The organism is Croceicoccus bisphenolivorans (assembly GCF_001634625.1).
GTDB lineage: Bacteria > Pseudomonadota > Alphaproteobacteria > Sphingomonadales > Sphingomonadaceae > Croceicoccus > Croceicoccus bisphenolivorans.
Window position 1 is genome coordinate 56533 of the sequence record NZ_LRSE01000006.1, and the last position, 56099, is coordinate 112631.

Annotated in this window: 56 protein-coding genes and 1 pseudogene (2 of these 57 only partly in view); 44 read left to right on the forward strand and 13 right to left on the reverse strand. The window is 62.9% G+C overall.

All coding sequences use genetic code 11. From position 1 onward, the window contains the following. Window positions 1-211: the 5' portion of a hypothetical protein gene (locus A7A77_RS08155; protein ID WP_066556196.1), read on the reverse strand. It extends 206 nt beyond the left edge of the window; only the first 211 of its 417 coding nucleotides appear in the window; its start codon is at window positions 209-211; its stop codon lies off the left edge, out of view. Window positions 212-252: 41 nt separating this feature from the next. Between A7A77_RS08155 and thiE the strand changes: the two genes are divergently transcribed. From thiE to trxB, 5 genes are all read left to right on the forward strand, one after another. After that, on the forward strand, window positions 253-921 hold the full coding sequence (gene thiE, locus A7A77_RS08160; RefSeq protein ID WP_066556199.1) for a thiamine phosphate synthase: 669 nt from the start codon (window positions 253-255) through the stop codon (window positions 919-921). 78 nt (window positions 922-999) lie between these two features. Then, a complete protein-coding gene (locus A7A77_RS08165) occupies window positions 1000-2217 on the forward strand; it encodes a L,D-transpeptidase family protein (RefSeq protein WP_066556200.1) in 1218 nt (405 codons plus the stop codon). Beyond that, window positions 2214-2909 (forward strand): M23 family metallopeptidase, encoded by a 696-nt coding sequence (locus A7A77_RS08170; protein ID WP_066556201.1) that lies wholly within the window; start codon window positions 2214-2216, stop codon window positions 2907-2909. The genes A7A77_RS08165 and A7A77_RS08170 overlap by 4 nt, the downstream gene beginning before the upstream one ends. Before the next feature lie 10 nt (window positions 2910-2919). Beyond that, on the forward strand, window positions 2920-3363 hold the full coding sequence (locus A7A77_RS08175) for a cupin domain-containing protein (RefSeq protein ID WP_066556205.1): 444 nt from the start codon (window positions 2920-2922) through the stop codon (window positions 3361-3363). Window positions 3364-3443: 80 nt separating this feature from the next. Next, the gene (gene trxB / locus A7A77_RS08180) at window positions 3444-4406 is read left to right on the forward strand and encodes a thioredoxin-disulfide reductase (protein WP_066556207.1); all 963 of its coding nucleotides are present in this window, start codon (window positions 3444-3446) and stop codon (window positions 4404-4406) included. A 3-nt stretch (window positions 4407-4409) separates the two neighbouring features. Here the strand turns inward: trxB and A7A77_RS08185 are convergent, their stop codons facing one another. Beyond that, complete coding sequence (locus A7A77_RS08185) at window positions 4410-4691, reverse strand: acyl carrier protein (RefSeq protein ID WP_066556209.1); 282 nt, start codon at window positions 4689-4691, stop codon at window positions 4410-4412. 74 nt (window positions 4692-4765) lie between these two features. Between A7A77_RS08185 and A7A77_RS08190 the strand changes: the two genes are divergently transcribed. From A7A77_RS08190 to A7A77_RS08200, 3 genes are all read left to right on the forward strand, one after another. Further along, on the forward strand, window positions 4766-6307 hold the full coding sequence (locus tag A7A77_RS08190) for an acyl-CoA ligase (AMP-forming), exosortase A system-associated (protein WP_156500483.1): 1542 nt from the start codon (window positions 4766-4768) through the stop codon (window positions 6305-6307). After that, window positions 6304-7533, forward strand: a complete 1230-nt coding sequence (locus tag A7A77_RS08195) for a pyridoxal-dependent decarboxylase, exosortase A system-associated (protein ID WP_066556212.1) — start codon at window positions 6304-6306, stop codon at window positions 7531-7533. The genes A7A77_RS08190 and A7A77_RS08195 overlap by 4 nt, the downstream gene beginning before the upstream one ends. A gap of 160 nt (window positions 7534-7693) precedes the next feature. Beyond that, the gene (locus tag A7A77_RS08200) at window positions 7694-8350 is read left to right on the forward strand and encodes an ATP-binding protein (protein WP_066556213.1); all 657 of its coding nucleotides are present in this window, start codon (window positions 7694-7696) and stop codon (window positions 8348-8350) included. Here the strand turns inward: A7A77_RS08200 and A7A77_RS08205 are convergent, their stop codons facing one another. The 4 genes from A7A77_RS08205 to A7A77_RS08220 form a co-directional block, all read right to left on the reverse strand. Next, a complete protein-coding gene (locus tag A7A77_RS08205) occupies window positions 8351-9055 on the reverse strand; it encodes a pirin family protein (protein ID WP_066556494.1) in 705 nt (234 codons plus the stop codon). Window positions 9056-9173: 118 nt separating this feature from the next. Continuing rightward, window positions 9174-10289: a cell division protein ZapE gene (gene zapE / locus A7A77_RS08210; protein WP_066556216.1), complete on the reverse strand. Its 1116-nt coding sequence runs from the start codon at window positions 10287-10289 to the stop codon at window positions 9174-9176. 8 nt (window positions 10290-10297) lie between these two features. Next, window positions 10298-10735 (reverse strand): PaaI family thioesterase, encoded by a 438-nt coding sequence (locus tag A7A77_RS08215; protein WP_066556218.1) that lies wholly within the window; start codon window positions 10733-10735, stop codon window positions 10298-10300. 14 nt (window positions 10736-10749) lie between these two features. Then, window positions 10750-11535: a succinate dehydrogenase iron-sulfur subunit gene (locus A7A77_RS08220; RefSeq protein WP_066556222.1), complete on the reverse strand. Its 786-nt coding sequence runs from the start codon at window positions 11533-11535 to the stop codon at window positions 10750-10752. Between the two features lie 169 nt (window positions 11536-11704). Between A7A77_RS08220 and A7A77_RS08225 the strand changes: the two genes are divergently transcribed. Then, on the forward strand, window positions 11705-12370 hold the full coding sequence (locus A7A77_RS08225; RefSeq protein ID WP_172799871.1) for an HAD family hydrolase: 666 nt from the start codon (window positions 11705-11707) through the stop codon (window positions 12368-12370). Here A7A77_RS08225 and A7A77_RS08230 read toward each other — a convergent pair. Beyond that, window positions 12367-13722 carry a lipopolysaccharide biosynthesis protein gene (locus A7A77_RS08230; RefSeq protein WP_066556224.1) on the reverse strand — a complete coding sequence of 452 codons (1356 nt, stop codon included), beginning with the start codon at window positions 13720-13722 and terminating at the stop codon, window positions 12367-12369. The genes A7A77_RS08225 and A7A77_RS08230 overlap by 4 nt on opposite strands. Before the next feature lie 127 nt (window positions 13723-13849). Between A7A77_RS08230 and A7A77_RS08235 the strand changes: the two genes are divergently transcribed. Beyond that, on the forward strand, window positions 13850-14590 hold the full coding sequence (locus A7A77_RS08235) for a phosphocholine cytidylyltransferase family protein (protein WP_066556497.1): 741 nt from the start codon (window positions 13850-13852) through the stop codon (window positions 14588-14590). Here A7A77_RS08235 and A7A77_RS08240 read toward each other — a convergent pair. Genes A7A77_RS08240 through A7A77_RS08250 form a run of 3 tightly spaced genes read right to left on the reverse strand, consistent with a single transcriptional unit; the run spans window position 14568 to window position 17286 of the window. Beyond that, window positions 14568-15734 carry a hypothetical protein gene (locus A7A77_RS08240; RefSeq protein WP_066556226.1) on the reverse strand — a complete coding sequence of 389 codons (1167 nt, stop codon included), beginning with the start codon at window positions 15732-15734 and terminating at the stop codon, window positions 14568-14570. The two genes, A7A77_RS08235 and A7A77_RS08240, sit on opposite strands and share 23 nt — an antisense overlap. Further along, window positions 15725-16153 carry an HIT family protein gene (locus A7A77_RS08245; protein WP_066556228.1) on the reverse strand — a complete coding sequence of 143 codons (429 nt, stop codon included), beginning with the start codon at window positions 16151-16153 and terminating at the stop codon, window positions 15725-15727. Before A7A77_RS08245 ends, A7A77_RS08240 begins: the two co-directional genes overlap by 10 nt. Then, window positions 16150-17286, reverse strand: coding sequence for a CDP-alcohol phosphatidyltransferase family protein (locus tag A7A77_RS08250; protein WP_066556233.1), 1137 nt, complete (start codon window positions 17284-17286; stop codon window positions 16150-16152). The genes A7A77_RS08245 and A7A77_RS08250 overlap by 4 nt, the downstream gene beginning before the upstream one ends. A gap of 104 nt (window positions 17287-17390) precedes the next feature. Here A7A77_RS08250 and A7A77_RS08255 point away from each other — a divergent pair, with 104 nt between their 5' ends. Together A7A77_RS08255 and A7A77_RS08260 are read left to right on the forward strand one after the other, a co-directional pair. Beyond that, complete coding sequence (locus tag A7A77_RS08255; RefSeq protein ID WP_066556234.1) at window positions 17391-18164, forward strand: nucleotidyltransferase family protein; 774 nt, start codon at window positions 17391-17393, stop codon at window positions 18162-18164. Further along, window positions 18164-18877 (forward strand): SDR family NAD(P)-dependent oxidoreductase, encoded by a 714-nt coding sequence (locus A7A77_RS08260; RefSeq protein WP_066556500.1) that lies wholly within the window; start codon window positions 18164-18166, stop codon window positions 18875-18877. Before A7A77_RS08255 ends, A7A77_RS08260 begins: the two co-directional genes overlap by 1 nt. 63 nt (window positions 18878-18940) lie before the next feature. Here A7A77_RS08260 and A7A77_RS08265 read toward each other — a convergent pair whose 3' ends face one another. Further along, entirely contained in the window at window positions 18941-21661 is a 2721-nt protein-coding gene (locus A7A77_RS08265) for an Rne/Rng family ribonuclease (protein ID WP_066556235.1), read from the reverse strand. Between the two features lie 626 nt (window positions 21662-22287). Here A7A77_RS08265 and A7A77_RS08270 point away from each other — a divergent pair. The 7 genes from A7A77_RS08270 to A7A77_RS08300 all read left to right on the forward strand — a co-directional run bounded on the left by A7A77_RS08270 (window position 22288) and on the right by A7A77_RS08300 (window position 30340). After that, window positions 22288-23196 carry an N-acetylmuramoyl-L-alanine amidase family protein gene (locus tag A7A77_RS08270; RefSeq protein ID WP_066556237.1) on the forward strand — a complete coding sequence of 303 codons (909 nt, stop codon included), beginning with the start codon at window positions 22288-22290 and terminating at the stop codon, window positions 23194-23196. Window positions 23197-23305: 109 nt separating this feature from the next. Further along, window positions 23306-25819, forward strand: coding sequence for a penicillin-binding protein 1A (locus tag A7A77_RS08275; protein ID WP_066556240.1), 2514 nt, complete (start codon window positions 23306-23308; stop codon window positions 25817-25819). 74 nt (window positions 25820-25893) lie between these two features. Then, entirely contained in the window at window positions 25894-26448 is a 555-nt protein-coding gene (locus tag A7A77_RS08280; RefSeq protein ID WP_066556503.1) for a peroxiredoxin, read from the forward strand. Between the two features lie 133 nt (window positions 26449-26581). Beyond that, window positions 26582-27709 (forward strand): peptide chain release factor 2, encoded by a 1128-nt coding sequence (gene prfB / locus A7A77_RS08285; RefSeq protein ID WP_066556242.1) that lies wholly within the window; start codon window positions 26582-26584, stop codon window positions 27707-27709. Next, window positions 27706-28512 carry a class I SAM-dependent methyltransferase gene (locus A7A77_RS08290; protein WP_425388553.1) on the forward strand — a complete coding sequence of 269 codons (807 nt, stop codon included), beginning with the start codon at window positions 27706-27708 and terminating at the stop codon, window positions 28510-28512. Before prfB ends, A7A77_RS08290 begins: the two co-directional genes overlap by 4 nt. After that, a complete protein-coding gene (locus tag A7A77_RS08295; RefSeq protein ID WP_066556244.1) occupies window positions 28509-29915 on the forward strand; it encodes an NAD(P)H-dependent flavin oxidoreductase in 1407 nt (468 codons plus the stop codon). Before A7A77_RS08290 ends, A7A77_RS08295 begins: the two co-directional genes overlap by 4 nt. Window positions 29916-29929: 14 nt before the next feature. After that, window positions 29930-30340: a GFA family protein gene (locus A7A77_RS08300; protein WP_066556508.1), complete on the forward strand. Its 411-nt coding sequence runs from the start codon at window positions 29930-29932 to the stop codon at window positions 30338-30340. A 7-nt stretch (window positions 30341-30347) separates the two neighbouring features. Here A7A77_RS08300 and A7A77_RS08305 read toward each other — a convergent pair whose 3' ends face one another. Beyond that, window positions 30348-31379 carry a 2-hydroxyacid dehydrogenase gene (locus A7A77_RS08305; protein ID WP_425388554.1) on the reverse strand — a complete coding sequence of 344 codons (1032 nt, stop codon included), beginning with the start codon at window positions 31377-31379 and terminating at the stop codon, window positions 30348-30350. A 125-nt stretch (window positions 31380-31504) separates the two neighbouring features. Here A7A77_RS08305 and A7A77_RS08310 point away from each other — a divergent pair, with 125 nt between their 5' ends. From A7A77_RS08310 to A7A77_RS08420, 24 genes and pseudogenes are all read left to right on the forward strand, one after another. After that, the gene (locus tag A7A77_RS08310; protein WP_066556515.1) at window positions 31505-31972 is read left to right on the forward strand and encodes an SH3 domain-containing protein; all 468 of its coding nucleotides are present in this window, start codon (window positions 31505-31507) and stop codon (window positions 31970-31972) included. 18 nt (window positions 31973-31990) lie between these two features. Then, the gene (locus A7A77_RS08315) at window positions 31991-32743 is read left to right on the forward strand and encodes a prepilin peptidase (protein WP_066556519.1); all 753 of its coding nucleotides are present in this window, start codon (window positions 31991-31993) and stop codon (window positions 32741-32743) included. 103 nt (window positions 32744-32846) lie between these two features. Next, window positions 32847-33221, forward strand: a complete 375-nt coding sequence (locus tag A7A77_RS08320) for an NADH-quinone oxidoreductase subunit A (RefSeq protein WP_066556522.1) — start codon at window positions 32847-32849, stop codon at window positions 33219-33221. Further along, the gene (locus tag A7A77_RS08325) at window positions 33212-33763 is read left to right on the forward strand and encodes a NuoB/complex I 20 kDa subunit family protein (protein ID WP_066556246.1); all 552 of its coding nucleotides are present in this window, start codon (window positions 33212-33214) and stop codon (window positions 33761-33763) included. The genes A7A77_RS08320 and A7A77_RS08325 overlap by 10 nt, the downstream gene beginning before the upstream one ends. 13 nt (window positions 33764-33776) lie before the next feature. Beyond that, complete coding sequence (locus A7A77_RS08330; protein WP_066556254.1) at window positions 33777-34640, forward strand: NADH-quinone oxidoreductase subunit C; 864 nt, start codon at window positions 33777-33779, stop codon at window positions 34638-34640. Then, complete coding sequence (locus tag A7A77_RS08335) at window positions 34637-35191, forward strand: hypothetical protein (RefSeq protein ID WP_066556255.1); 555 nt, start codon at window positions 34637-34639, stop codon at window positions 35189-35191. The genes A7A77_RS08330 and A7A77_RS08335 overlap by 4 nt, the downstream gene beginning before the upstream one ends. Further along, on the forward strand, window positions 35188-36399 hold the full coding sequence (locus A7A77_RS08340) for an NADH-quinone oxidoreductase subunit D (RefSeq protein WP_066556523.1): 1212 nt from the start codon (window positions 35188-35190) through the stop codon (window positions 36397-36399). The genes A7A77_RS08335 and A7A77_RS08340 overlap by 4 nt, the downstream gene beginning before the upstream one ends. Next, window positions 36396-36608 (forward strand): hypothetical protein, encoded by a 213-nt coding sequence (locus A7A77_RS08345; protein ID WP_066556256.1) that lies wholly within the window; start codon window positions 36396-36398, stop codon window positions 36606-36608. The genes A7A77_RS08340 and A7A77_RS08345 overlap by 4 nt, the downstream gene beginning before the upstream one ends. Further along, window positions 36601-36969 (forward strand): nuclear transport factor 2 family protein, encoded by a 369-nt coding sequence (locus A7A77_RS08350; protein WP_281179999.1) that lies wholly within the window; start codon window positions 36601-36603, stop codon window positions 36967-36969. Before A7A77_RS08345 ends, A7A77_RS08350 begins: the two co-directional genes overlap by 8 nt. Continuing rightward, window positions 36969-37637, forward strand: a complete 669-nt coding sequence (locus A7A77_RS08355) for a complex I 24 kDa subunit family protein (protein ID WP_066556257.1) — start codon at window positions 36969-36971, stop codon at window positions 37635-37637. The genes A7A77_RS08350 and A7A77_RS08355 overlap by 1 nt, the downstream gene beginning before the upstream one ends. 1 nt (window position 37638) lies before the next feature. Further along, complete coding sequence (locus tag A7A77_RS18155) at window positions 37639-37779, forward strand: hypothetical protein (protein WP_172799868.1); 141 nt, start codon at window positions 37639-37641, stop codon at window positions 37777-37779. 33 nt (window positions 37780-37812) lie between these two features. Then, window positions 37813-39102 carry an NADH-quinone oxidoreductase subunit NuoF gene (gene nuoF / locus A7A77_RS08360; protein WP_066556258.1) on the forward strand — a complete coding sequence of 430 codons (1290 nt, stop codon included), beginning with the start codon at window positions 37813-37815 and terminating at the stop codon, window positions 39100-39102. Next, entirely contained in the window at window positions 39102-41123 is a 2022-nt protein-coding gene (nuoG, locus tag A7A77_RS08365) for an NADH-quinone oxidoreductase subunit NuoG (protein WP_066556259.1), read from the forward strand. Before nuoF ends, nuoG begins: the two co-directional genes overlap by 1 nt. Continuing rightward, a complete protein-coding gene (gene nuoH / locus A7A77_RS08370) occupies window positions 41120-42163 on the forward strand; it encodes an NADH-quinone oxidoreductase subunit NuoH (RefSeq protein WP_066556260.1) in 1044 nt (347 codons plus the stop codon). The genes nuoG and nuoH overlap by 4 nt, the downstream gene beginning before the upstream one ends. Continuing rightward, window positions 42160-42645: an NADH-quinone oxidoreductase subunit NuoI gene (gene nuoI, locus A7A77_RS08375; protein ID WP_066556262.1), complete on the forward strand. Its 486-nt coding sequence runs from the start codon at window positions 42160-42162 to the stop codon at window positions 42643-42645. Before nuoH ends, nuoI begins: the two co-directional genes overlap by 4 nt. Window positions 42646-42666: 21 nt before the next feature. After that, a complete protein-coding gene (locus A7A77_RS08380) occupies window positions 42667-43284 on the forward strand; it encodes an NADH-quinone oxidoreductase subunit J (RefSeq protein ID WP_066556263.1) in 618 nt (205 codons plus the stop codon). After that, complete coding sequence (nuoK, locus tag A7A77_RS08385; RefSeq protein ID WP_066556264.1) at window positions 43281-43586, forward strand: NADH-quinone oxidoreductase subunit NuoK; 306 nt, start codon at window positions 43281-43283, stop codon at window positions 43584-43586. The genes A7A77_RS08380 and nuoK overlap by 4 nt, the downstream gene beginning before the upstream one ends. Then, complete coding sequence (nuoL, locus tag A7A77_RS08390) at window positions 43586-45634, forward strand: NADH-quinone oxidoreductase subunit L (protein ID WP_156500484.1); 2049 nt, start codon at window positions 43586-43588, stop codon at window positions 45632-45634. The genes nuoK and nuoL overlap by 1 nt, the downstream gene beginning before the upstream one ends. 22 nt (window positions 45635-45656) lie before the next feature. Beyond that, complete coding sequence (locus A7A77_RS08395; protein ID WP_066556266.1) at window positions 45657-47204, forward strand: NADH-quinone oxidoreductase subunit M; 1548 nt, start codon at window positions 45657-45659, stop codon at window positions 47202-47204. Continuing rightward, the gene (gene nuoN / locus A7A77_RS08400; RefSeq protein ID WP_066556267.1) at window positions 47204-48685 is read left to right on the forward strand and encodes an NADH-quinone oxidoreductase subunit NuoN; all 1482 of its coding nucleotides are present in this window, start codon (window positions 47204-47206) and stop codon (window positions 48683-48685) included. Before A7A77_RS08395 ends, nuoN begins: the two co-directional genes overlap by 1 nt. 13 nt (window positions 48686-48698) lie before the next feature. Further along, on the forward strand, window positions 48699-49439 hold the full coding sequence (locus tag A7A77_RS08405) for a biotin--[acetyl-CoA-carboxylase] ligase (RefSeq protein ID WP_066556269.1): 741 nt from the start codon (window positions 48699-48701) through the stop codon (window positions 49437-49439). Window positions 49440-49443: 4 nt separating this feature from the next. Beyond that, window positions 49444-50232 (forward strand): type III pantothenate kinase, encoded by a 789-nt coding sequence (locus A7A77_RS08410; RefSeq protein ID WP_066556271.1) that lies wholly within the window; start codon window positions 49444-49446, stop codon window positions 50230-50232. Then, on the forward strand, window positions 50229-51887 hold the full coding sequence (locus A7A77_RS08415) for a ribonuclease J (protein ID WP_066556273.1): 1659 nt from the start codon (window positions 50229-50231) through the stop codon (window positions 51885-51887). Before A7A77_RS08410 ends, A7A77_RS08415 begins: the two co-directional genes overlap by 4 nt. Before the next feature lie 10 nt (window positions 51888-51897). Beyond that, window positions 51898-52161, forward strand: a pseudogene (locus A7A77_RS08420) (DUF1467 family protein); the annotation flags it as partial. A gap of 96 nt (window positions 52162-52257) precedes the next feature. On the opposite strand, the gene A7A77_RS08425 reads toward A7A77_RS08420, so the two are convergent. Next, window positions 52258-55569, reverse strand: coding sequence for a coiled-coil domain-containing protein (locus A7A77_RS08425; RefSeq protein WP_066556277.1), 3312 nt, complete (start codon window positions 55567-55569; stop codon window positions 52258-52260). Between the two features lie 180 nt (window positions 55570-55749). Here A7A77_RS08425 and A7A77_RS08430 point away from each other — a divergent pair, with 180 nt between their 5' ends. Further along, window positions 55750-56099: the beginning of a hypothetical protein gene (locus A7A77_RS08430; RefSeq protein ID WP_066556279.1), read on the forward strand. The gene runs 892 nt beyond the window's last position; 350 of the gene's 1242 nt are visible here — the first part of the coding sequence; it begins with the start codon at window positions 55750-55752; its stop codon lies beyond the right edge, outside the window.

Sequence of the window (56099 nt, forward strand, 5' to 3'; positions counted from 1 at the left end):
GAACGCCTGTCGGGCAGCGGCTGTCTTCGTAGACTGCCTTGGCTGTCAGGACGAAATCCTCGTTGACGAGGACCGGTTGATCGATTGCGACGAAGCTGCCGACCGGTTCGGCCACGATCGGCGCATCGCTTGGATATGTCGCACAAGCACCGGTCGCCAGCGGGGCAAGCACCAGCGCCGCTGTCCGCAGAAGCATCTTTTGTATCGTCATTGCGCTTCACACTCCATCGCAGCCGTTCTAGAGGGCGGCTGATGAACACAACGTGCCAGCTCTACCTGATATCCCCGCTCGACGTTTCGGGCGACTTTCCCGAACGGCTCGCTCGCGCGCTCGATGCGGGGAAGGGCATCGTCACCGCTTTCCAGTTCCGGGTGAAAGGCATCGACGATCAGCATGAAGCCGCGCGCCTTGCCGAACCGCTGCAGGCGATCTGCGCGGACCGGGACGTCGGCTTCATCGTCAACGATGACATCGCGCTGGCCAAGCGGCTTGGCGCCGATGGCGTGCACCTTGGCCAGAGTGATGGCGAAGTGAAGGAGGCGCGGCAGCAGCTTGGCCGCGATGCGCAGATCGGCGTGACCTGTCACGACAGCCGCCATTTCGCCATGCAGGCGGGCGAGGACGGGGCCGACTACGTCGCGTTCGGCGCGTTCTTTCCCAGCACGACGAAGGAAACGGAACACCGCGCCGGGCTCGACCTGCTCGACTGGTGGTATCGCGTCTTCGAGCTACCCAGCGTCGCGATCGGCGGTATCACGCCCGAAAACTGCGCTCCGCTGGTCACTGCCGGTGCCGATTTCCTAGCCGTTTCAGGTTCGGTCTGGAACGGGGACGAGGTGAAGGCGGTGCGGGCGTTCGCCGAAGCGATTGCCGCCGCTCCCGTGCCGGACGCCGAAGGGCTACCCGACAGCGATAGCTGATCCGGCGTAGCGGCCGGACACAAACCGGCACTTGCGCGTTCACCCGAAGACCAATCGACAATGTCTTCGGGGATTCCAATGAAGTGCAAACCTGCCCTGTGTCTCGGCCTTTCGTTCGCGCTGGGCCTGTCGGCTTGTTCCAGCGAGCCCGAAACCACACCGACTCCCGAAGCGACAGCGACGCAGCAGGCAGACAGCAACTTCGCCGATGCGATGCGAAGCAACGATCGCGGTGATGCGGCTGAACAACCCGACATTCCCGATAGCGAGGACCGGCCCGTCATGCAGGCGCAGGTCGTGCTGGACCGGCTCGGCTTCTCTCCCGGCGTGGTGGACGGGAAAATGGGTATGTCGACCAAGAACGCTCTCGCTGCCTTTCAGGAAGCCAACGATCTGGACACGAGTGGCGAGATCGACACGGCAACCCGGGACGCGCTCACCCGCTGGCAGGAGTTCGCGGCAACCCGCATCGTGACCATCCCCGAGGAATTTGCAGTGGGCCGGTTCGAGGCGATTCCCGACGATCCGGCTGATCAGGCGAAGATGACACGCCTGGGATACGAATCTCTCGATGAAAAGCTGGCAGAGCGGTTTCATACGACGGTCGAGACGCTGAAAATGCTGAACCCTGACGGCAAGCCGGCGACGCTTGCCTCTGCCACGCCACAACCGGCAGCGTCGCCTTCACCGGACGCTACCGCCAGCGGCACCCCGGCTTCGGGGGCAAGCACGGTCGCCAAGCCCGGACCGAAAAGCGTTTTTGCCGCTGGGCAGCAAATCCGCGTGCCGAACATCGGGGGCGATTTCATCGATGCGGAAGCCGAAGTCGAGGATGACTGGCGCGATACATTGCGCATGCTGGGCGTGGGCACCGATCAGCCCGATGCCGCGAAGATCGTGGCGGACAAGTCGGAGAGCACGCTGAAAGCCTACGACGCCGAAGGGAAGCTGATCGCGGCCTTCACCATTACCAGCGGTTCCAGCCACGATCCCTTGCCGATCGGTGAATGGGATATCCTGGGCATCGCGCATAATCCGCCGTTTGCCTATGACCCAAGCCTGTTCTGGGACGTAGCCGATAGCGAGGAAAAACAACAGCTTCCGCCGGGCCCCAACGGACCCGTGGGCGTCGTGTGGATCGATCTTTCCAAGGAACACTATGGCATTCACGGCACGCCGGCGCCGGAAACCATCGGCAGGGCGGAAAGCCATGGCTGCGTGCGGCTGACGAACTGGGATGCGGCGCGCCTTGCCGAAATGGTGTCGCAGAAGACGCAAGTGATCTTTGAAAAATGACCGCGTCGACCGCCTCGTCCAAACCGGCAATTGCCGCAAGCCGACGGGGCGGTCTTGGTCGCGACTTGCGCCTTGTCCTGACAGTGGCTGGATTCACGTCGCTTGCGTGGATCGGGATCATCGCATTCGCCGGGCCGGATCTGTTCGCGCCAGAGCGTCCTGATGGCGAAACAGTTGCAACGAACGGCCAACGGGAGGAAGCGGCATTTGTCGTCCCGGCCCCGCCTGTTGATGACGGGTTGACCGTGCCAGTGTCAGGCAATCTGATTATCCCGGTCGATGGCGTACGCTACGGTGAACTTGTCGATACCTACAACGAGCCGCGCGGTGAGGAGCGGCACGAAGCGCTCGATATAATCGCTCCCGACGGAACGCCCGTTCTCGCCGCCGCGTCGGGGACGGTGGAAAAGCTGTTCCTGTCCGACGATGGCGGGAAAACGATCTACGTCCGCAGCCCGGATGGCTCTCGCATATATTACTACGCGCACCTTTCCGTTTATGCACCGGGCTTGGCCGAAGGCCAGTTTGTCGAGGCCGGGCGGCGTATCGGGCGTGTCGGTTCGAGCGGCAATGCCGATCCGGCAACGCCGCACCTCCATTTCGCCGTGATGCGGATGATACCGGACGAACCATGGTGGGAAGGCACGCCGATCAATCCCTATCCCTTGCTTGCGGCGCAAACAGGGGAATAAAGAGGCGTCCATGCAGGACGCGCGCGCAATCATCGACGGGCTTGATCTTAAGCCACATCCCGAAGGGGGCTGGTACCGTGAGACATGGCGTGAACCAGCCGTCACCGGCGCACGGGCGCAGGCAACCGGCATTCTGTTCCTGCTCGAAGCCGGACAGCGTTCGCATTGGCACCGGGTGGACGCGGCCGAATTCTGGATATTCAATGCCGGCGATCCTCTGAAGCTCTTGGGTGCGGGTGGAGAGGCAGGCGAGGTTGCGGTCGAGCCGGTCGTACTCGGCAGCGACGTGGAGGCAGGCCAAGTGATCCAGCACCTCTATCCGGCAGGGCGCTGGCAATCGGCGGAACCTTTGGGCCGGTGGACGCTCGTGACCTGCATCGTCGCGCCCGGTTTCGAATTCAGCGGCTCTGAACTCGCGCCCACTGGTTGGAACCCGCCTTCGCTTCAGGATTGAGGGAAGATACCCCCGCCGGCATTGCAAATCCGGCCATTTTGCCTATCTGCGGACCCCAACGACTTGAGGGATCCACACCAATGGCAACGCATACCACCCGCATGCTCATCATCGGCTCCGGCCCTGCCGGCCTTTCAGCCGCGATCTATGGCGCGCGCGCGGGGATGGAGCCGATCGTGGTGCAGGGTCTGCAGCCCGGCGGGCAGCTGACGATCACCACGGACGTGGAGAACTATCCCGGTTTCCGCGACGTGATCCAGGGCCCTTGGCTGATGCAGGAAATGCAGGCGCAGGCCGAACACGTCGGGACACGGATGATGTGGGACACGATCGTCGATGTCGACATCGCGGGCGGCTCTCCGTTCAAGGCAGTCGGCGACAGCGGCGACGAATACGTGGGTGACGTGCTGGTGATCGCAACTGGTGCCCAGGCCAAGTGGCTTGGCGTAGAAGGCGAACAGGAATGGTCCGGCAAGGGCGTTTCCGCCTGTGCCACGTGCGACGGGTTCTTCTATCGCGGCAAGAAGGTCGTGGTGATCGGCGGCGGCAATACCGCGGTCGAGGAAGCGCTCTATCTCACCAACCACTCCGACGATGTGACCCTGATCCATCGCCGCGATGAACTGCGTTCGGAAAAGATCCTGCAGGAACGGCTGTTCGCCAATCCCAAGATCTCCACCTTGTGGAACAAGACTGTCGAACGGTTCGAGGGCGAGGAGGGCAAGGGCCTGACGCATCTCGTGCTTCGGGATACCGTCACCGGCGAGGAAAGCCGGTTCGACACCGAGGGCGCCTTCGTCGCGATCGGCCATGCCCCGTCGACGGAACTGTTCAAGGACAAGCTGGAAATGGACGCCAGCGGCTATCTCATCGTGGAAGCCGGTACGCCCAAGACCGCGGTGCCCGGCGTTTTCGCATGTGGCGACGTGATGGACCATACCTATCGCCAGGCCGTGACGGCGGCGGGAACGGGGTGCATGGCCGCGCTTGATGCGGAACGCTTCCTCGCCACGCTCGACTTCGCGCGCGAAGCAGCGGAATAGGCGCTATCCGGCGCGCTTTTCCTCTACATAGGCGAGAAGCGCGCCGTAGGTTTCCAGCATTTCGCCGTCGACATCCTCATCCTCTATGATGATGTCGCAGCGATCCTCGATTTCGGTCAGCAATCCGGCAACGGCCTGCGAATCGAGTTCGGGCAACGCGCCGAACAATTCCGTATCCGCATCGAACGCCGCGACACGTTCGGGAGAGAGGGCGAGAACGTCGCTCAGGATCTCGCGCAGGATATCGTCGCTTGCGCGCGCCTGGGAAGGGGATACCTCGTGCATGGCCGCGCACTTAGCTTTTGTATGATGGGTAGGCAAGCATGGCAGCAAATGGCGACTGTGCTATGCGCGTGGCGATGAACAGCAATGCACCCTTGGCCGATCCGCAACCGCTGGACCGGCTGGCCCTGAGAGGCGAGCCCGGCGCGACTGCGCTCGTGCTCAAAGGGCGGGTGCTGGACTATGCCGCGCTGGAACGGGAAATCGCTCTTCTTGCCGGCTGGCTGGGGCAGCAGGGGTACCTGCCGGGTGCCCGCATTGCCGGTTGGGCCGGCAAGGGCTGGCTCACTTGCCTGCTCCCGCTGGCGGCGCCGAGGGCGGGGCTGGTCCATGTTCCGGTAAATCCCCTGCTGAAGCGGGCGCAAGTGGCGCATATCCTTGCCGATAGCGGTGCCAGCGCTCTTATCGCGAACAAGGGCAGGCTGGACGGTTTGCAGGCAGGCGACGTGCCGAAAGGCTGCATGGTCCACGACGAGGTGGATGTCGAACAGTCGGTGGCTGCGGCGGATCCGATGCCCCCGTCGAATGCCGACCCGGATACCTTGGCCGCCATACTTTACACCAGCGGCTCCACGGGCAGGCCGAAGGGCGTGATGCTGAGCCATGCGAACCTGTGGCTGGGGGCGGAGGCCGTGGCAGGCTACCTCGCTCTCGACCCGTCCGACCGCACATTGGCCCTGTTGCCGCTGGCCTTCGATTATGGGCAGAACCAGTTGCTTTCGAGCTGGTTTGCCGGCGCATCGGCGGTGCCGCTCGACTACCTTTTGCCGCGCGAGGTGGTGAAGGCGGTTGCCCGCCACGGCATCACGACGCTTGCCGCTGTCCCTCCGCTGTGGACCCAGCTGCTGGAGCAGGACTGGTCCGATGATGCCGTCTCTTCGCTGCGCAGGCTTACCAACAGCGGCGGGGCGCTGGGCGAACCGCTCGTCCGCCGTCTGCGCGCGCGTTTTCCCGATGCAAGGCTCTTCGCGATGTATGGCCTGACCGAAGCGTTCCGCTCGACGTTCCTGCCGCCAGAGCTGATCGATACACACCCAACTTCCATCGGTGGTGCGATTCCGCATGCAGAGGTTCTGGTGATGAAGGACGACGGCACGCTCGCCGCGAATGGCGAGGAAGGTGAACTTGTTCATGCCGGACCGCTGGTCGCGCAAGGTTACTGGCAGGACGATGCCCGCACGCAGGAGCGGTTTCGCCCTACTCCATCGGGATCGTCCTATGGCGGCATCGCGGTCTGGTCTGGCGACCGGGTCCGTTACGACGGGGAGGGGCTGCTCCATTTCGTCGGCCGGCGCGATGCGATGATCAAGTCGCTGGGCCAGCGCATCAGCCCGCAGGAGATCGAGGAAGCCGCGATGGCGACCGGACTGGTTGCCGAGTGCATTGCCATCGGCGTTCCCGATGAGAAGCTGGGGCAAGCCGTGCACCTCGTGGCACGCGCAAATGCAGGCCTCGATCCCGACACGGCCTCTGCCAACCTCGTCACTGCCTTGCGGCGGGATTTGCCCAATTACATGCAGCCCCAGGCCATCCACTGGCGAAAGGAGTTGCCCAAGGGGGCGACCGGCAAGCTGGATCGTGCGGGAATTGCTCGCGAATTGTTGGAGATGAATGCGTGAAGGCGATGGGGCCGGTGCCGGCGGGATATACCGGTTCGGGTGGAGAACTGCTGATCGGCGGGCACCCTGCTTCCCAATGGGTCGGACAGGCAGGAGCGACACCGCTTTTCGTTTACGACGGGGCCATGCTCGATGCGCGGGTGGCACGGCTGCGTGCCGCGATGCCGCAGCGGCTGGCGATACACTACGCGGTGAAGGCCAATCCCTTTGGCCCTGTGCTGGAGCGGATGGCATCGCTGGTCGACGGTTTCGACATCGCCTCTGGCGGAGAGCTTTCGCTGGCGACGGCAGCGGGCATGCCGGCGGCGAAGATCAGTTTTGCCGGTCCCGGCAAGGACGATGGGGAGATTGAGGCGGCGATCGTGCAGGGCGCGACTCTCAACCTCGAATCCGTGCGAGAGTTCGAACGCGCACTCTCGATTGGCGAACGCACCGGCGTTCGGCCACGGCTTGCGGTCAGGGTGAACCCGGATTTCGATCTCAAGGGGTCGGGCATGAAGATGGGCGGCGGCGCAAAGCCGTTCGGGATCGACGCGGCCCATGTGCCCAATCTGGTGCGCAGGATCGTGGACAGCGGTGCGCAGTGGCGCGGTTTCCATATCTTTGCTGGCAGTCAGGCTCTCTCGGCCGATGCCGTGATCGAGATGCAGACGCAGACCGTCGCGCTGGCTGTCAGGCTGGCCGAGAAGGCGGGAGCGGAGCTTGCGCACTGCAACCTTGGTGGTGGCTTCGGTATCCCCTACTTTCCCGGCGACGAACCGCTGGACATCGCCGCAGTGGGCGACGCGCTGGGCGAAACGCTAGAGGCTTTGCCAGCTGCCTATGCGAAGACCGAATTCGCAATCGAGCTGGGCCGTTGGCTGGTTGGCCAAGCGGGCGTGTACCTGACGCGCGTGCTCGACGTGAAGGATAGCCACGGGGAGACTTTCGTGGTCGTGGATGGCGGGCTTCATCACCAGTTGGCCGCGTCGGGCAATTTCGGAACCGTGGTGCGGCGAAACTATCCCGTTGCGGTCGCCAACAGGTTCGGGGACGAGCCGTCGGGCGAACCGCAGAGCATCGTCGGCCGCTTGTGCACGCCGATCGACCGGCTTGCCGAAAAGGTGGCCTTACCCATTATGCAGGAGGGCGATCTGGTCGCCGTATTCTGTGCCGGAGCCTATGGGGCCAGCGCGAGTCCCGCCATGTTCCTAGGTCACGGACCTGCACGCGAGATCCTGGTCTAGGGCGCGAATCGATCCATTCCTGATCGATCTGGCGGGCGTTCTGCCGAATTCGGTAATCCCGATGCCGGGTTTGCTGCAATCCGGATGAATCCGTACTTCTTTTCAACGACTTCACGTTGCAACATTTGCAGGTCAGGGGAAGCTGCACACGGAACGTCACATGTTGCAACAACCGACCATCACTGCGGCTGACGCGCGCTTCAATCGCAAGCTGGCAGGGCCGGCGCGCACACTGCGTCATTGCCTCGATGCATTGAAACGTGGCGACCGCGCCGTCGTGCTGACGGCGCGCCGCGCCAGTGAACGCAGGGCACTGCTTGCCGAAGTGGCTCGTCTGGCCGGTCCGGGAATTCGCCTTCTGGCCGATATTGACGGTGGCGAAGTTGCCGGAACGCTCGGCGCGCGGCTTGCGTCACATGGCATTGCCCGGATCGCGCCTTTCGATCGCGGCAGGCAGGTTCGTCGTACCACGGCGGCAGGGGCTTTGCTGATTGTGGACAATGCCCACATGCTTTCCCCGCAAGACATCGCGCTCCTCGCGAACCTGGGGGAGGGGGGCGCTTGTGCGCCGGTTCAGGTCGTGATCGCCGGTTCCGCCCACTTGTTCGGGGTGTTGTGCCGTCCAGAAGCCGATCCGCTTTGGCGGCAGGTCCGGCTTGCGATCGCGATGGAGGAAGCGGCAATGCCTGAAGGCATTTCGGATATCGCCACGCTGGAGGCGGAGATTTCGCGCACGCGCGCCCGGCTTGAAGCGCAGCAGCGGATCCTGTCCATCTTCGCGGACAGTCCCGCCCCTGCGCTTCGCCCCAAGGTGTGATCAGCGGCTGTCGACAAGCACCAGTTCGACACCCGATTTCGCCATCACGTCCAGAGCATCCTCGCCTGTGATCGCGACACCGTCGCGCGATGCTGCGGCGTGGCCATTCACCGTGATCTCGCCGCCGACCGGCACGAGATAATAGTGCCGTTCAGGATCGATCGGCAGATCGATCCGGTCGCCCTCTACCAGCGTGGCCGCAAGCAGGCGTGCGTCGGTGTTGAGCGACAGGATTTCCTCTCCTGCCTCACCATCGTGACCGCTGGCCAGAGTGATCCACCGACCGGCCCTGTCGCCCTTGGGAAAGGCACGCCGGCCCCATCTGGGTGCATCGCCCATCCGGTCAGGCACGATCCAGATCTGGAACAGCTCTGTCGGTTCGTCCTCCATGTTGTACTCGGCATGGGTGATGCCCGTACCCGCGCTCATCACCTGCACGTCGCCGGCGGCGGTTCGGCCTTCGTTTCCAAGGCTGTCGCGGTGGCTGATCGCGCCCTTACGGACGTAGGTGATGATTTCCATGTCGCGATGCGGGTGCGGCGGGAAACCGGATCGCGCATCGATCCAGTCGTCGTTCCAGACGCGCAGCGCGCCCCAGCCCATCCGCTGCGGATCGTGGTAGCCGGAAAAGCTAAAGTGGTAGCTGGTATCCAGCCAGCCGTGGTTCGCCTTACCCAGTTGGTCGAAGGGCCTGATCTCGATCATGTCATTTTCCACGTCGGCGGGGTTGCCCGCATCTACGGGGCCGCCGGTATGGAACCGATGTGGGGCATCTCCGGTACCGCTCAAGAAGGCACACGGGTGTACCCGCCCGTGCGAACCGCTATTCTTCGCCGTGTCCTCGGGCGAGGTAATCCTCGCTCTGCATTTCCATCAGGCGGCTGACGGTCCTGTCGAATTCGAACCGGCCGTCGCCTGCCTCGTAAAGGTCTGCCGGCTGCGCATCGGCAGTAGCGATCAGTTTCACGCCGTTTTCGTAAAAGGCGTCGATCAGTGTCACGAACCGCGCAGCTTCGTTGCGCATGTCCGGCCCCATCCTGGGAATCGCGACGACGAAGACGGAGTGATAGTGCCGGGCGATGGCCAAATAGTCCGAAGCCCCTTTCGGTTCCCCGCAAAGCCGTTTGAAGGAGAATACCGCCACGCCCTTCAGGCTTTTTGGCACGTGGATCGTCCGCCCGGTACCAACCTGCAGTTCCGCGCCGGTCACGTGTTCAGCGTCCTCCGGCGGATAGTCGGTCAGGCGATAGAACAGTTCGCGCACCCTGGCGGTCGCTTCGGGGCCGATCGGCGTGTACCAGACTTCCATGCCGCCGAGCCGTTCAAGTCGGTAATCGGTCGGCCCGTTGAGTGTCAGAACCTCCAACCTCTCCTCGATCAGCGCGATGAACGGCAGGAAATGCTCGCGATTCAAGCCGTCCTTGTACAACTCGTGCGGTGCGCGGTTGGATGTGGTCACGATGGTGACGCCGCTGCGGATCAGGGCGGTGAACAGCCGGCTCATGATCATGGCGTCGGCCGAATTGTTCACGACCATTTCGTCGAATGCGAGTACCCGCGCTTCGGCTGCCAGTCCGGCGGCGACAGGGGCGATGGGGTCGCCGCTTTCCTTCTTGCGCTCTTCCCGGATGCGGGCGTGCACGTCCAGCATGAATTCGTGGAAGTGGGCGCGGCGCTTTGCCGTGATGCCGAGCGTGTCGTGGAACAGGTCCATCAGCATGGACTTGCCGCGCCCGACGCCGCCCCACATGTACACCCCTTGCGGAGATTGCGCAGAAGAGCCGCCGAAAATCCGCTTGATGAAGCCCGTCTTGGCCGGTGCTGCCTCCAGTTCGCATTGGAGCTTGTCGAGCCGTTCAGCAGCAGCCCGTTGTTCAGCGTCCGGCCGAAGCTCGCCTCCGGCAAGGAGGGCTTCGTATCGATCGAGCAATCCGGCCATTCGGTTGATCAGCTCAACTTGCGGAACAGGCCCGTGAACGAGGCGACACGCTCCTCGTCCTGTACGACCAGGCCGCGCATGAACAGCATCCGGCCGGTTTCACGGGTGACTTCGACCAGAGCGTCGATGCTGCGACCAAGAATGCCGGGGCTGAGAAACTGGACTTGCAGATCAACCGTTACCGCACGCATCTGGTCTTTCGCGGTGATCACCGTCGAACCCGCGAACATCGCCGAATCGATGAGAGACAGGATCGCGCCGCCATGCATCACGCCGTTTACGTTCGTGTGCCGGTCATCCGCTTCAATGCGGATGCGCGCAGTATGCGGATCGTCGAGACGGACGAGCATCCTTCCCAGTACGAGATGGTTGAACCGGGCGGAATCGCTGACGCGCCATTCCTGCCAACCCGGATGATCGGGTGCTGGATATAGCGAATCTACCATCTAATTCAGCCGGATCAGACGAGCCGTTCGGCTTCCATCTTCTTGATCTCGGCAATCGCCTTGGCGGGCGACAGGCCCTTCGGACAGACGTTGGCGCAGTTCATGATGGTGTGGCAGCGATAGAGGCGGAAAGGATCCTCCAGCTCGTCAAGACGCTCGCCCGTCATCTCGTCACGGCTGTCGGCCAGCCAGCGATAGGCCTGAAGCAGAATGGCCGGGCCAAGGAACTTGTCGGAATTCCACCAGTAGCTGGGGCACGATGTGGAGCAGCAGGCGCACAGAATGCATTCGTACAGGCCGTCCAGCTTGTTACGGTCTTCCGGCGACTGCAGGCGTTCCTTGCCCGACGGGGCGGGCGTCACGGTCTGCAGCCAGGGACGGATCGAGGCGTACTGCGCGTAGAAGTGCGTAAAATCTGGGACGAGGTCCTTGATGACTTCCATGTGGGGCAGCGGCGTGATGCGGATTTCGCCCGAACCGCAATCCTCGATCGCGGTGGTGCAGGCAAGGCCGTTGCGACCGTTGATGTTCATCGCACAGGAACCGCAGATGCCTTCGCGGCAGGAACGGCGGAACGTCAGCGACGGGTCCATCTCGTTCTTCATCTTGATCAGCGCGTCCAGCACCATCGGGCCGCATACGTCCAGATCGATCTCGAAAACGTCGTAGCGCGGGTTTTCGCCGCTGTCGGGATCATAGCGGTAGACCTTGAAGTTTTTCTTCGCGCCGCCGGTTTCCGCCTTGTGCGTGCGTGTCTTGCCGGTGATCCGGCTGTTCTTCGGCAGAGCGAACTGGGCCATGTGCTGTAAACCTACCCCGATTAAAAGCGTGGCCCCGCGTCAACATGACCTCGGGCAACAAGTCAAGGGTGCTGCGCCGCAGCGCAAACATTTGTGAGGGGCGGCGGGCGGGCGTTGCGCTATTATTTCGCCCGGTATAGTTCGCCCGTGCAGTCATCGGGAGCAGGACTTGAAGCGCAGGATCGCGATCTACGACCTTGACGGGACGTTGCTGAAGCGCGCGACTTTCACGCCGTTCCTGCTGTTCGCGGCGCGCCGGCGTGCGGTGTGGAGACTAGCGCTCGCCCCGGTGTGGGTGGGGGCGATGATCGGGTACAAGGCGGGCCTTTACTCGCGTGAGGCACTGAAAGGCTTCGGACTGCGCCTGATGGTGGGACGGATCGACCAGTCCGCCCTCCACGATCTCGCGTGTGCCTTTGCCGATTCAGTGATGCCGTCATGGATTGCGCGAGGCGCGGCAGTCGCGCTGGAACGCGACCGCGCCGAGGGGCGTATGCTCGTCCTCGCGACTGCGGCGATGGCGTTCTACGCCGGCGAGATCGCGCGCCGGATCGGGTTCGACCACGTGATCGCCACCCGCCATGCCGATCCGGCAGGCGACATCTGCCGTATAGCGGGGGGAAATTGCTACGGCACGGCCAAGGTCCCGCGCGTGGAGACGCTGCTGGCCGACCTCGGCATCGATCGGGCCGATTGCGATATCCGTTTTTACAGTGACAGCCTGAGTGACGCGCCATTGCTAGACTGGGCGGACGAGGGCGTGCTGGTAAATGGCGGAGCAGGCGCACGGCGCTACGCGAGCACGCGGAATTGGGTGGCGGCCGACTTCCGTTAGGTTGTGGGGGGCTGCGGTAAGGCCACATCCTGTTGGCCAAGACCGCGCAGCGTGATCAAAGCCATCAAGCCCATCACGAAGTAGCCTACAGCGCCGCCAATTGCCACGCCCCAGGCCGCGCCTCCGCCGGCAAAAGGTTCGACGAGCAACAAAAGCCCTGCCGCAGCGGCAATCACGGTGCAAAAGCGTGCAAACAGCGAAAAGCGTGCCCGTCCGGTGGAATGCAAAACCGGCTCGAAGGCAACACCCGCCAGTTCGAAACATGACGCCACTGTCAGCGGAATCAGCACATGGTATCCGTTGCGGAACTCTTCGCCACCCAACAGGGCGAGAATATTTCCGCCGACAGCGATAACGAATACGACGACGACTGCGCCTGCAACTCCCGCAATCCGACTGGTTTGGGCAACTAGGCGACGGAATTCGCTGGCCCCTGCAGACACGCGGGCGCGGGCGATTTCGGCATATGCGGCGCGGCTGAGCAGGGTGGACAGCTTGGCCAGTCCCTGTGCCAGCTGATTGGCAAGGCGATAGACACCGGCCGCGCTTGTTCCCACGAAATAGCCGACTGCCAGCAAAGGCCCGTGGCGGTAAACCGCGTCGACTGTTGCGCTTGCGTAAGTGATGAGAAAAAAGCGAATCAGGCCCGGGTTTTCGTGCCGTGCCCGAAATGCGCCCTTGAGATGGCTAAGGCGGATCGCCTGCGGACAGATCCAGCGCGCGACCAGCCAATAAAGCGCAGCCTCGATCAAATCGATCACCGCCCATGCGATCAGGAAACGCACGAGGCTTGGGCCGGTGAGCCAGATGGCGACTGCGGCTATCAACCTGCCCAGTGGCACAACGGCTTCGATATAGACGGCAAGGTCGAACCGGTCGAGCGCGCGCACAATCCCCGTTGGCGCGGAAACGATCGCCCAAAGCGCGGCGACGTTGAACCAGAATGCCGTGTCGATCAGCGCGGGGTTGATCTGCAGCGCGTCTGCGAACTGGTAGAACACGAGCCATGCAATGCCGCACCCGATGATCGCGCCCAGCACGTCAAGGATGCCCGCCATGAGGCCAAGGCGACCGAAGCCGTCCCAGTCCTTGTCATGAACATGCTGCACCCCGAACCGCACGACCACTTGCCATGTCTGGAAACCGGCGAGCGCGATCAGTGCCTGTGATGTTCCGAAGATCAGCGAGAAGTGCCCGAAATCCTTCAGGCCCAGCGAGCGGGTCAGGATCGCGAGGTAGACCAGCGAGCAAACCGCGCCAAAGCCCTTGCCGCCGACAAGCCACGCGACGTTCGTCAACATGCGTGACAGCAGCGATTTCGACGCTGCGAGTTCTGGACCCTTGCCTGACATTACCGCAGGCATTTGAACGAGCGTTCCGGACCTGGCAAGCCGCCCGATGCAGAATTGCGCAGAGAAGCGAAGCGTTGCGGGACGCCGTCGCTATGCCTAAAGGCCCACCATGCTTGAAAGCCCATCCATGATCGAACACGCCATTCTTCTAAGCGCGGGGCAGGGTTCGCGGCTGCTGCCGCTGACTGCCGAACGGCCGAAATGCCTCATCGATTTTTCCGGACGGTCGCTGATCGGGTGGCAGATCGAAATGCTCGCACGATGCGGGGTGAAGCGTATCGATGTCGTCACCGGCTTCATGACGGACATGGTCGAACAGCATATTGCCGCGATCGACGATCCGCGCGTCGAAGTCACTTGTCACTTCAATCCGTTCTTCAAGGTCGCCGATAATCTCGGTTCATGCTGGATTGTGCGGGACCGGATGGACGGCGATTTCATGATCCTGAATGGCGACACGCTGGTGTCGGAGGATATCGTCAACCGTGTGCAGCAGGGGTCGGAATGGCCGATCGCGGTGACGGTCGACGTGAAACCCGCCTACGACAGCGACGACATGAAAGTCTCGTGCGGAGAGAACGGACGTCTGGCCCGGATCGGCAAGACGCTGACTGCCGAAGTGAGCAACGCGGAGTCTATCGGATTCCTCGCGTTTCGTGGCGAAGGCGGCGAACTGTTCCGCGAGACCGTGCGTCAGACCATGCGGACACCCGATGGCGTGAATCACTGGTATCTGAAAGTCATCGACATGATCGCCGACAGCGGCAAGGTCGGCACCGTATCGATCGAGGGGATGGACTGGGCTGAAGTCGATTTCCTCAACGATATCGAGATCGCGACCGAACTTACTGACGTCTGGAGTCAGTGATCAGCCCGGCTACCAGAACTGCCGCACGGTCAATGATCCTGCTGGCTGCGATAACACCGTCGTCCGCGCAATCAATTCCTTCGAGGGCAGATATAGCGGCATCCCGTTGACGCTCGACATAGTCGGAATGCGTGGAAACAGCCTCGGCGATGGCCGCCCCGATGTCGGCATCAACGTCGAAGGTCGGCCCGAAATGCCACATTGCGAAATTGGGATCCGATTGCCAGTCGATGGAATTGGAATCGACGAAAAAGCAGGGGCGTGGCCTGGCTATGAATTCATAGATCTGGCTGCTGACGTCGCCGCAATAGATTGAGCTGGCATTGGTGTAAGTCATGTCGCTGGACCGGGAAGAGCCCATGTCGACGATGACCTTGTCCGATATCGATCGCTTGGTCCAATTCGCGACTTTTTCGGAAGACCAGTTTTCCGCCAGTCGCACGTGAGGTGCGATGACCAGATTGTAATCGTTTTGCGACGTTGCCCACTGCAGGAACCGCTCCGCCATATCCTCGAATGTGCCCAGCACAGGGTGGAAATGTGGGTTGTACAGTATGATTGGCCGACCGTTGCCGAACAACGACGTCTTCTTCTGCGCCGATGTGAAGCTCGCCAGTTTCAATGGCCCGACAACATGGCAATGTTCCTGTGCCACAAGGCCTTCGTCGATCATACGCTGACGGTCCTTGCGGCCCAAGGTCAGGACCTCGTCGAACAACTTGATCCGTCGTTCGAAGCCGATCGCCCTGTCACCTGCGCCATGCGGGATGTGCATAAAGAACGGACACCGGCCCGGCAGGCGTTTCAGGATCGTGCTGGTCCTTTCAGCGCTGAGAAGGGCATCGGCATTGCGTAGCTTTTGCGACCAGTACACAAGACGCAGAACTTTCTCCGCCTTGCGCAGCGGTGTCCGTTCGATCAGCCATTGGATCGGCGCAGGCAACTTCAGTATGCTGGTCGACGGACGCGGATATCCAAGGCGGGATGCCAGCCGGTTGACGGCATCGGCCCCCTTCTGGTCCAGCGTGAAGAAGCGGACTTTTACTTCCTTTCTTCGGTCCAGTTCGAAAGCGACCGGCAGAAAGTGGGGAAGCTGATGTTCGCCGCCGATCGCGAGAACATGCAGCACTGGGGTCAGCTCCATTGCGCTTTCAGGTCGGCAACCAGACCGGACAGGTCACTATCACCCAGCTTGATTGCCTCGCCAAGCACCGGCACGGCGGGCCACCCCTTGTCCTCGAACGTCGCCCCCTGCCATTCGCGTGCCCCTTCGTATCGCGGGATCACGTGGAAATGGACGTGGGGGTCGACCATCATCAACATAAGATAGTTGATCCGCTCGTAACCGATGAACGCCTTCAGGGTCGTCTCTATCGCTGTCGTAACGGTTTCCAGTTCGGCGAAAGCCGTCGCGGGCAGGGCGTGAAACTCCGTCACATCGGATTTCGCTGCAAGGACGAGGCTGCCCAGCGTCGGCTGCGCCGGTCGCAATAACGCTACCCAGTGTTCGTATTCATGGATCAGTGTGGCGGGATAGCCGAATTTCCTGATCGTTTCGTTCATGCGCCATCTCCTGCAAGCCAGCTTGTCAGATGACTACCCCGCGCCTTGCGCGCAAACTCTGCCTGAACGAGCTGCACGAGGTGGACCGCCAGTGAAGCCACTGTCCACAAGGCCACCGCGATGATGCCGATGTCGGGGCGGGAAAAAATCATCGAGATGAAAAGGATCACCATGTTGGGATTCCGCCTTGCCGTGATGAGGCGGAACCAGCTGTCGAATGGCCGCCAGACATGGATATGCATCTGCCGGTTGCGAACCATGAACAGTCCCTCGATCAGCCGCTGCACGACGTATCCGCCCTGGATCGCGATCTGCACGGCCCAGAACGTTGCCGTATCCAGCGCCAATCCCCAGTAGGTGAGGCCAGTTGCCCAGAACCACCACCAGAACGGCGGGTGGACAAGGTCTATGCCGTGATCGAAGGCATTGCCCCATTCGCTGGATGTAATGGTGCAGCGCGCCAGCTTTCCGTCGACGGTATCGAGAACCATGAACACCAGTCCCATGGCCATTCCGGCCCAGTAATGGCCGAATGCGAAGGTCACTGTCGCCAGCACGCACAGAACCGCGCCGATCGCCGTGACCATGTTGGGCGTCATGCCGATATTGGCGGCGATGCGGGTGAGCACCAGTGCCCATTCCGGCCACAGGTACTTGGTCAGTATATCCGTCACGCCCTTGTAGGCCCCGAAGTAACTGGCCCGCTCGATCGACCGGACGGTGCCGGGCTCCAGACGCATCAGGAACGGTGTCTCGCGCTTGCGCAGCATCTTGTCCTCGATCGCGGGGTTATCCTCGATGCGCAGGACTTCGAACGCGTATTCGTTGGTGGCTTTGCGGCCAGCTTCCATGGCGGCGTGAACCTCGGCCAGCTCATCCTCGTTCGTGCCATGGGCGAGGGCCGGAATGCCGCCGAGCGTAAGCATCAGGCCCGGCTTCGCCACCACGTAGCGCAGCCACGCCGGATCATACGCAAATTCGGCATTGGCGAGGACGAGCGGGGAAGATGCGACGTCCGTCAGCTTCAGCGATCGGGCAAGGCGCGCAGTTCTTTCCTGCATCGTCAGGCCCCACAGGCGCGTTGGATTCTGGCCGACAGACCGGACTGCGGGTGCGGAGGCATTGGTATCCATCACGCAGCGATTAGGCAGGCCGAAGGCTCCGCGCAATGCCGGGATGAGGGAAAACAGCGGTCTTCGGGGTGTGCTGGCCCGATTGCTGTCGCTAATGCAGATGCATGTCCAGCGCCGCATCGAACACATCATGTGCCCTGATCCTCGCCGGAAACCGGCCGGGGGGCGATCCCTTCGCGCAGGAACAGGGCGTTGCGCACAAGGGGCTGATCGAAGTTGTGGGCAGCGCGATCCTGTCACGCGTGTGCGAAGCGTTGCGCGGCGCCGGCATCGCCCGGATAGTCGTCGCGACAAATTGCCCTGAGATTTCGGCACTGGCAGCAGCTGAGGGGGCGGAGGTCATGCCGGCCGAGAGCGGGCCGAGCGCAAGCGTGGGGGCCGCGCTGGCCCGTTACGGCGCGCCGATGGTCGTCACAACGGCCGATCACGCCCTGTTGCAGGCCGGTTGGGTTGCGGATTTCCTGCAGGATACGCCGGAAGATGCGGACGTCTCGATCCTGCTTGCCCGCCGCGAAGTGGTGGAACGGGCCGTGCCGCAAACGAAGCGGACATGGATCCGCCTGGCGGACGGCCAGTGGTCCGGCTGCAACCTGTTTTTCCTCAAGACCGCGCGCGCAAGCAGAGCGATTGCATTGTGGAGCGAGGTCGAGGCCAACCGCAAGCGGCCTTTGCGCATGGCATCGCGGTTGGGCTGGGGAACGCTGCTGCGCTTCGTTCTGGGCAGGTTGACGTTGCAGGCGATGGTATCCCGGTTGGCAGGGCGAGTTGGCATTGACGCCCGCGTCGTTGCAGCCCGCGACGGCAGGGCGGCCATAGACGTGGACAAGGCGGCTGATTTCGCGCTGGTCCGCGAACTGCTTGCTAAGAGAGAAACGTGATGCGCTGCGTTGTTTTTGGCAGCAGCGGCGGCATCGGCAAGGCGCTTGTCGAAACGCTGCGGGCCAGAGATGACGTGGCAGTGGTCTATGCCGGTTCGCGCGGAGGCAGCGGCGGACGCGCGAAACTCGCGCCGTTCCCATTCGACCTTCGGGAAGAGGCTTCCATAGCTGCCGCAGCGGATCTGGCTGGTGGCGACGGGCCGCTCGATCTGGTGATCGTGGCCACCGGATTGTTGCAGAACAAGCCGTTGGTCACGCCGGAAAAGAGCTGGTCTGCCCTCGATGCCGAAGCGATGGCTATGGCTTTCAGCGTGAATGCCATCGGGCCTGCCCTCATTGCAAAGCACTTCATGCCGCTGTTGAACAAAGAGGCGCCGTCGCGTTTCGCCTTTCTGTCGGCCCGGGTCGGCTCGCTCGGCGACAATCGCCTTGGTGGCTGGCACTCGTATCGCGCGTCGAAAGCGGCGCTGAACATGCTCGTCAGGAATTTCGCCATCGAGCTGCGCCGCATCAACCCGTCTGCTATCGCTGTCGCATTGCATCCGGGAACGGTCGATACGCCGCTGTCGGAGCCTTTTCAGGCGAACGTTCCGGCAGATCGGTTATTCGATCCGGCTCGGGCGGCGCAGCAGTTGATCGATGTCCTGCTGGGCCTGTCACCGGTGCAGAGCGGCGGCTTCTTCGCCTGGGATGGCTCGGCCATCGAATGGTAGAAATGCAAACGGGCCCGCACCATCGATGCGGGCCCGTTGCTTGATTTTCGCCAGTGCGGCCGATCAGTTGCCGAATGTGCGCTGCCACCAGCCGCGGCGCGGTTCGCCTGATTCTCCGGTTTCTTCGTCGGCACCGGCATCGTTGGCAGGTGCAGACGTTTCGACCTGCGGTTCCGTGGTAGCTTCAGGAGCTGCGGGCGCTTCCGCCGTTGCTTCCTCTGCCACGAGCGCTTCGGCGTCAGCCTTGGGCACAGCCTTCTTGCGGGTGCGGCGCTTTTTCGGCTTGGCCTCGGCTTCCTCGGCCGGCGCGGCTTCTGCAGCCGCAGGCTCTTCGGGCGCGGGCGCCGATTCGGCTGCAGGCTCTGCTGCCGCAACTTCGGGTTCGGCGGCTTCTGCTTCCGGTTCCACCTTCTTGCGACGTGTGCGGCGCTTCTTCGGTTTCTCTTCAGCTTCCGGTTCGGCTGCTGGGGCCTGCTCGGGTTCTGCCGGTGCTGCGGTTTCTGCTTCGGCTTCAACCGGAGCCTCGGGTGCTACCTGCTCCTCGGCGGTTTCGGCTTCGCCTTCATTCGCGGCTTCATCGCCGTCCGATTTACGGCGACGGCGACGGCGGCGCTTCTTCGGCTTTTCCTCGCCATCGGTTTCGGGCTGTGCTTCGGCTTCGGATGCGACTCCGTCGTTCTCCGGTTCCTCGCCAGCTTCATCGTTCGATACGGCGTCGTCAGCCTGCTCGCCTTCGCCGTCTTCGTTTTCGCCTTCGTCACCGCGTTCACGATTGCGGTTGCGGCGTCCGCCACGACGGCGACGGCGGCGCTTGCGCGGGCCGCGATCATCGTCGTCCTGGCCACTGCCCTTACGGCTTTCGCCGCGCGAGGTTTCTTCTTCCTCTTCCTCGTCCTCTTCGGGAAGGTCGTCGTCTTCCTCGTGCTGGATCACCTCGAAGCGCGGCGCGTTCTTGGGCTTGGGGCCGGAGGAGCCGACGCGCATCTTCGCGCCTTCGTTCTCGCCTTCGGGAAGGACTTCGACGTTCACGCCGTAGCGTTCCTCGATCTCCGCAAGATCGGCGCGCTTGGAGTTCAGCAGGTAGATCGCCGCTTCGGTAGAGGCATAGAGCGAGATGATCGTGCCCTTGCCCTTTGCCGCCTCGTCCTCGATCAGGCGCAGGGCGGAAAGGCCCGCGCTGGATGCGGTGCGGACAAGGCCCGTGCCGTCGCAGTGCGGGCATTCGCGCGTCGTGGCTTCAAGCACACCGGTGCGCAGGCGCTGGCGGCTCATTTCCATCAGGCCGAAGCCGGAAATGCGGCCGACCTGGATGCGGGCGCGATCGTTCTTGAGCGCGTCCTTCATGCACTTCTCGACCTTACGGACCGAGGAGTTGTGCTCCATGTCGATGAAGTCGATCACGACAAGACCGGCCATGTCGCGCAGGCGCAACTGGCGCGCGATTTCACGCGCCGCTTCGAGGTTGGTCGACAGTGCGGTCTGCTCGATACCGTGTTCCTTGGTGGAACGGCCCGAGTTGATGTCGATCGAGACCAGCGCCTCTGTCGGGTTGATGACGAGGTAGCCGCCCGATTTCAGCTGCACGACCGGATCGTACATCGCCGAAAGCTGGTCCTCCGCGCCATAGCGCTGGAACAGCGGAACGGGGTCGGCATATTGTTTCACCCGCCGGGCATGGCTGGGCATTAGCAGCTTCATGAATTCCTTGGCCGAGCGGTAACCCTGCTCGCCCTCCACGATCACTTCCTCGATCTCGCGGTTGTAGATGTCGCGGATCGCGCGCTTGATCAGGTCGCTGTCCGAATGGATCAGGGCCGGAGCGCTGGATTTCAGCGTGTTTTCGCGGATCTCGTCCCACAAGCGGGCGAGGTAGTCGAAGTCGCGCTTGATCTCTGTCTTGGTGCGCGAAAGTCCGGCGGTGCGCACGATGCAGCCCATCGATTTGGGCAGCGAAAGTTCCGACACGATCTGCTTCAGGCGCTTGCGGTCGCTCGCGCTTGAAATCTTGCGGCTGATGCCGCCGCCGTGGCTGCTGTTGGGCATCAGCACGCAGTAGCGGCCCGCCAGCGAGAGGTAGGTGGTGAGGGCTGCGCCCTTGTTGCCACGCTCTTCCTTCACGACCTGCACCAGCAGGACCTGCCGGCGCTGGATGACGTCCTGGATCTTGTAGCGGCGGCGCAGGGCAAGGCGCCTGGCGCGGGCCTCGTCAGCCGCGCGCGAACGGTTGCCGCCCTGGCGACGACCCTTGCGGCGGCGCGGGCGGTTGTCCTCGCTCTCGTCGTCGCTGTCGTCGGAGCCGGAGACGTTGCCGTCCTCGATCGTGGCGACATCGTCCTTTTCCGAACCGTCGACTTCTTCCAGCCCGTCGTCGCCGTCGGCCAGTTCCTCGGCCAGCGAATCGGCCTCGTGGTGCTGGTCGCCATCGTCGAGGTCATGCTCGTCGCCCGAATGGTCGTCCGCGTCTTCCTCGGCGCGAAGGCGTGCCTCTTCCTCGGCATGCTCGGCCTCTTCGGCCAGCAGCGCATCGCGGTCTTCTTTCGGGATCTGGTAGTAGTCGGGGTGGATTTCGTTGAAGGCGAGGAAGCCGTGGCGGTTGCCCCCGAAGTCGACGAAAGCGGCCTGCAACGAGGGTTCGACCCGCGTTACCTTGGCCAGGTAGATATTGCCCTTAATCTGTTTGTGTTCGGCCGACTCGAAGTCGAACTCTTCAATCCTGTTACCCTTGAGTACCGCGACCCGTGTTTCTTCCGGGTGGCGCGCATCGATCAGCATACGCGTGGACATCAATTATTCTCCGTGCGCGCAGATGGCCGGGCGGAGCGGATTGCCGCTGTCCCGGGGTTGCGCGTCTGTTCATGAAATCGCGCCGGACCGGATGGCCATCAGGGCCACCGGTCGGCGCGTAAGGTGCAAAAAGATCGACGGTCCGCGAGGTGCGGAGCCGCCGGATGTGAAATTCTGGAAACGTGAAGCCTGAACCGACGCGCGAATTGCGCACGACGATTGCAGCGATCGGCCCGTGGGGCTGACGATCCGCTGCATTCGACGCTGTTCCGGCCATAAAAAACTCTTACCTGCTTGCGCCGCGCATGGCCCGGCAGGCAGACCGACATTGCTTGGGGGTCTTGCCGTGCCGCGAACCTGTCGCATGGCGTACCGAGTTGATTCCAATCGCGGGTCCGGCGCGGGTTCCTGCCCCCTCTCGGGAGCGCCGCTTCCGCTCTGCCGCGCAAGTTGCGCAGGCTGGGGAAGGGCTTGAAAACCGTGCGGGCCTGATTGCCCCGGCTGTCATGGACGCTAGCACCGCCGTTCCGATACGGCAACAAAAAGCGAAAGCCGCGCAATAATATGCGCATCCGTGCCGCCCGGCGCTTGCCTTGCCGCTACGGGTAAGGCGATAGCATCGCGCCATGGATGACATGCAGGACGCCATTGATCGAACCGGCGATGCGGGCGAGGGCGCGTCCTTGTGGCAAAAGGCGCTGGCCGTTTCGGGCGCGGCGGCATTGGGCCTGCTGGCAGGGTTCGGTGCCGGCATCCTGTTTCCGGGCGGGGGCAGGCCTGTCATCAGCCGCGAATTGCCGGAACCGCGTAGCGATGCACTGCCTGAAATCATGACGTCTGCCCGAACGGGAGCCGAAGCGCCGCTCGTCGTCATCGATCCGGGCCACGGCGGTTTCGATCCCGGCGCGTCCGGAGAGGATGGCGAGCGGGAAAAGGACATCGTGCTGGCCCTTGCCATCGAAGTGCGTGACCGGCTGATTGAACTAGGCGGCGTGCGCGTTGCGCTGACCCGAGATGGCGACAGGTTCCTGCCGCTTGAGCAGCGCCCGCAACTGGCCGAGGCGCTGGGGGCGGATGCGTTCATCTCGATCCACGCCGACAGCGCGCCTGCGCCGGAGGCGAAAGGCGCGAATGTCTATGTCCTTTCCGCGCGGGCATCGGATCGAGAGGCGCAGGCACTGGCCCGTATCGAGAACGAGAGTGCCAGCGGCATCGGCTTGCCGGAAGGGGCGGACGATGTCGCGCTGATCCTGGCGGACCTCATGAAGCGGGAAACGGCGCTTGGCTCGGCTGCATTGTCTCGCGCGCTCGAACGCGAATCGCAAGGGCGGATGCCGGTCCACCAACCGTTCAGGCGCTCCGCCAATTTCGTGGTCCTGCGTTCGCCGGAAATGGCCTCTGTCTTGTTCGAGGCGGGCTACCTCACCAATCCCGATGACGCCAACCGGCTTGGGGACAAGGCACGGCGCGGCGCGGTTGCACAGGCGCTGGCCAATGCGATCCTGACGCACTTGCTGGCTCCAGAAACCCCGTGATCATGACCGTGATAATGCTGGCCGTTATGGGCGTGAATGCCATGACTTTGCACGTTCCGTCGCGAAGCGGCTTCCCTGATCTCGAAATGGCGTGCTAGGGCCGGGCGGCATGACCGTGGGATCGCAACTCAACACTTATCTGGGCAGGGCGCGCGGCGACTTGTCCGCCCTGCGCACGAATTTCGTGGCGCGCTGGCGCGAAAGCCGGCTGTTCCGCTGGTTCGCGGGGCTTTGCGCCGCCGGCCTGCTGTTCGTCGTCGTCGCCTATTACGCGATCGGGGCCGGATTGCCGTCTGCCGATCGTCTGCTGACGTATCAGCCGCCGCTGCCCACGATGGTGCGCGGGATCGATGGCGAGATCGTTAACAGTTATGCCCGCGAACGCCGCGTGCAGCTTCGTTACGTCGATTTTCCCGAGCAGATGCAGAACGCCTTCCTCGCCGCAGAGGACAAGACGTTCTGGAGCCATGGCGGTGTCGATGTCGGCGGCCTTGCAGGCGCGGTGGTCGACTATGTCTCCAAGATGGGCACAGGCCAGCGGGCCAAGGGCGGTTCGACCATTACCCAGCAGGTTGCGAAGAACATCCTTGTCGGTGACGAATACTCGATCACGCGCAAGTTGAAGGAGATGATCCTCGCTCGCAGGATCGAGGGCGTGCTCACGAAGCAGCAAATCCTTGAACTCTATCTAAACGAGATTCCGCTTGGCCGCCAGAGCTTCGGCGTGCAGGCTGCGGCCCGCGCCTATTTCGACAAGGACGTGAAGGATCTCGAACTTCACGAATCGGCGTTCCTCGCCATCCTGCCCAAGGCGCCGGAACGCTATGGCCGCGCCAAGTACAAGGACATGGCGATCACCCGCCGCAACTACGTGCTTGACCAGATGGTGAAGAACGGCTGGGCGACACGGGCCGAAGCCGATGAAGCAAAGGGCAAGCCGCTGGGGCTCGTGCCCCGCCGTGCGGCGAACTATGATCCTGCCGGTGGCTATTTCGTGGAAGAAGTGCGCCGCCGCCTGATCGACCGTTTCGGCGAAACGGCAGAGGACGGACCGAACTCCGTCTATGCCGGCGGCCTTTGGGTTCGCACGTCGATGGACAGCGAATTGCAGCGCGCCGCACGCAGCGCCCTGCGTGCCGGATTGCTTCGCTATCATTCGGGCAAGGGGTGGACCGGCCCGATCGCCAAGATCAACATGGACGAGAACTGGCAGACCCAGCTCATCGTCTCCAACCTCGCCATCGACTACGAGGATTGGAAAGTCGGGGTCGTGACCACGCGCAGCGGCGATAGCGCGAAAATCGGTTTCACGGACGGAGACGAGCATCCGCTTTCGGGCCTACCCGACAGTCTGAAGGCCGGTGACGTGATCGTTGCCGCGCCTAAGAACAAGACCGAGTGGGTCGTGCGCACCGTTCCGGAGGTGTCCGGCGGGCTGGTCGTGGAAAACCCGCACAGCGGCCGCGTTCTGGCCCTGCAGGGCGGTTTCGATTCGCGGCTCGGCTCCTTCAACCGTGCGACGCAGGCCGAACGCCAGCCGGGTTCGACCATCAAGCCGTTTGTCTATGCCACGGGGCTGGATCAGGGCATGACGCCTGCCACGATGGTCGAAGACGGTCCGTTCTGCGTGTGGCAGGGCGCCGGACTCGGCGAAAAATGCTTCCGTAACTTCGGCAACCAGCGCGGTGCCGGGCAGCAGACGATGCGCTGGGGCCTTGAACAGTCGCGCAACCTGATGACGATCCACATCGCCAACGATGCAGGCATGGAAAACGTCACCAACACGTTCAAGCGCGTGGGGATCGGTGAATACGGGAACTACCTCTCGTTCGCGCTTGGTGCTGGCGACACGACGGTTGCGCGCATGGTCAATGCCTATTCCGCCCTTGCCAATCTGGGGCGGCAGTACGACCAGTCGGTGATCGACTACGTGCAGGATCGCAATGGCAAGGTGATCTGGCGGGCGGACAAGCGCCGCTGCGAGATCTGCAAGGCCGACGAATGGAACGGCAAGGCGATGCCGCGGCTTGCGCCTGCGGGCAAGCAGGTGCTGGATGCGGGCACGGCCTATCAGGTGGTGCATATGCTGGAAGGCGTCGTCACCCGCGGTACCGCCGTGCGCCTGCGCAGTCTGGAACTGCCGATCTTTGGCAAGACGGGGACGACTTCGGGCCCCACGAACGCATGGTTCGTCGGTGGATCGGCGGATCTTGTCGCGGGCGTCTATGTCGGTTTCGACCAGCCCCGCAATCTTGGCGGTTGGGTGCAGGGCGGCAATACCGCAGGCCCGATCATCAAGCAGCTGATCGAGGATACGAAGGAACGCTGGCCGACCGAGCCGGTGAAGGCGCCTGCGGGAATCCGCATGGTCCGCATCGATCGTCGTTCCGGCAAGCGTGTGTTCGAAGGCTGGCCGACGCGCGAATATACGCCCGCGATCATATGGGAAGCGTTCAAGCCCGACACCGAACCGCGCCGTTCGCTCGACAGGCAGACGCTGGAAGAAAAGCGTCTTGCCGCCATCGCCGCCCTGCGCGCGGCATCGGAAGAGCGGGTGACGCAGACGCGAGGTCCGCGCAGGATCGACGATACGTTCCTCGAAGACCAGGGCGGCATCTACTAGGCGCGCAATGGGGCATTGCCGGAAGGTGCCGGGGGTGGATGGACTTTGCCAGCCGCAAGGTCCATCTACGGGTCATGAAAAAATTCGCACATAGCATTCAGGCAATTGCCGCGGTCCTCGCACTTTCGACGCTTTCGGCGCCTGCGCATGCCGCCCTGAAAAAGGGTGATGCCGCGCCGCTGTTCACGACCAGCGGGGCGCTTGCCGGAAAAGCATTCAGCTTCAATCTGGACGAGGCGCTGAAGAAGGGGCCTGTCGTCCTCTACTTCTACCCCAAGGCTTTCACGCAAGGGTGCACTCTGGAGGCTCATGCCTTTGCCGAGGCGATGGACGATTTCCGCGCCGCCAGTGCCAGCGTCGTCGGTATGTCGAACGACGATATCGAGACACTGAAGCGCTTTTCGACAGAGGCCTGCCGCGACGAATTTCCCGTCGCCCGTGCGACCCCCGGCCTGATCCGTTCCTATGACGTTGCCTTGAACCGGCCCGGCATGTCCGCGGAATTGAGCGACCGGACATCCTATGTCATCGCGCGAGACGGCCGGATCGTGATGGTCCATTCCGACCTCGACTGGCGGGAACATGTCAGCCGTACGCTGGCCGCCGTTCGGGCGCTGAAAAGCAAATAGACCCACGCATTCCTGCCGAAGGCATCGGGAGCGCCGGAGTGAAACGGCCTGCTGTCCCATTATTATCCCGCCAGTGCCACTTTCCAGACCGGAAAGGCTGAGCTAAGCGGACCGCGAATTACGGAGAACGACCATGCGTGCCGAAGGGCAGGCCTATATCGACCGCATCGAAGCGGCCCTTGCACTCATCCGCCGATCGCTGGACTGGGACGTCGCCCTGCGCCGCCTGGACGAGCTGAATGCGCGTGTCGAAGACCCGACGCTTTGGGACAATCCCAAGGATGCAAAGGACGTGATGAGCGAGCGCGGCCGCCTCGAATCCGCGATCGGCGCGGTGAAGACGATCCGCGCGGAAATGGCCGACGCCATCGAATTCGTTGAACTGGGCGAGGCCGAGGGTGACGAGGACACGGTAAAGGACGGCATCGACACGCTTGCCGCGCTGGCCGAACGGGCCGACAAGGACAAGGTCGGTGCCCTGCTTTCGGGCGAGGCGGACGGTTCCGACACTTATCTGGAAGTGCATGCCGGTGCCGGCGGTACGGAAAGCCAGGACTGGGCCGAGATGCTGCAGCGCATGTATTCGCGCTGGGCCGAACGGCGCGGCTACAAGGTCGAACTGGTCGAATACCAGGCCGGAGAACAGGCCGGGATCAAGAGCGCGACCCTGCTGATCAAGGGCGAGAACGCCTACGGCTATGCCAAGACCGAAAGCGGCGTTCACCGGCTCGTGCGGATCAGCCCCTATGACAGTTCGGCGCGGCGGCACACGTCGTTCAGTTCCGTCTGGGTCTATCCGGTCATCGACGACGATATCGAGATCGAGATCAATCCGGCCGACCTCAAGATCGACACCTACCGCGCATCGGGCGCGGGCGGACAGCACGTCAACACGACGGATTCCGCCGTTCGCATCACCCACCAGCCGACCGGCATCGTGGTCGCCAGCCAGAACGACCGTTCGCAGCACAAGAACCGCGCCACCGCGATGAACATGCTGAAGGCCCGGCTCTACGAAAAGGAACTCGCCGAGCGCGAGGCGGTGACGGCAGGCGAATATGCGGCGAAGACCGAGATCGGCTGGGGCCACCAGATCCGTTCCTACGTTCTGCAGCCCTATCAGCAGGTGAAGGACCTGCGGACGGGCCATGTCTCCACCAACCCGGCCGACGTGCTGGACGGCGCGATCGATCCGTTCATTTCGGCAGCCCTCGCGCAGCGCGTGACGGGCGAGAGCGTCGAAGTGGAAGACGTGGATTGAGACTGCTTCGCGCTCTTGCAGCGGCTGTCGCTTTATGCGCCGTCACGGCAGGGGTGTCGGGCTGCGACATTTCGGCAAGGGACACTGACGAAAGGCCGGAAACCGCGCGCGATTTTCCGAGTGCCGACCGGCCCGTTTCACAGACCACCAGCAACCAGTTTTCCAACGAACGCACGCGCGACGACAGGAACGAGGCGGCGATGGTCATGGACCTTGCCAATATCAGCAAGGGCATGACCGTGGCCGACATCGGCGCGGGTGAAGGCTATTATACGACGCGTCTTGCCGAACGTGTCGGTTCGCGCGGGCGCGTGCTGGCGCAGGATATCGATCCGGCCGTGCTCGAACGGCTGGGCGCGCGCGTTCAGCGCGAGAGGCTGGATAACGTTTCGATCAAGCAGGGTTCGGAAGACGATCCGAACCTGCCCGAAGACAGTTTCGACCGCGTGTTCCTCGTCCACATGTACCACGAGGTGACGGAGCCCTATGCGTTTCTGTGGCGGCTTCGGCCCGCCCTGAAGAACGACGGGCAGGTTGTCGTCGTCGATGTCGACCGCCCGACCGGCGAGCACGGCATTCCGCCGGCGCTGCTCTTCTGCGAATTCGAGGCGGTCGGTTTCCGCCTTGCCACTTTCATCCGCCGGCCCGAACTGGCCGGTTACTACGCCCGCTTTGAACCCGAAGGGCCACGACCCGATCCGCAGGATATTGTTGCCTGCAAGCAGGAACTGGCGTCAGGTGAGGGCGATCCAATTGCGACTGGCGGTCACGAACCGCAGGAATCTGGGGCATACAGGACATGAGTTTCAAGGGACTGCAACCCATCAACTATGGCGGCAAGGAAGTCTGGCCGCTGATCGAGGGTGGCAAGGGCGTTTCGGCGACCAACCATGCCAGTTCGGGCGCATGGGCGGCTGCCGGCGGCATCGGCACGGTTAGCGCGGTGAACGCCGACAGCTATGATGCCGAGGGCAAGATCGTGCCGCAGGTCTACGAACAGATGACGCGGCGCGAACGGCACGAACAGCTGATCCGCTATGCCATCGATGGCGGCGTCGAACAGGTGAAGCGCGCCCACGAGATTTCGGGCGGGCAGGGCGCGATCAACATCAACGTCCTGTGGGAAATGGGCGGTGCCCAGGCGGTTCTGGAAGGTATTCTGGAACAGACCAAGGGGCTTGTCACCGGTGTGACCTGCGGTGCGGGCATGCCTTACAAGCTGGCTGAAATCGCGCAGCATTACGGTGTGCATTACCTGCCGATCGTGTCTTCGGCGCGTGCTTTCCGCGCGCTTTGGAAGCGCTCTTATTCCAAGGTTCCGGAACTCATGGCCGCGGTGGTCTATGAAGATCCGTGGCTGGCCGGTGGTCACAACGGGCTGTCGAACGCGGAAAACCCGCGTGAGCCGCAGGATCCCTATCCGCGCGTTGCCGAACTGCGCGCCACGATGCGCAAGGAAGGCGTTTCGGAAGACACCGCGATCGTCATGGCGGGTGGCGTATGGTTCCTGCGCGAATGGGACAACTGGATCGACAATCCGGAACTGGGCAAGATCGCGTTCCAGTTCGGCACGCGCCCGCTGCTGACCGACGAAAGCCCCATCCCGCAGGGGTGGAAGGACATGCTGCGCACGCTGGAGCCGGGCGATGTCCTGCTTCACAAGTTTTCGCCGACGGGCTTCTATTCCTCTGCCGTGCGCAACCCGTTCCTGCGCAATCTGGAAGCGCGTTCGGACCGCCAGATTCCCTATTCGCGCGTGGAAGCCGGCGATCATACCGTACAGCTTGACGCAGGGGTGAAGGGCAAGAACTTCTGGGTCACGCCGCATGACCGTGACCGCGCCCGCGGCTATGCCGCCGATGGTTTCGAAACCGCGCTCAAGACGCCGGACGACACGCTCGTCTTCGTGACACCGGAAGAGCGTGAGACCATCCGCAAGGACCAGGCCGACTGCATGGGCTGTCTTTCGCATTGCGGGTTTTCGTCTTGGAAGGACCATGACGACTACACCACCGGGCGTCTGGCCGATCCGCGCAGCTTCTGCATCCAGAAGACCCTGCAGGATATCGCCCACGGCGGGCCGGTTGACGAGAACCTGGCCTTCGCCGGGCATGCGGCCTATCGCTTCAAGCAGGACCCGTTCTATTCAAACGGCTTCACGCCGACTGTGAAGCAGCTGGTCGATCGCATCCTGACCGGCGACTGATGGCGGCAAGCGACATGCGCAAAGTGACCGGCGCCTGCCATTGCGGCGGCGTCGGCTTTGCCGCCACGGTCGATTTCGCTTCAGCGCGGCGCTGCAACTGTTCGATCTGCCGGATGCGCGGTGCGGTTGCGGTCAGCGCGAACCTTGCCGAATTCGAGATTACGCGCGGCGAAGAGCTGCTTACGCTCTACACCTTCAATACGGGTGAGGCGAAGCACTACTTCTGCAAGCAGTGCGGCATCTACACCCACCACCAGCGCCGGTCCGATCCGACGCAGTTCGGTGTGAACGTCGCTTGTATCGATGGCATCAGCCCGTTCGACTTTACCGAAATCGTGGTATCGGAAGGCCGCTTGCATCCCAATGACGGCGGTGGCGGGATTGCCGGTATCCTGCGTTACGAGCCTGTAAGACGCGAGGACTAAAGCGGGCTCAGACCCAGCCTTCCAGCACCTGATCCAGCGGGCGGTGCCCGTCGGCCCAGCTGCGAATACTCGCGATAACGCGCCCTCCGGAAGCTTCGCGACCTTCCTCTGTCGCGCTGCAAAGGTGGGGCTGGGTAATCACGTTGCGATGCGCGATCAGGCGTGGATCGACTTTTGGTTCTTCGGGATAGACATCCAGCCCCGCGCCCCACAGATGCCCGCTTTCCAGCGCGGCGATCATCGCTTCGTAATCGACCAGTTCGCCGCGGGCCGTATTCACCAGCACCGAACCCTGCTTCATCGTCGCGAGCCCGGCAGCATCGATCATGTTATGCGTGCTTTCGGTTGCCGGGCAGTGCAGGGTAACCACGTCGGCATTGGCAAGCAGGCCGGCCAGCGTTTCCTCGTACTCTGCGCCAAGCATCCGCTCTACCGCTTCGGGCAGGCGGTGGCGGTTGTGATAGACGATGCGCATGCCGAAAGCGCGTGCCCGGTGGGCTACTGCCTGACCGATCCGGCCCATACCGACGATACCCAGAACTTTTCCGCCCATCTTGCGCCCCAGCATCGCGGAGGGGGCCCAGCCGGTCCACTGGCCGTGGTGGATGATCCGCGTGCCCTCGCGCATGCGGCGCATCACGCCAATGATCAGGGCCAGAGTCATGTCGGCGGTGTCTTCGGTAAAGGCGCTGGGCGTATTGGTGACCATGATGCCGCGTGCGCGGGCGGCCTTCAGGTCGATATGGTCGGTGCCCGCGCCGAAATTGGCGATCAGCTTCATCGACGGCCCGGCCTTGGCGATCAGGTCTGCGTCGATATGGTCGGTGACCGTCGGGACCAGAACGTCGATGTCCTGCGTCAGTGCGACCAACTCTTCCCGGCTGAGTGTTCGATCCTCGCGATTGAGGCGCACGTCGAACAGTTCGCCCATGCGGTTTTCGACCGAGGGAAGCAGGTGCCGGGTCACGCCGACACGGACGGTTCCGGTAACGCGGCGGGTTTCGGTGCTGGACGGTGTCATGTCGCTGCGGTCGGGCATGGGATTTGCGCTACTTCCACATCAGGTGGATGGTCAAGCACCGAAGCTTGCGGGCATGGTGGAAGGACCGCTATGCGATTGATCAAGATCGCGCCACAGGGAGCCTTATCGTCTTGCGCGCAGACATGTTCCGCATAACCGTTACCGCGCTTGCCGCGCTGTTGCTTGCCCAGTCCGGTCCGGCACTGGCAGAAGAGGAAGTGCCCTATTGGGTTTCGTTGCGCGCGGACGAGGCGAACATGCGTGTGGGCCCAAGCGAATCGTATCCGATCGAATGGGTTTACCAGCGCGTCGGCCTGCCGATGAAAGTGGTACGCAAACTTAGCGGTTGGCGCCTTGTCGAGGATCCTGACGGAACGCGTGGTTGGATCGTCTCCCGCTTTCTCAGCCTCGAACGGACGGCGATCGTCACCGGTGACGAACCGGCGGCGATCCGGGCGAAGCCCGAAAAGACCGGCAAGCTGCTCTGGCGGGCCGAACCTGGCGTTTCCGGCGAACTGGGTGAGTGTCGCGATGGCTGGTGCCGCTTCGCGGTGGGCGAGAAATCGGGTTGGATGGCCGAAAATCGCCTTTGGGGAACTGGCGAGCCCTGAGGTGCCATGAACTGGCCGATGATCCTGGCCGGGGGCGGCATTGGCCTTCTTGTCGGTAGCTTCGTCGGTGCGGCGGCCATGCGCCTGCCACGGGACGAAGGGATCGTTGCGGGCAGGTCGCATTGCGATTCCTGTAAGCGCCCGCTTAGCCCGCTCGATCTTGTACCGGTCCTCTCTTACGTTTTCAACAGGGGCAGGTGCCGGACTTGCGGTGCCCGCATCGATGCCCTGCACCTGATCGCGGAACTGGGCGGTGCCTTTGTGGGGCTATCGGCCATGGGTGTCGCCGCCACTGTTGGAGAGGGCGCCGCCATCGCCATACTGGGTTGGCAACTGCTGCTCCTTGCGATCCTGGATGGCCGACATTTCTGGCTTCCGCCGCGCGCGATAGCGCTGCTTGCGGCGTCGGCCCTTCTGCTGCCGGTTCTGGACAAGCAGGCAGGTACGGTCGCCGTGTCCGCCATACTCGATCAGGTGGCGGGCGGGGCCTTGGGTTTTGCGTTATTGGCTGCGCCCGCTCTGCTCTACCGGTTCGTTCTGAAACGAGACGGGCTGGGCAGCGCCGACCCGTGGCTGCTGGGTGCGATCGGCCTGTGGGTGGGCGTAATGAACGTTGTCCTGACACTGCTCCTTGCAGCCTTTGCCGGACTTGTTCTCGCGCTTTTCCTGAAGCTTGCGGGGAGGCAGGTGGGGGCTGAAAGCGCCCTTCCGCTGGGCACGCTGATGGGGCTTTCCGCCTATGCGCTGATGATTGCGAGCAGGGTTACGTAGGGGCATTCCGGGGCAGTTCGCCAAATGGCCCCCTTGCGCCATGCGCGACAGATGCCTAGGGCGCTTTTCGCAACCGCAACGCGACATGCAAAGCGAGTCTGTTTTGGTCGATCTAACGCAATATCTGCCGATCCTGCTTTTCCTCGGGATTGCGCTGGGGCTTTCCGCCCTTTTCGTCTTCCTTCCGATGGGCGTCTCGCGCCTGACGGGGACGCATAACCCGGATGCCGAGAAAAACTCGGAGTACGAGTGCGGCTTCCCCGCTTTTGAGGATCCGCGCAGCCAGTTCGACGTGCGGTTCTACCTCGTCGCCATCCTGTTCATCATCTTCGATCTCGAAGCGGCGTTCCTGTTTCCATGGGCCGTCAGCCTCGATCTGACGGGATGGCCGGGCTGGATCACGATGATGGTGTTCCTGGGTGAACTCGTCATCGGCTTTGCCTATGCGTGGAAAAAGGGAGCCCTGGAATGGGAGTGAACGAAACCCTCGTGCCTGCGGCTCGGCCCGGAGAGGTGCGCCAGCCAGACCAGGACTATTTCCACGCGCTGCAGACCGAGGTGAATGACAAGGGCTTTCTTGTCACGAGCACCGAGGACCTGTTCCAGTGGGCCCGTACCGGCTCGCTGTGGTGGATGACGTTCGGCCTTGCCTGTTGCGCGGTGGAGATGATCCACGTGAACATGCCGCGTTACGATATGGAACGTTTCGGCGTTGCGCCGCGCGCATCGCCGCGCCAGTCGGACGTGATGATCGTGGCCGGCACCTTGTGCAACAAGATGGCTCCGGCCCTGCGCAAGGTTTACGACCAGATGTCTGATCCGAAGTACGTGATCTCTATGGGATCGTGTGCGAACGGCGGTGGCTACTACCACTATTCCTACAGCGTCGTGCGCGGCTGCGACCGGATCGTGCCGGTCGACATCTACGTGCCGGGCTGCCCGCCGACTGCCGAAGCGCTGCTCTATGGCGTGATGCAGTTGCAGCGCAAGATCCGCCGCGTCGGCACGGTTTCGCGGTAAGGAGAGGCGAGAAATGGCTGTCCTGCACTCCGCTCCGAAATACGCGTCGAACGATGGCGTTGCCGATGCGCTCAAAGGCGCGCTTGGCGACATGGTTTCCGGCGTTCACGAAGAGCATGGCGAAATCCTGCTGACGGTCGTGCGTGACCGTCTGGCCGACGCCATGCGCGCCCTGCGCGACGGGCAGGAATATCAGCAACTGATGGAAATCGCGGGCGTCGACTATCCGTCGCGGGCCGAGCGGTTCGAGGTCTGCTACTGCCTCCTTTCGGTCACGAAGAACCACCGCCTGATAGTCAAGGTTTCGACCGACGAAGCGAAGCCGGTGCCCAGCGTGACTTCCATCTGGCCCAATGCCGGCTGGCTGGAGCGTGAGGTTTTCGACCTTTACGGCGTGCTGTTTTCCGGAAACGACGATCTTCGCCGCATTCTCACCGACTACGGCTTCGAAGGGCATCCCTTCCGCAAGGACTTCCCGCTGACAGGCCATGTCGAATTGCGCTATTCCGAAGAGGACAAGCGCGTCGTCTATCAACCGGTCAGCCTGCCGCAGGATTTCCGCAGCTTCGACTTCATGAGCCCGTGGGAAGGGGCCGATTACGTCCTTCCCGGTGACGAAAAGGCCGCCGAAACGCCTGCTCCGCCTGCGGTCGACAAGCCGAAGACAACGGACAAGCCTTCCGATACCGGAGCAGGCGCGAAGACCGACGCCAAGTCGGACGACAAGGTTTCCGCACCGCCACCCGCAAAGGCAGAGGGCAAGGTCGATGCCGACGCACCCACGACGACCGAGGATCGGCCTGCGAAAAAAGCCCGCAAGGGCAAGGGTGCCGATACGGCGAAGGCAACCGAAGTGAAGAAGGAGGATGGCGAGTGAAACTGCGTATCGCTCTTCTGGCGTCTCCGGTCCTGGCCGGTCTGGCGCTCTCCGCATGTGAACAGGCTGCCGAGGCACCTGTCGTCGCCGAAACGACGACGGCAGAGAATGTCGTCGTCGCACCGACCGAAGCTAAGCTGGATACCACTCTGCCCGGCGCGCAAAGCGAGTTCGCCTATGCCGAACTTCTCGCGCTCGAGGCGAATGATGGCACGATCATTGCCGACAGCACGAAGGGTGCCGGCCTGTGCGTGTTCATGGACGAGGGCGGCCGTGCCCTGCTGACCGCCGGCGCGCCGACGCAGGAGGAAAAGCCCGGCGCTGCCGTGGTTCGCCCCAACGGACAGGCGGCAACGGCGCTTTACGCGCAGAGCGGGGGTACCGAGTACCTGCTGAACGGCCCGACGTTCGTGCGTGAAGGCGCCGACGGCACGTTGCCGATAACGGCGATCGTGCTGGTTGCCGACGACAAGGCAAGCGCGACGCTGACGTTGAAGTTCCCCGACGGCGAACGCGATCCCTATACCGGCAAGTGGAGCTGCAGCGCATGACGATGCAGCTTGAACAGTCGCCCACGACCGGCGACGAGGTCATCACAAACTACACGATCAACTTCGGGCCGCAGCACCCCGCGGCGCACGGCGTTCTGCGCATGGTGATGGAGCTTGACGGCGAGATCATCGAGCGCGTCGATCCGCACGTCGGCCTGCTCCATCGCGGCACCGAGAAGCTGATCGAGTACAAGACGTATCTGCAAGCGCTGCCGTATTTCGACCGGCTCGACTACTGCTCGCCGCTGGCGATGGAATACAGCTACGTTCTGGCCATCGAGAAGATGCTGAACGTGGAGGTGCCGATCCGCGCCCAGTACCTACGCGTGCTGTTCGCGGAACTGACCCGCATCTGCAACCACATGCTGAACCTTGGCAGCCACGTGATGGACGTCGGCGCGATGACGCCGAACCTGTGGATGTTCGAGATCCGCGAGGACTGCCTCAACTTCTTCGAACGCGCGTCCGGCGCCCGCATGCACAGTGCGTGGTATCGCCCCGGCGGCGTGCATCAGGATGTGCCGCTGAAGCTGCTGACCGACATCGGCGACTGGCTGGACAAGCGCCTGCCCGAACTGTTCGGCGACGCGATGAGCCTTGTGGTCGACAATCGTATCTTCAAGCAGCGTAATGTCGATATTGCCGTCGTCAGCAAGGCCGACGCATTGGCATGGGGCTTTTCCGGCCCGATGATCCGCGCAGCCGGCGTTCCGTGGGATTTGCGCAAGAGCCAGCCCTACGACGTTTACGACCGTATGGACTTCGAGATTCCCGTCGGCACGAATTCCGACTGCTACGACCGTTTCATGGTCCGCGTGCAGGAAGTGTACCAGTCGGCCAAGATCATGAAGCAGTGCCTGGCCGAAATGCCCGACGGGCCGATCGCCAGCCTTGACCGCAAGGTCAGCCCGCCCAAGCGCGGCGAGATGAAGAGCTCGATGGAAGCGCTGATCCATCACTTCAAGCTCTATACCGAAGGGTTTCACGTGCCGGCGGGCGAAGTCTACGTCGCGACGGAAAGCCCCAAGGGCGAGTTCGGCGTCTATCTCGTATCCGACGGTTCGAACAAACCCTATCGCTGCAAGATCCGGCCCACCGCGTTCAGCCACCTTCAGGCGATGGACATGATGTGCAAGGGCCACATGCTGCCTGACGCGACCGCCATTCTAGGCGCGATCGACGTCGTTTTCGGGGAGTGCGACCGGTGAGACTGAACCCGACACAGCAGATCAGCGTCCTTGCCTCGGCAACCGGCCTGATCCTTATCGCGTTCCATTTCCTCGCGATGTACCTCGGCACCGATACGGCCGACTGGCTGCCCGATGTCATCGCCTGCATCGGTGGTTTCGAGCTGTATATGTTCGGACAGAGCCAGTGGGAAGCGTTCAAGCGACGGAGAGGTGGTCCCCGTGGCTGACACGATCGCCCGCAGCCTGACCGACATCGCCCGCGCGATGATCGAAGCCTATAATGCACAGGACGTGGACACCTACGTCTCGTTCATGACCGACGATGCATGCGAGGCGAACTATCGCGGCGATGTCGTGCGCGATGGCAAGGACGGCACCCGCACAGGGCTTGCCGCCGCTTTCGCCCGCTGGCCCGAAAATCGCGCAGAAATCGTCGAGGCTCAGGAAATCGGCAACTACGTGATCTTCCGCGAACATGTCACGCGCGGACCGGCGACCGACGGGTCGGCGCTGGTCGAACCGTTCGACGTTGTCGCGATCTATACATTCGAGGGCGACAAATGCGCCCGCGTGGAGTTCGTCCGCTAATGGCTGACCGCTATCTCGAACCCGTCACGCCCGAACTGCGGGAGCGTTGGGGCGCATTCGCCTTTACCCCCGCGTGGGAGGCGAAGGCGAAGGAACAGATCTCGCACTATCCCGAAGGCCGCCAGAAATCTGCGGTTATGGCCCTGCTCGACATCGCGCAGCGGCAGGTGGGCGAGGAAACGGGTACGCAGGGGTGGTTGCCCGTTCCGGTGATGGAATACGTCGCCGCCTATCTCGACATGCCGATCATCCGCGTGGTGGAGGTCGCGACCTTCTACACGATGTACAACCTCGTACCCGTCGGCAAATTCCACGTGCAGGTCTGCGGCACCACGCCGTGCTGGCTGCGCGGTTCGGACGAGGTCATGGAAACCTGCAAGAAGCGCGGCATGAAGAAGGGCCACACGACCGACGACGGCCTGTGGACGCTGACCGAGGTGGAGTGCATGGGCAACTGCTCGTCCGCGCCGATGGTCCAGATCAACGACGACAACTACGAAGACCTGACCGGCGAGCGGCTCGATGCCGTGCTCGATGCGCTGGCCGCGGGCGAAACGCCGAAGGCCGGAACGCAGGAACCGGGCCGTCACACGGTAGAGCCGGTCGGCGCGCTCAGCACGCTGACCGCGATGGCCGATGCCAACCACGATTATCGGGGCGAGTGGTAAGTTGGATCAGCTTATCGTCATCGTTCTGGCTCTGGTCGCGGTGTTCGTGGCCTGGAAGGTGCTCAAGGGTATCGTGAAGACGGTCGCGCTTGTCGTGATCCTGATCGCTGCCGCCATTTTCGTGTTCGGAGGGCTGAGCTGATGCTCGCTGGAGTAGTTAGAGGGGCGCTCGCGAATGCTCGCTGACCGGGACCGTATCTTCACCAACCTCTACGGCTATCAGGACTGGGGCCTGAAGGCGGCGCAGGCGCGTGGAGACTGGGACAACACCAAGGACATTCTTGCCAAGGGGCAGGATGCCATCATCGACGAGATCAAGGCCTCCGGCCTGCGCGGTCGCGGCGGTGCGGGTTTCCCCACCGGCATGAAGTGGTCGTTCATGCCGAAGGAAAGCAAGGACGGTCGTCCCAGCTTCCTCGTCATCAATGCCGACGAGTCCGAGCCCGGTTCGTGCAAGGACCGCGAGATCATCCGCCACGATCCGCACAAGCTGATCGAAGGCGCGCTGGTCGCCGGATACGCGATGCGCGCGCGCGCCGCCTACATCTACATTCGCGGCGAATACATCCGCGAGGCATGGCGCTTAGAGGACGCGGTCAAGCAGGCCTATGACGCCGGCCTGATCGGCAAGAACGCCTGCGGTTCGGGCTACGACTTCGATGTCTTCGTCCACCGCGGCGCGGGCGCCTACATCTGCGGCGAAGAAACCGCGATGATCGAGAGCCTTGAGGGCAAGAAGGGTCAGCCCCGCCTCAAGCCGCCGTTCCCGGCAGGTGCCGGCCTTTATGGCTGCCCGACGACGGTAAACAACGTCGAATCGATCGCAGTCGCGCCGACGATCATGCGTCGCGGTGCCGACTGGTTCTCCAGCTTCGGGCGGGAGAACAACAAGGGCACCAAGCTGTTCCAGATCAGCGGGCACGTCGAAAAGCCCTGCGTGGTCGAGGAAGCGATGAGCATACCGTTCAGCGAGCTGATCGAGAAGCACTGTGGCGGCATTCGCGGCGGCAAGGACAACCTGCTGGCCGTGATCCCCGGTGGCTCGTCGGTCCCGCTGGTTCCGGCGGCGGAAATCTGGGATGCGCCGATGGACTTCGACGGGCTGAAGGCGGTCGGTTCGGGGCTTGGCACCGCGGCAGTCATCGTCATGGACAAGTCCACCGACATTGTGAAGGCGATCAGCCGGATCAGCTACTTCTACAAGCACGAGTCTTGCGGCCAGTGCACGCCGTGCCGCGAAGGCACCGGCTGGATGTGGCGGATGATGGAACGCCTGCGCGTGGGCGATGCCTCAGTGGAGGAGATCGACATGCTGCAGCAGGTGACGAAGCAGGTGGAAGGCCACACGATATGCGCGCTTGGCGATGCGGCCGCATGGCCGATCCAGGGCCTGATCAAGCACTTCCGTCCCGAACTCGAACGCCGCATCGCGGAAGCGGGCAACATGGCAGAGGCAGCTGAGTAATGCCGACAGTTAAGGTAGACGGTCAGGAAATCGAGGTTCCCGCAGGCGCCACCGTCCTGCAGGCCTGCGAACTCGCGGGCAAGGAAATCCCGCGTTTCTGCTATCACGAACGCCTGAGCATCGCGGGCAACTGCCGCATGTGCCTTGTCGAGGTTAAGCCCGGGCCGCCCAAGCCGCAGGCTTCGTGCGCGCTGCCCGCCACCGAGGGACAGGAAATCCGCACCGACAGCGAGATGGTGAAGAACGCCCGCGAGGGCGTGATGGAGTTCCTCCTCATCAACCACCCGCTCGACTGCCCGATCTGCGACCAAGGCGGCGAATGCGACCTGCAGGACCAGTCGGTCGCCTATGGTCGCGGCGGTTCGCGCTATGACGAGAGCAAGCGCGCGGTTACTGAAAAGAACATGGGCCCGCTCATCAAGACGACGATGACGCGCTGCATCCACTGTACCCGCTGCGTGCGTTTCTCCGAAGAGATCGCCGGCGTAGACGAGATCGGCGCGCTCTATCGCGGCGAGAACATGCAGATCACAACCTATCTCGAACACGCGGCCAAGCACGAGCTTTCTGCCAACGTGATCGACCTGTGCCCGGTCGGCGCGCTGACTTCGCGGCCCTATGCCTACGAAGCACGGCCTTGGGAGCTGAAGAAGGCGCTTGGCATCGACGTGATGGATGCCATGGGCGCCAACATCCGCATCGACAGTCGCGGCCGCGAAGTGCTGCGCGTGCTGCCCCGCATCAACGACGACGTGAACGAGGAATGGCTCTCCGACAAGTCGCGCTTCGCAGTCGACGGCCTCACCCGCCGCCGCCTCGACAAGGTGTTCGTGCGCAATAACGGCAAGCTCCAGCCGGCAAGCTGGGACGAGGCATTCAAGAAGATCAAGGCTGCCAAACCGGGCAACGACATTGCCGCGGTCTATGGCGACCTGCTCGATTGCGAAACGATGTTCGCGGCCAAGGCGCTGCTCGGCGCGATGGGTTCGACGCTGATCGAAGGGCGTCAGACGGGGCTGGTTTACCCGACCGACAACCTTGCTGCCGTGAACTTCAACACTACGCTGGCAGAGATAGAGAACGCGGATGCGGTCCTGATCGTCGGCAGTCAAATCCGCCACGAAGCGCCGCTGCTCAACGTCCGCCTGCGTAAGGCGGTGAAGCGCGGCGCAAAGGTGTTTGTCGTTGGTCCCGAGTGGGAAACGACTTATCCTGCAACGTTCCTCGGCGCGGATCTCGCTGTGCTGAACAAGCTGCCTGCCGATGTTTCCGACGCGATGGCCAAAGCGGTGCGTCCGGCGATCATCATGGGCGGTGCGGCTGCCGGCCGTGGCGCGACGGGCAAGGTTCTGGCATTGGCGGCGGAATGGAACGTCGTTCGCCAGCTTGACGACGGAAGCACGTGGAACGGTTTCAACACGCTCCACTTCTCGCCGTCGCGTATGGGTGGTCTGATGCTGGGCCTTGCTCAGCAGGGCGGCATTGCCGACCTCGTCGCGGCAAAGCCGAAGGTACTGCTGGCACTTGGCGCGGACGAGGTGGACTTCACCAAGTTCTCCGACAGTCTCAAGGTCTTCATCGGCCACCATGGCGACAAGGGTGCGCACGCGGCGGACATCGTCCTGCCAGCGGCTGCCTATACCGAGAAGCCGGGCACTTACGTCAACATCGAAGGCCGCGTGCAGCGTAGCGAAAAGGCCGTATTTGCGCCCGGAGACGCTCGCGAGGACTGGACGATCCTGCGTGCGCTGGCCGATGCGCTTGGCGTGACGGTCGGTTTCGACACGTATGACCAGCTTCGTGCGGCCATGTTCGCGGATACACCGGCACTGGCAAACGAAGGTCTGGCCGATTTCGGCACTGCGCTTCCCGCAGGTGGCGGCGATGCATCGGGCGTCATTACCGGCTATCCCGTCGCCGACTTCTACCTGTCCAATGCGATCTGCCGCGCCAGCCCGACGATGCAGCGCTGCTCGGCAGAACTGCTCCACGGTGAGACCCTTGCGGAGGCCGCGGAATGACTGCTTTCTTCCAATCGCTCGGCATGAATTACGAGTGGGCGTGGTTCATCGCCACGATCTGCGGGATTCTGCTGATCGCGCTGCCGCTGATGCTGGCCGTCGCGATGATCATCTATGTCGACCGCAAGGTCTGGGCCGCGATCAACCTGCGGCGCGGTCCCAACGTGGTCGGCCCCTTTGGTCTGCTGCAATCGTTTGCCGACGGTCTGAAGGTCTTCCTGCAGGAAACCATCGTTCCCTCGGCCGCGAACAAGGGCATTTTCCTGCTTGCGCCGATCGTGACATTTACTGTCGCGCTGGGTGCATGGGCGGTGATCCCGTTCGATGCGGGCGTGGTGCTTGCCGATATCAACGTCGGCCTGCTCTATATTCTCGCGATCTCGTCGCTGTCGGTTTACGGCGTCGTCATGGCGGGGTGGGCGTCGAACTCGAAGTATCCGTTCTTCTCGGCCATGCGCGCCTCGGCCCAGATGATCAGTTATGAAGTCTCCATCGGCTTCATCCTGATCTGCGTCGTGCTGTGGGCCGGGACATTCAATCTGACGGAAATCGTGAACGCACAGAAAGGCCACGGCCTCGGCTTCGTGAACGGCTATTTCTTCAACATCCTGCTGTTCCCGATGTGGGTGATGTTTTTCATCTCCTCGCTGGCTGAAACGCAGCGCGTTCCGTTCGACCTTACCGAAGCGGAAAGCGAACTCGTCGCCGGTTACCAGACCGAATATTCGTCGATGAGCTTCGCGCTGTTCTGGCTGGGTGAATACGCGAACATCCTGCTGATGTGCTCGCTGAACACGATCCTGTTCTTCGGTGGCTGGCTGCCGCCGATCGACTGGGCTCCGCTGTACTATGTGCCGGGCATCATCTGGTTCCTCCTGAAGACCTTCTTCTTCTTCTTCATGTTCAGCTGGGTCATGGCGACGGTGCCGCGTTACCGTTACGACCAGCTGATGCGGCTTGGCTGGAAGATCTTCCTGCCGATCTCGCTCCTGTTTGTGGTGCTGGTCTCCGGCTGGCTTATGTTCACGAGGTACGCATGAGCGTCGCCCAACTCGTAAAATCGTTCACCCTGTGGGAGTTCGTGAAGGCGCATGCCCTCACGCTGAAGTACTTCTTCAAGCCCAAGGCGACGATCAACTATCCGTTCGAGAAGAACCCGCTGTCGCCCCGTTTCCGCGGCGAACACGCGCTGCGTCGCTATCCGAACGGCGAGGAACGGTGCATCGCGTGCAAGCTGTGCGAGGCAGTGTGCCCGGCGCAGGCCATCACGATCGAGGCCGAGCCGCGCGACGACGGTTCGCGCCGCACCACGCGCTACGATATCGACATGACCAAGTGCATCTTCTGCGGCTTTTGTCAGGAAGCATGCCCGGTCGACGCCATCGTCGAGGGGCCGAACTTCGAATACGCGACCGAAACGCGTGAGGAACTGCTCTACGACAAGGCGAAACTGCTGGCCAACGGGGACAAGTGGGAGCGTGCGATCGCCGCGAACCTTGAAGCCGATGCGCCCTATCGCTAGGGGCCGCGCGGGAAAGATCACATGATCCACACGATAGCCTTCTACCTGTTCGCAGTGCTCCTGATCGCCAGCGCCATGCTGGTCATCATGAGCCGCAACCCGGTCCACTCGGTCCTCTGGCTCATCCTCGCGTTCTTCAACGCGGCGGGCCTGATGGTTCTCGTCGGCGCGGAATTCATCGCGATGCTGCTGGTCATCGTATATGTCGGCGCGGTCGCGGTCCTGTTCCTGTTCGTGGTCATGATGCTCGACATCGACTTTGCCGAACTGCGCGCGGGCTTCATGAAGAACGCACCGCTTGGCGTGCTGATTGCGGTCGTCCTTTTCGTCGAACTTTTCGTCGGCCTTGTGATCCACGGCGCCGGAGAGCTTCAGCTCGGCGCTGCGGACGGCACCGCCGCCACGATCGAAGGGCGCTCCAATATCGAGAGCATCGGCGCTCTGCTTTACGGCGAGTATCTGTTCCTGTTCGAAGCGGCGGGCCTGATCCTGCTGGTCGCCATGATCGGCGCGATCGTGCTGACCCATCGTGAACGTACGGACACGCGCGGGCAGAAGGTTGCCCGGCAGGTGGCGCGTCGCCCCGAAGAGGCGACCGTCAACGTGAAGCCTGAAATCGGCAAGGGAGTCTCGCTGTGATCGGGATCGAACACTACGTCGTCGTCAGCTCGATTCTGTTCGTGCTGGGCGTGCTCGGCATCTTTCTCAACCGCAAGAACGTCATCGTCATCCTGATGGCGATCGAACTGATCCTGCTGGCCGTGAACATCAATCTTGTCGCATTCAGCGCCTTCCTCGGCGATCTGACCGGCCAGATCTTCGCGATGTTCGTCCTGACCGTCGCGGCGGGTGAGGCGGCGATCGGGCTTGCGATCCTTGTCATCTACTTCCGTGGCCGCGGTACGATCGCGGTTGACGACATTCACCGCATGAGGGGCTGATCCCAGTGATCAAGATCATCGTCTTCGCGCCCCTGCTGGCATCGATCATTGCCGGTCTCGGCAACCGTGCGATGGGCAACTTCGCCGCCAAGGTCGTCACGACCGGCGCGTTGTTCCTGTCCTGCGCGCTGTCCTGGCCCATCTTCCTCGGCTTCATGACCGGCGCTGAAAGCGCCTATGTCGAGCCTGTTCTGAAGTGGGTTCAGTCCGGCACCATGACGTTCGACTGGGCCTTGCGCGTCGATACGCTCACAGCGGTAATGCTCGTCGTGATCACCAGCGTTTCGGCGCTCGTCCACCTCTATTCGTGGGGTTACATGGACGAAGATCCGGATCAGCCGCGTTTCTTCGCGTACCTGTCGCTCTTCACGTTCGCGATGCTGATGCTGGTGACTGCGGACAATCTCGTCCAGATGTTCTTCGGTTGGGAAGGCGTCGGCCTTGCCTCGTATCTCCTCATCGGTTTCTGGTTCCGCAAGCCCAGCGCCAGTGCGGCTGCGATCAAGGCATTCGTCGTCAACCGCGTCGGCGATCTCGGCTTCATGATGGGCATCTTCGGGGTGTTCCTCGTGTTCGGCACGACGTCGATCCCCGAAATTCTCGACCGTGCACCCGAAATGGCGGGAAGCTCGATCGGCTTCCTCGGCTATCGGGTCGACACGATGACGGTGCTGTGTATCCTGCTGTTCATCGGCGCCATGGGCAAGTCGGCACAGCTCGGCCTGCACACCTGGCTGCCTGACGCGATGGAGGGTCCGACTCCCGTTTCGGCCCTGATCCATGCGGCAACGATGGTCACCGCCGGTGTCTTCATGGTCTGCCGCCTGTCGCCCTTGTTCGAAACGAGCCAGATGGCGCTGACTTTCGTCACCTTCATCGGTGCCGCCACCTGCTTCTTTGCCGCGACGATCGGCACGACGCAGACGGACATCAAGCGCGTCATCGCCTATTCGACGTGCTCGCAGCTGGGCTACATGTTCTTTGCAGCGGGCGTCGGCGCCTATGGCGCGGCGATGTTCCACCTGTTCACGCACGCCTTTTTCAAGGCCCTGCTGTTCCTTGGCGCGGGTTCGGTCATCCACGCGATGCACCACGAACAGGACATGCGCTATTACGGCGGCCTCAGGAAGCACATCCCGATCACCTTCTGGGCAATGATGGCCGGTACGCTGGCGATCACGGGCGTGGGCATCTGGTTCCTCCACATCGGCTTCGCAGGCTTCTATTCGAAGGACGCGATCCTTGAGAGCGCGTTCGCCAGCGGCACCGAAATGGGCCAGTTCGCCTTCTTCATGGGCATCGTGGCTGCGCTGCTGACCAGCTTCTATTCATGGCGCCTCATGTTCCTCACCTTCTGGGGTAAGCCGCGCTGGGAACAGTCGGAGCATATCCAGCATGCTGTGTACGGCCATCATGAAGAGCCGAGCGAGGAAAGCGACGATCATCACGAACACGCTCATGCAAGCCATGGTGACGGCACGGCGGGCTACCACCCGCATGAAAGCCCGTGGGTGATGCTGACGCCGCTTGTCGTGCTGTCGCTGGGCGCAGTGCTTGCCGGTGCGATCTGGAGCCATTCGTTCCTGGACAGCGCAGAGTTCTGGAACGGCTCGATCTTTTATAACGAGCACCTGATCCATGCGATGCACAATGTGCCGACGTGGGTGAAGATCGCGCCGGGCGCGGCCATGCTGATCGGCCTTGCCATCGCGTGGAACAACTACATCCGCGATCCGGGTGCCGCGGGCCGCTTCGTCGGCATGTTCGGCGGCGTCTACACCTTCCTCAAGAACAAGTGGTACTTCGACGAGGTCTATCACACGATCTTCGTCAAGCCGGCCTTCTGGCTGGGTCGCAAGTTCTGGAAGTGGGGCGACGAAGGCACGATCGACCGGTTCGGTCCGAACGGTGCCGCATGGGTCGTCGCTCAAGGGTCTCGCTACGCCCAAAAGGTGCAGACCGGATATCTCTACAGCTACGCGCTGGTCATGTTGCTCGGTCTGGTCGCTGCGATCAGCTGGGTCATGGCCAACGGGCTCGGGCACTAAGGAACGGGGCAGGGTTTAGATAATGGACGGCTTTCCGATCCTTTCGCTGATGTTGCTGGTGCCGCTTGTCGGTGCAGCCATCTGCTTTTTCGTGCCGGCACAGACCGCGCGCATGGTTGCGCTGGTCGCGACGCTGGTGAACCTGTTGCTGGGCGTGATGCTCTGGGCAGAGTTCGACATCGGCGGGGCGCAATGGCAGTTCGTCGAGCGGGCCGAGATTTTCGCTGGCTTCAGCTACGCGCTCGGCATCGATGGCATCGCGCTGATGCTGATCATGCTGTCGGTCTTCCTGATGCCGATCTGCATCGGGGCCAGCTGGCTTTCGATCACCAAGCGGGTGGGTGAGTACATGGCCGCCTTCCTGATGATGGAAACGCTGATGATCGGCGTTTTCACTGCGCAGGATCTGTTCCTGTTCTACATCTTCTTCGAAGCCGGCCTGATCCCGATGTACCTGATCATCGGCATCTGGGGTGGGGACAACCGCATTTACGCTTCGTACAAGTTCTTCCTCTACACCCTGATCGGCTCGGTCCTGATGTTGATCGCGATGTTCTGGATGGTGCGCGAAGCGGGCACCACCGACATCCCAACCCTGATGGCGACGGATTTCCCGGCCGGTGCGCAGAACTGGCTCTGGCTGGCCTTCTTCGCCAGCTTCGCAGTGAAGATGCCGATGTGGCCGGTTCACACCTGGCTGCCCGACGCGCACGTTCAGGCACCGACCGCCGGTTCGGTCATCCTGGCCGGCGTACTGCTGAAGATGGGTGGCTACGGCTTCATCCGCTTCTCGCTCCCCATGTTTCCGGAAGCATCCGCAAATTTCGCGTGGCTGGTTTTCGCGCTTTCGATGATCGCGGTGGTGGTTACTTCGCTAATTGCGCTGGTCCAGCACGACATGAAGAAGTTGATCGCCTATTCGTCGGTCGCGCACATGGCGATCGTGTGCATGGCGCTGTTCAGCTTCAACGTGCAGGGGCTGGAAGGCTCGATGATAGTGATGCTTAGTCACGGTCTGGTTTCGGGCGCGCTGTTCCTTGCCGTCGGCGTCATCTACGACCGCCTGCACACGCGCGAGATCAGCCGTTACGGCGGTCTTTCGATCAACATGCCGAAATACTCGCTGTTCTTCCTGCTGTTCACGATGGCCTCGATCGGCCTTCCCGGCACCAGCGGGTTCGTCGGCGAATTCCTGTCGCTCGCGGGCGTCTACCAGATTTCCAGCTGGGTCGCGCTGATCGGCACGACCGGCATCATCCTTGGCGCTGCCTACATGCTCTATCTCTACCGCCGCGTGGCCTTTGGCGAACAGAAGAACGCCGATGCCGCCGCCATGCCCGATCTCGACGAGCGCGAATGGGCGATGATGCTGCCGCTTGCCGCTGCCGTTTTGTGGATGGGCGTCTATCCCGAAAGCTTCCTTGCGCCGATGCGGGCGGATATCGAATGGCTGGACCAGCGGCTCGAAGCTGCCGCTCCTGCCGGCGACGCGCAGTTGTCGGCCCCTGATCCGGAAGCTGCTGCGGAGCACCACGGCGAAGAAGCCGCTGCGGAAGGAGGGTCGCACTGATGAACGATTTCTCCCAGTCGCTGCAGCTCATCGCTGCCGAGGAAATCCTGACGGTCGTCGGCCTTGTCCTTCTCGTCGTTGCCGCATGGGCGGGTGACAAGGCGTCGCGCGCGATCTCGATCGCCGCCGTAGCTGCCCTTGCAGCCTGTGCCTTCATTGCCGCACCCACACTGTGCCAAGGGCTTGTCGGGCCGGAGCGGGTGGCCTTCTTCGGCCAGTATTCGGCAGATGCGTTTTCTGCTTTCGCGAAACTGCTTATCTACGCAGCAGGCGGTGCCGCGCTGATCGTCGCGCCCTCGTTCTTCGGACGGGTTGCCGCGATTCGGGCCGAATATCCGATCCTGATCCTGTTCGCCGTGCTCGGCATGAACATGATGGTTTCGGCGACCGACTTCCTGTCGCTTTACATCGGCCTCGAACTCAACAGCCTTGCCGCCTATGTCCTTGCCGCTTTCCTGCGGACGGACGAGCGCTCCGCCGAAGCAGGCCTGAAATACTTCGTTCTGGGCGCATTGGCTTCGGGCATTATCCTGTTCGGCATGAGCCTGACCTACGGTTTTGCCGGCACGACGTCGTTCGCCGGTGTGAACGCGGCGCTTTCGGGCGATCTGTCGACCGGCGCGTTGTTCGGCCTGATTTTCGTGCTGGCCGGCCTTGCTTTCAAGATCAGTGCCGTGCCGTTCCACATGTGGACGCCGGACGTCTACGAAGGCGCACCGACGCCGGTGACGACGTTCTTCGCCACGGCCCCGAAAGTCGCGGCGCTTGCGCTCACCATGCGTGTCGCCCTCGGTGCGTTCGGTTCGCAGGTCGATGCTTGGCAGCAGATCGTGATCTTCGTCTCGCTCGCCTCGATCATCGTCGGTGCGCTCGGTGCGATCGGGCAGTCGAATATCAAGCGGCTGCTGGCCTATTCGTCGATCAACAACATCGGCTTCCTGCTGATCGGCCTTGCCGCCGCCACGCCGGAAGGCGCGGCCGCGATGCTCGTTTATCTCGCGATCTATGTCGCGATGAGCGTGGCCGGCTTCGTCGTCGTGCTGATGCTGCGCGATGCAGAAGGCAATCCGGTGGAGGCGATCGCTGACATGGCCGGTTTGTCGCGCACGCGGCCGGCACTGGCCTGGGCGCTGGCTGCCGTGATGTTCAGCCTTGCCGGCATTCCGCCGCTGTTCGGTTTCTGGGGCAAGTTCGTGGTGTTCCAGGCCGCCGTCAATGCCGACCTGATCGCGCTTGCCGCCATCGGCATCGCGGCCAGCGTCATTGGTGCGTTCTACTACCTGAAGGTCGTCAAGATCGCATTCTTCGACGAACCGGCAGGCGTGGTCAGCGAAAGTGGCGAAAGCGGCGTCGACGCAGCCGCGCACAAGGTGCTATTGCTGGTGTCATGCCTGTTCATCTCACCGCTCGGTTACCTGTTGACGCCGTGGCTCGGCGATCTGGCGCAGAAGGCAGCGGCCGCGCTGCTCTTCGTAGGCTAACGGAGCGCGCCGCATGACGGGCGGCCAACGCATCGAATGTGTCGAGCAGATCGGCTCGACCAATGGCGAACTTGTCCGCCGCCTTGCTTCGGGAGAAGCGGTTGCGGAAGGCGCATGGCTTGTCGCTGACCGACAGACCGACGGTCGGGGTCGTCTGGGCCGGGTATGGTCCGACGGTGCGGGCAATTTCATGGGCTCCACCGCCGTGCGGCTGCGCTCGGGCGATCCGCTGCCGCAGACACTGGCACTCGTTGCCGGCGTGGCGCTGTACGAAGCGATTTCCCGTTTCATCGGCGGTGCGCAGGGCCTGTTGCTGAAGTGGCCGAACGATGTCCTGCTCGACGGGGGCAAGCTCGCGGGCATCCTGCTAGAACGAGCGGGTGATGTTGTCGTGATCGGGGTCGGCGCAAACCTGTCCATCGCTCCCGATGTTCCCGATCGCCGCACGGCATCGCTGGCATCGCGAAAGGCCCGTGTCGACCGTGATGACTTCGCGGAGGAGCTGGCGAAGCGGATGGCAACGGAACTGGCCACCTGGCGCAAGGCGGGGCTTGCTGAAGTCATCTCGCGCTGGACTATCCGCGGCCCGCATATCGGCGCGTCTATCCGTGTCGTTGGCGTTACCGACACGGTCAGCGTGGGGTCCTTTGCCGGTCTCGACAGCGAAGGTGCCCTGCTGATGCGGATGGATGACGGAACGATGCGCGCCGTTCACGCGGGTGAAGTCTTGCTGCTTCGCGAAGAGGGAGCCTGACGCGATGCTGCTGGCATGCGACGTGGGCAATACCAATATCGTCTTCGCCCTGATGGATGGGCGCGAGGTTCGCACCCGCTGGCGCATCGCAACCGATGCTCGGCGCACGGCCGACGAATATGCCGTCTGGCTGATGCAGCTGTTCTCGCTTGAGGGGTGTTCCTTCGATTCGGTTGAAACCGTCATCGTTTCTACGGTCGTGCCGCGTGCACGGCACAACCTGCAGGTTCTGGGTGAGAAGTATTTCGGCAAGCCCCCGATCTTCGCCGGCGAAGGCGGCGCAGGGTGGGGTATCGCCATCGACGTGGACGAACCGGCAAGTCTGGGCGCAGACCGGGCGGTCAACGCGATTGCGGCGCACGATGAACAGCCGGGGGACTTGATCGTTATCGATTTCGGTACGGCGACGACTTTCGACGTCATCGATTTCAATGGCGCCTACAAGGGCGGGATCATCGCGCCGGGCATCAACCTTTCCCTCGATGCACTGGTGCAGGCGGCGGCCAAGCTGCCCCGCATCGCGATCGAAGCGCCTTCCGAAACGCAAAGCGTCATTGGCCGCAACACCGAATCGCAGATGCATATCGGGGTCTATTGGGGCTACGTCTCGATGATAGAGGGGCTGATCGCGCGCCTTCGGGCAGAGATTGGACGTCCGGCCAAGGTGGTTGCGACGGGCGGGCTTGCCCTGTTGTTCGACGAACAAACCGACATTTTCGATGTCGTCGATGTCGATCTGACTCTCAAGGGGCTGGCAATCCTTGCCGAAAAGGCGTCTAAGCCCGCTCGATGACCCCTGAAAAAGAACTGCTCTTCCTGGCCCTCGGCGGGTCGGGAGAGATTGGCATGAACGTCAATCTCTATGGCTGCGAAGGCAAATGGCTCATGGTCGATCTCGGCATGAGCTTTGCCGATCCGGGATACCCGGGTGTCGACCTTGTCTTTGCCGATCTCGAATTCATTGAGGAGCGCAGCGACGATCTCGTCGGAATCGTGCTGACCCATGCGCACGAAGATCATATCGGTGCCGTCCCATATTTCGCGGCAGATCTCGGCGTGCCTCTCTATGCAACGCCGTTCACTGCCAATCTCGTCATGCGCAAGCTGGAAGAGGCGGAACTGACCGATGCGGTCGAACTGATCGTCATCGACCACCTCGACGAATTTACGCCCGGGGGCGCAGGCTCCCCCTTCACGGTGCGCTATCTTCCGCTCGCCCACTCGATTGCCGAGGGCAATGCGGTGCTGATCGATACGCCCTATGGCCGCGTGTTCCATACCGGCGACTGGAAACTGGATGACGATCCGCAGATCGGCGAGCCGAGCACGCCGGAAGAACTGAGCGAGATCGGCGACGACGGCGTACTTGCGCTGGTTTGCGATTCCACCAACGTGTTCAATCCCGAACCGTCGGGTTCGGAAGGGGCTGTCAGGCTTGCGCTGGATACAGAGATCGCGCGCCATCGTGGCAAGCGGGTCTTGGTGACGACGTTCGCATCCAATGTCGCGCGCCTGCAGACGTTGGGTCAGGTGGCGAAGGAAACTGGGCGCAAGCTTTGCGTGGCGGGCCGGTCGCTCGACCGGATCATCGATGCGGCGCAGGCCAATGGCTACTTGCGTGGATTTCCCGAACCGATCGACTTCGACACTGCGATGGCGCTGCCCCGCGGCGAAGTGTTGATCCTCGCCACCGGCGGGCAGGGTGAACCGCGCGCGGCGCTTGCGCGCATCGCGGCGGAGAGCCATCCGATCGATCTGGAAAAGGGCGACGTAGTCGTATTCTCCAGCCGCCAGATTCCCGGTAACGAACTGGCTATCGGACGGATCATGAACCAGCTGGCCGAACGCCAGATCACCACCGTTACCGACCGTCACGACCTGATCCATGTATCCGGACATCCGGGGAGGCCGGAGCTGGAGGCGCTTTACGGGTGGCTGCGGCCCAAAATCCTTGTCCCCGTGCATGGCGAGATGCGCCACATGCGCGAACAGGCGCGGGTGGGCGCGGAGGCCGGAGTGCCGAAGCAGATCTTCCAGAAGAACGGCGACATCGTGCGACTGGCGCCGGGCAATCCCGGCAAGATCGGAGAAGCGCGGACTGGGCGCCTTGTTCTGGACGGCGACATTATCGTGCCGGCCGACGGTGAAACCATGGGCGAACGTCGCAGGCTGGCCCACAACGGTCACGTCACCGTCGTGCTGCCGCCGCCCGGTTCGAAGGCCGGGCCGGTGATCCACCCGATCGGCCTGCCGCTTGATGAAGACGAAGCAGAATTTCTGGCCGAGGCACGGGACGACTTGCGGACTGCGCTGGCGAAGCTGAAAGGCGGGCGCGCCAAGGATCGCGATGTCGTGCGGGAAACCGCGCGGCTTGCCGTGCGACGCGCGGCGCGGCGCTGGTCGGGCAAGAACCCGCAGGTCACCGTCATCGATTTCCACGAAAGTTGAGAGCCGCGTTATGCAGTGGACTTCCGTTCTGGCCATCTACTGCCTGTTCTGGGTGATGGCGGCGTTCCTCGTGATGCCCTTCGGCATCCGCACGCATCAGGAAGAAGGCGTCGAAGTCCAGAAGGGACACGCCGACAGCGCGCCGACGAATTTTCGCCCCGGTCGCGTCGCCCTGCGCGCAACTGTACTCTCTGCGATCCTCACCGGTGTGTTCTATGCGAACTACGTCAACGGCTGGATCACTGCAGAGGATGTCAACTTCATCCATCCGCCCAAGGAAATTACCGACGAGCAGGCGTGGATGCGGGAAGGCGGAATGCAGCAGGCCGGAGCGGACGAGGCCACCCCGGCCGACTGATTATCCGTCGGCTTAGCGGCGCAGGCGTTCGATCGCCTGTGCCAGCGCCACGTAGAGCTTGCCCATGTCGGAAGATAGCATCGTAACTGCCAACGTGTTGCCTTCGCGCGTCGCCAGCAGGTTACGCAGCATCGCCTCGAAGTCATGGATGTAGCGGTTGACGTGTTCGCGGAACTCGCTCTCGGTCTCGTAATGATCGACGATATGGCGGGCTTCGCCTGAATCCAGCAGGCGGACTGCACGGCGCGTGAAGATGCCGCGCTCGCCCTTCAGGTACGCCTGCCACGCATTCTCGCTGACTTCGGCGGACAGCACCTTGTCGATGTCGATCGCAGTCGAATTGAGCGATTCGGTGATCTGCGACACGCGCTTGGCGAAATGTTCGTCGATGTCCTCTTCCGCGCGCTGGCGGGCAGCGACGATACGTGCCTCCAGATGGCCGGTGATCTCGTCGACACGGCCCAGTTGTTCGTGCAGTTCGGCGGCGGCGCGGCGCGCGGCCTCGGTGGCTTTGCTGACGGTGGCGTCCAAGCCTTCCAGCGCATCGTGCGTGCTTTCGCGCAGGGCTTGCGTAACGACGATGCCGCTTTCCTTGGCGAGTTTCTCGGCGATGGAGCGCACGGCGTCGGACGACGTACCCTCGATATTCGCCACGGCTTCGCGGCTCGCATCGGCAAGGCGGGCGATCGCGCCGTTCAGCGTCGCCTCGGCCGCACTTGCCATCATCTCGCTGTCGTTGCGGGCCTGCGACAGGGTTTCGCGCAAGTCGGCTAGTTGCTGCGAATGGGCCGAGCCGCGCTCCTGCAAGGTGTCGTGCAGCCCTTCCAGTTCCGCGAGTGCGGCCTTCGTCGTTTCGCGCGTGGTATCGACCGCGCGGCCAAGCTGGTCCCCGCGTTCACCGGCCTGTCCCAGCAGGTTGCGCATGGCCTCGATCCGGCTTTCGACGGTGTCCAGACGCCCTTCGGCCTCTGACAAGGCACCGGGAAGCGCCTCGCGGGTGTGGCGGGAGCTTGCCTCGATCAGTTCGAGCAGGCGCACCGAGCTGTCGGTCAGTGCCATGATCGCGCCGTCGGTTCCCGATAGCGCCTCGCGGCTCGCCTCCAGCTTTTGCGAGAGGTTGCCGAGGCCGTTGACGATCGCCTCTTCGGCAGCGCGGCTCTGGCTGGAAACATGGTCCATCCGATCGCCGTATTCGCCAAGGCGTGCGGCGATCTGTTCGGCATGGCGACCCAGCGATTCGCTCGATTCGAGTTGGCGGCGGCGGCGTTCCTCAAAGTCGGTGTCGAACTGGGCAAGGAGGGCAGTGAGCCGTTCGGTAACTTCGTGGCCTGCCTTTTCGTGGCGATTGCGCCGCTCGTCCAGCTGACGGTCAAGCTCGGCCAGTTCGTCGGCATAGCCTTCGGCCAGTTCGCGACCGGCCTGACGGCTGTGGTTGCGGCGGCGCTCGATCTCGCTGTCCAGCGCGTCGAGCGCGGTGCGCAGGCTGTCGGACATGAGCGAGGCAGTCTCGCGGCCACGTTCGGCGCGGGTTTCGATCTCTTCGTCCAGCGACGTCAGCGCACCTGCGATAGCGCCGGTGACGGTGCGTCCGGTTTCCTCACCGCGCTGCGCCCGGGCGGCAAGCTCGTTGTCGAGCGAGGCGAGGGCGGAGGAAATGCGCGCGGCCAATGCGTGGCCTTGCTGTTCGCCGCGCTGCGAGCGTTCCTCGACCTGCCGGTCGAACTCGGCAAGGGCTTCGGCGACCTTGGCCACCATTTCGCGGGCCGTATCCTCACCATGCTGGGCGCGCCGCGAAATATCGCTGTCCAACCCTGCGAGGATCGCGGTGAGCCGCTCGGCCAGCATCCGGCCGCTCTCTTCGCTACGCTGCGCGCGATCATGGATGTCGCTGTCGAGGCTGGCGAATGTCGTCGCCAGTTCCTCGACCAGTGCACGACTGGCCTGTGCACCGCGCACGCGGCGTGCCTCGATTTCGCTGTCGAGCCCTGCGACCAGTGCGCCCAGCCGTTCGGTCAACCCGCGGCCTGCGTCCTCGCTCTTGGCGACGCGCGCCTCGATCTCTGCGTCGAGCGTTTCGCCCTGGCGGCGCAAGTCGCTGTGCAGGCGGCTGATTTCTGCGGAAAGCGCCGCGATGCGGGTGCCGGCGGCGTCGAGCGCTTCGCCCGACCCGTTGTCGATCTGGGCAAAGAGGGCGCGGGCGTCATTCTCGATCCCCGCGATCCGGTCGCGCCAGCCGGAGACGGCCATCGTCTCGTCATCGCGCATCCGCGTGGACAAGTCGCTTGCCGCATTGTCCAGCGTAGCCAGCTGCTCGCGCAGCGACGACAGCGCGAAGCTTTCCGTTTCGGAGAGACGCGCGCGGGTCGTTTCCAGCAGACCTTCCAGCTCGTCAGCGCGAGAGCGGACAGCGGCCAGCGCCGCGATTTCCTGCTGGTCCATGCGTTCACGCAGGGCTGCGCTTTCGGCATCCAGCGCGGCGAAACGGTCCTGCGCGATCTGGCCGAGGTGGTCGGCGGCGCTGGTGAAGTCGCCCAGTACCTCGTTCACGCGTTCGCGCATCACATCGACTTTCAGCGAGCTTGCCTCACCCGCTTCACCGATACGGGCAAACCCTTCCGACAGACGCTCAAGCTGTGCGCTGGCCCCTTGGCCGGCCTGCCCGATGTTGTTGGTGAGATCGCGCGTCGCGTTGGTGACAACGGGAAGCTGCCCGCGCAGCTTTTCCATGTTGTCGAGCGCGGCAGAGCTGACCGTCTGCAGGCGGTCAACCCGTTCGGAATTGTCCGAAATCAGCGATTCGAGCTTCCCCGCACTTTCGCCGAGCCTTTCGCTGGCGATACGTCCCAGTGCTTCAAGATCGCGTCCCTGTGCGATGATGAATTCGCGCGCGATGCTGAGTTCGGAGTTCACGTGGCTCAACCGGTCTTCCAGTGCCCGCGATTCCGTGCGCAGGCTGCTGGCAACGTCGGCAAAGCGCGAAGCTTCGACCCGGCTGTTGCGCATGGCTAGCATCCACAGCGCCACGACCAGCACGGCGGGCATCGACCATTGGGCCAGCAGACCGGTCCATTCGCTCGGCGTGGGGCGGGCCAGGATTTCGCCCTGACGTGCCCAGACGAAAAACGCTGTCCACGCGGCAAGCCCCAGCAGGCCGAGCACGGGCGTGATCCAGCCGAGATTGCGCCGCGTTTCCGGCTCCACCTCGTACCAGTCGTCCGCCTGTTCGCTATACTCTTCTGCAGGCGCAGTTTCCTGCGTCGTTTCCGTGAAAGTCTCGCTCTCGTCCTGCCCGCCGAAGGGCACGATATTCCGCCGTTTGGTCATGGTCTTATGCCTAACACCGAATGAACCCGCGCGCACCCGGCAAATTCGCCGTTTTCCCCCGGCTCATCCACGGATTTCCGGGGGTTGTGCACCGATGTTCGAAGGCACCTTGCGTCCTTCTTCGCAGCGATCCATGAACCGCGACGTTACACACGAATTGGGCCGTCGCGGGATTGTGCGATGGCAAAGGGGCACATCGGCTTGCGCATCGCCGTCCTGTCAATGCTGGAGCCGCTGGCCGTGGACGGCTTGCTCACGCGGGCGGGGCTGCGCGTGAATGGCGATACTGTCGTCGAACAGCAGCTGGAACTGGCACTGGCCGCCGGGGCGAAGCGCCTGCTCATCCTTGCCGACAGGCGCACGATCGGGCTGGACGATCTGGTGGCCGAAGCGAGCGAAGGCGGGCTTGACGTGCGCGTTGTCGCCGACGCGCCGGGCTTGTGTTCGGAAGTGACGGCAGCGGACGATCTCCTCGTCATCGGCGATGCGCTGGTGGCCGATCCCGTTCTCGCCCTGCCGATGCTGGCGTC

What these genes read in the sequence shown, in the direction of transcription:
- thiE (WP_066556199.1), top strand. Translation starts at nt 253, where the DNA reads ATGAACACAACGTGCCAGCTCTACCTGATATCCCCGCTCGACGTTTCG.
- A7A77_RS08165 (WP_066556200.1), top strand. Translation starts at nt 1,000, where the DNA reads ATGAAGTGCAAACCTGCCCTGTGTCTCGGCCTTTCGTTCGCGCTGGGC.
- A7A77_RS08170 (WP_066556201.1), top strand. Translation starts at nt 2,214, where the DNA reads ATGACCGCGTCGACCGCCTCGTCCAAACCGGCAATTGCCGCAAGCCGA.
- A7A77_RS08175 (WP_066556205.1), top strand. Translation starts at nt 2,920, where the DNA reads ATGCAGGACGCGCGCGCAATCATCGACGGGCTTGATCTTAAGCCACAT.
- trxB (WP_066556207.1), top strand. Translation starts at nt 3,444, where the DNA reads ATGGCAACGCATACCACCCGCATGCTCATCATCGGCTCCGGCCCTGCC.
- A7A77_RS08185 (WP_066556209.1), bottom strand. Translation starts at nt 4,691, where the DNA reads ATGCACGAGGTATCCCCTTCCCAGGCGCGCGCAAGCGACGATATCCTG.
- A7A77_RS08190 (WP_156500483.1), top strand. Translation starts at nt 4,766, where the DNA reads ATGAACAGCAATGCACCCTTGGCCGATCCGCAACCGCTGGACCGGCTG.
- A7A77_RS08200 (WP_066556213.1), top strand. Translation starts at nt 7,694, where the DNA reads ATGTTGCAACAACCGACCATCACTGCGGCTGACGCGCGCTTCAATCGC.
- A7A77_RS08205 (WP_066556494.1), bottom strand. Translation starts at nt 9,055, where the DNA reads ATGATCGAGATCAGGCCCTTCGACCAACTGGGTAAGGCGAACCACGGC.
- zapE (WP_066556216.1), bottom strand. Translation starts at nt 10,289, where the DNA reads ATGGCCGGATTGCTCGATCGATACGAAGCCCTCCTTGCCGGAGGCGAG.
- A7A77_RS08215 (WP_066556218.1), bottom strand. Translation starts at nt 10,735, where the DNA reads ATGGTAGATTCGCTATATCCAGCACCCGATCATCCGGGTTGGCAGGAA.
- A7A77_RS08220 (WP_066556222.1), bottom strand. Translation starts at nt 11,535, where the DNA reads ATGGCCCAGTTCGCTCTGCCGAAGAACAGCCGGATCACCGGCAAGACA.
- A7A77_RS08230 (WP_066556224.1), bottom strand. Translation starts at nt 13,722, where the DNA reads ATGTCAGGCAAGGGTCCAGAACTCGCAGCGTCGAAATCGCTGCTGTCA.
- A7A77_RS08235 (WP_066556497.1), top strand. Translation starts at nt 13,850, where the DNA reads ATGATCGAACACGCCATTCTTCTAAGCGCGGGGCAGGGTTCGCGGCTG.
- A7A77_RS08240 (WP_066556226.1), bottom strand. Translation starts at nt 15,734, where the DNA reads ATGGAGCTGACCCCAGTGCTGCATGTTCTCGCGATCGGCGGCGAACAT.
- A7A77_RS08245 (WP_066556228.1), bottom strand. Translation starts at nt 16,153, where the DNA reads ATGAACGAAACGATCAGGAAATTCGGCTATCCCGCCACACTGATCCAT.
- A7A77_RS08250 (WP_066556233.1), bottom strand. Translation starts at nt 17,286, where the DNA reads ATGGATACCAATGCCTCCGCACCCGCAGTCCGGTCTGTCGGCCAGAAT.
- A7A77_RS08255 (WP_066556234.1), top strand. Translation starts at nt 17,391, where the DNA reads ATGTCCAGCGCCGCATCGAACACATCATGTGCCCTGATCCTCGCCGGA.
- A7A77_RS08260 (WP_066556500.1), top strand. Translation starts at nt 18,164, where the DNA reads ATGCGCTGCGTTGTTTTTGGCAGCAGCGGCGGCATCGGCAAGGCGCTT.
- A7A77_RS08265 (WP_066556235.1), bottom strand. Translation starts at nt 21,661, where the DNA reads ATGTCCACGCGTATGCTGATCGATGCGCGCCACCCGGAAGAAACACGG.
- A7A77_RS08270 (WP_066556237.1), top strand. Translation starts at nt 22,288, where the DNA reads ATGGATGACATGCAGGACGCCATTGATCGAACCGGCGATGCGGGCGAG.
- A7A77_RS08275 (WP_066556240.1), top strand. Translation starts at nt 23,306, where the DNA reads ATGACCGTGGGATCGCAACTCAACACTTATCTGGGCAGGGCGCGCGGC.
- A7A77_RS08280 (WP_066556503.1), top strand. Translation starts at nt 25,894, where the DNA reads ATGAAAAAATTCGCACATAGCATTCAGGCAATTGCCGCGGTCCTCGCA.
- prfB (WP_066556242.1), top strand. Translation starts at nt 26,582, where the DNA reads ATGCGTGCCGAAGGGCAGGCCTATATCGACCGCATCGAAGCGGCCCTT.
- A7A77_RS08295 (WP_066556244.1), top strand. Translation starts at nt 28,509, where the DNA reads ATGAGTTTCAAGGGACTGCAACCCATCAACTATGGCGGCAAGGAAGTC.
- A7A77_RS08300 (WP_066556508.1), top strand. Translation starts at nt 29,930, where the DNA reads ATGCGCAAAGTGACCGGCGCCTGCCATTGCGGCGGCGTCGGCTTTGCC.
- A7A77_RS08305 (WP_425388554.1), bottom strand. Translation starts at nt 31,379, where the DNA reads ATGCCCGACCGCAGCGACATGACACCGTCCAGCACCGAAACCCGCCGC.
- A7A77_RS08310 (WP_066556515.1), top strand. Translation starts at nt 31,505, where the DNA reads ATGTTCCGCATAACCGTTACCGCGCTTGCCGCGCTGTTGCTTGCCCAG.
- A7A77_RS08315 (WP_066556519.1), top strand. Translation starts at nt 31,991, where the DNA reads ATGATCCTGGCCGGGGGCGGCATTGGCCTTCTTGTCGGTAGCTTCGTC.
- A7A77_RS08325 (WP_066556246.1), top strand. Translation starts at nt 33,212, where the DNA reads ATGGGAGTGAACGAAACCCTCGTGCCTGCGGCTCGGCCCGGAGAGGTG.
- A7A77_RS08330 (WP_066556254.1), top strand. Translation starts at nt 33,777, where the DNA reads ATGGCTGTCCTGCACTCCGCTCCGAAATACGCGTCGAACGATGGCGTT.
- A7A77_RS08340 (WP_066556523.1), top strand. Translation starts at nt 35,188, where the DNA reads ATGACGATGCAGCTTGAACAGTCGCCCACGACCGGCGACGAGGTCATC.
- A7A77_RS08355 (WP_066556257.1), top strand. Translation starts at nt 36,969, where the DNA reads ATGGCTGACCGCTATCTCGAACCCGTCACGCCCGAACTGCGGGAGCGT.
- nuoF (WP_066556258.1), top strand. Translation starts at nt 37,813, where the DNA reads ATGCTCGCTGACCGGGACCGTATCTTCACCAACCTCTACGGCTATCAG.
- nuoG (WP_066556259.1), top strand. Translation starts at nt 39,102, where the DNA reads ATGCCGACAGTTAAGGTAGACGGTCAGGAAATCGAGGTTCCCGCAGGC.
- nuoH (WP_066556260.1), top strand. Translation starts at nt 41,120, where the DNA reads ATGACTGCTTTCTTCCAATCGCTCGGCATGAATTACGAGTGGGCGTGG.
- nuoI (WP_066556262.1), top strand. Translation starts at nt 42,160, where the DNA reads ATGAGCGTCGCCCAACTCGTAAAATCGTTCACCCTGTGGGAGTTCGTG.
- A7A77_RS08380 (WP_066556263.1), top strand. Translation starts at nt 42,667, where the DNA reads ATGATCCACACGATAGCCTTCTACCTGTTCGCAGTGCTCCTGATCGCC.
- A7A77_RS08395 (WP_066556266.1), top strand. Translation starts at nt 45,657, where the DNA reads ATGGACGGCTTTCCGATCCTTTCGCTGATGTTGCTGGTGCCGCTTGTC.
- nuoN (WP_066556267.1), top strand. Translation starts at nt 47,204, where the DNA reads ATGAACGATTTCTCCCAGTCGCTGCAGCTCATCGCTGCCGAGGAAATC.
- A7A77_RS08405 (WP_066556269.1), top strand. Translation starts at nt 48,699, where the DNA reads ATGACGGGCGGCCAACGCATCGAATGTGTCGAGCAGATCGGCTCGACC.
- A7A77_RS08410 (WP_066556271.1), top strand. Translation starts at nt 49,444, where the DNA reads ATGCTGCTGGCATGCGACGTGGGCAATACCAATATCGTCTTCGCCCTG.
- A7A77_RS08415 (WP_066556273.1), top strand. Translation starts at nt 50,229, where the DNA reads ATGACCCCTGAAAAAGAACTGCTCTTCCTGGCCCTCGGCGGGTCGGGA.
- A7A77_RS08425 (WP_066556277.1), bottom strand. Translation starts at nt 55,569, where the DNA reads ATGACCAAACGGCGGAATATCGTGCCCTTCGGCGGGCAGGACGAGAGC.